53 protein-coding genes (1 of these 53 cut by a window edge) are annotated in these 55,525 nt (G+C 67.5%); 18 read left to right on the top strand and 35 right to left on the bottom strand.

The window, feature by feature from the left end:
• Both ACFVWG_RS32435 and ACFVWG_RS32430 read left to right on the top strand, forming a co-directional pair.
• Positions 1–481, top strand: partial view of a MerR family transcriptional regulator gene (locus ACFVWG_RS32435; RefSeq protein ID WP_391547265.1) — the 3' portion only. Its footprint begins 350 nt before the window's first position; 481 of the gene's 831 nt are visible here — the last part of the coding sequence; its start codon lies off the left edge, out of view; the stop codon is at positions 479–481.
• A gap of 3 nt (positions 482–484) precedes the next feature.
• On the top strand, positions 485–838 hold the full coding sequence (locus tag ACFVWG_RS32430; RefSeq protein ID WP_391547264.1) for a VOC family protein: 354 nt from the start codon (positions 485–487) through the stop codon (positions 836–838).
• 19 nt (positions 839–857) lie between these two features.
• On the opposite strand, the gene ACFVWG_RS32425 is transcribed toward ACFVWG_RS32430, so the two are convergent.
• From ACFVWG_RS32425 to ACFVWG_RS32415, 3 genes are all read right to left on the bottom strand, one after another.
• The gene (locus tag ACFVWG_RS32425) at positions 858–2,141 is read right to left on the bottom strand and encodes an MFS transporter (RefSeq protein ID WP_391547263.1); all 1,284 of its coding nucleotides are present in this window, start codon (positions 2,139–2,141) and stop codon (positions 858–860) included.
• Between the two features lie 89 nt (positions 2,142–2,230).
• Positions 2,231–3,388 (bottom strand): N-acetylglucosamine-6-phosphate deacetylase, encoded by a 1,158-nt coding sequence (nagA, locus tag ACFVWG_RS32420; protein WP_391547262.1) that lies wholly within the window; start codon positions 3,386–3,388, stop codon positions 2,231–2,233.
• Positions 3,385–4,134 (bottom strand): 6-phosphogluconolactonase, encoded by a 750-nt coding sequence (locus ACFVWG_RS32415; protein ID WP_391547261.1) that lies wholly within the window; start codon positions 4,132–4,134, stop codon positions 3,385–3,387. Before ACFVWG_RS32415 ends, nagA begins: the two co-directional genes overlap by 4 nt.
• A gap of 95 nt (positions 4,135–4,229) precedes the next feature.
• Here ACFVWG_RS32415 and ACFVWG_RS32410 point away from each other — a divergent pair, with 95 nt between their 5' ends.
• A complete protein-coding gene (locus ACFVWG_RS32410; RefSeq protein WP_391547260.1) occupies positions 4,230–4,880 on the top strand; it encodes a DedA family protein in 651 nt (216 codons plus the stop codon).
• Between the two features lie 59 nt (positions 4,881–4,939).
• A complete protein-coding gene (locus ACFVWG_RS32405) occupies positions 4,940–5,554 on the top strand; it encodes an NADPH-dependent FMN reductase (protein ID WP_391547259.1) in 615 nt (204 codons plus the stop codon).
• Here ACFVWG_RS32405 and ACFVWG_RS32400 read toward each other — a convergent pair.
• Positions 5,551–5,808 carry a hypothetical protein gene (locus ACFVWG_RS32400; RefSeq protein WP_391547258.1) on the bottom strand — a complete coding sequence of 86 codons (258 nt, stop codon included), beginning with the start codon at positions 5,806–5,808 and terminating at the stop codon, positions 5,551–5,553. The genes ACFVWG_RS32405 and ACFVWG_RS32400 overlap by 4 nt on opposite strands.
• A gap of 79 nt (positions 5,809–5,887) precedes the next feature.
• Between ACFVWG_RS32400 and ACFVWG_RS32395 the strand changes: the two genes are divergently transcribed.
• Positions 5,888–6,673 carry a class I SAM-dependent methyltransferase gene (locus tag ACFVWG_RS32395; protein WP_391547257.1) on the top strand — a complete coding sequence of 262 codons (786 nt, stop codon included), beginning with the start codon at positions 5,888–5,890 and terminating at the stop codon, positions 6,671–6,673.
• Positions 6,674–7,261: 588 nt separating this feature from the next.
• Here the strand turns inward: ACFVWG_RS32395 and ACFVWG_RS32390 are convergent.
• From ACFVWG_RS32390 to ACFVWG_RS32380, 3 genes are all read right to left on the bottom strand, one after another.
• A complete protein-coding gene (locus tag ACFVWG_RS32390) occupies positions 7,262–8,218 on the bottom strand; it encodes a hypothetical protein (RefSeq protein ID WP_391547256.1) in 957 nt (318 codons plus the stop codon).
• Positions 8,219–8,333: 115 nt separating this feature from the next.
• Entirely contained in the window at positions 8,334–10,811 is a 2,478-nt protein-coding gene (locus ACFVWG_RS32385; RefSeq protein ID WP_391547255.1) for an FtsX-like permease family protein, read from the bottom strand.
• Positions 10,808–11,587, bottom strand: coding sequence for an ABC transporter ATP-binding protein (locus ACFVWG_RS32380; RefSeq protein ID WP_391547254.1), 780 nt, complete (start codon positions 11,585–11,587; stop codon positions 10,808–10,810). Before ACFVWG_RS32380 ends, ACFVWG_RS32385 begins: the two co-directional genes overlap by 4 nt.
• A 92-nt stretch (positions 11,588–11,679) precedes the next feature.
• On the opposite strand from ACFVWG_RS32380, the gene ACFVWG_RS32375 reads away from it, so the two are divergent.
• The gene (locus ACFVWG_RS32375; RefSeq protein WP_391547253.1) at positions 11,680–12,675 is read left to right on the top strand and encodes a hypothetical protein; all 996 of its coding nucleotides are present in this window, start codon (positions 11,680–11,682) and stop codon (positions 12,673–12,675) included.
• Here the strand turns inward: ACFVWG_RS32375 and ACFVWG_RS32370 are convergent.
• The 9 genes from ACFVWG_RS32370 to ACFVWG_RS32330 all read right to left on the bottom strand — a co-directional run bounded on the left by ACFVWG_RS32370 (position 12,664) and on the right by ACFVWG_RS32330 (position 21,283).
• A complete protein-coding gene (locus ACFVWG_RS32370) occupies positions 12,664–13,788 on the bottom strand; it encodes a condensation domain-containing protein (RefSeq protein WP_391547252.1) in 1,125 nt (374 codons plus the stop codon). The genes ACFVWG_RS32375 and ACFVWG_RS32370 overlap by 12 nt on opposite strands.
• The gene (locus ACFVWG_RS32365) at positions 13,785–14,810 is read right to left on the bottom strand and encodes a hypothetical protein (protein WP_391547251.1); all 1,026 of its coding nucleotides are present in this window, start codon (positions 14,808–14,810) and stop codon (positions 13,785–13,787) included. Before ACFVWG_RS32365 ends, ACFVWG_RS32370 begins: the two co-directional genes overlap by 4 nt.
• Positions 14,807–15,703 carry a phosphotransferase family protein gene (locus ACFVWG_RS32360; RefSeq protein ID WP_391547250.1) on the bottom strand — a complete coding sequence of 299 codons (897 nt, stop codon included), beginning with the start codon at positions 15,701–15,703 and terminating at the stop codon, positions 14,807–14,809. The genes ACFVWG_RS32365 and ACFVWG_RS32360 overlap by 4 nt, the downstream gene beginning before the upstream one ends.
• Complete coding sequence (locus tag ACFVWG_RS32355) at positions 15,700–16,656, bottom strand: Gfo/Idh/MocA family protein (protein ID WP_391547249.1); 957 nt, start codon at positions 16,654–16,656, stop codon at positions 15,700–15,702. Before ACFVWG_RS32355 ends, ACFVWG_RS32360 begins: the two co-directional genes overlap by 4 nt.
• Complete coding sequence (locus tag ACFVWG_RS32350) at positions 16,646–17,833, bottom strand: hypothetical protein (protein WP_391547248.1); 1,188 nt, start codon at positions 17,831–17,833, stop codon at positions 16,646–16,648. The genes ACFVWG_RS32355 and ACFVWG_RS32350 overlap by 11 nt, the downstream gene beginning before the upstream one ends.
• Entirely contained in the window at positions 17,830–18,093 is a 264-nt protein-coding gene (locus tag ACFVWG_RS32345) for an acyl carrier protein (RefSeq protein WP_391547247.1), read from the bottom strand. The genes ACFVWG_RS32350 and ACFVWG_RS32345 overlap by 4 nt, the downstream gene beginning before the upstream one ends.
• A gap of 2 nt (positions 18,094–18,095) precedes the next feature.
• Positions 18,096–19,271, bottom strand: a complete 1,176-nt coding sequence (locus tag ACFVWG_RS32340; RefSeq protein WP_391547246.1) for a radical SAM protein — start codon at positions 19,269–19,271, stop codon at positions 18,096–18,098.
• Complete coding sequence (locus tag ACFVWG_RS32335) at positions 19,271–20,506, bottom strand: MFS transporter (RefSeq protein ID WP_391547245.1); 1,236 nt, start codon at positions 20,504–20,506, stop codon at positions 19,271–19,273. The genes ACFVWG_RS32340 and ACFVWG_RS32335 overlap by 1 nt, the downstream gene beginning before the upstream one ends.
• A gap of 180 nt (positions 20,507–20,686) precedes the next feature.
• Entirely contained in the window at positions 20,687–21,283 is a 597-nt protein-coding gene (locus ACFVWG_RS32330) for a TetR/AcrR family transcriptional regulator (RefSeq protein ID WP_391547244.1), read from the bottom strand.
• Between the two features lie 112 nt (positions 21,284–21,395).
• Between ACFVWG_RS32330 and ACFVWG_RS32325 the strand changes: the two genes are divergently transcribed.
• The 7 genes from ACFVWG_RS32325 (at position 21,396) to rfbB (ending at position 28,772) form a co-directional block, all read left to right on the top strand.
• Positions 21,396–22,391 carry a hypothetical protein gene (locus ACFVWG_RS32325; protein WP_391547243.1) on the top strand — a complete coding sequence of 332 codons (996 nt, stop codon included), beginning with the start codon at positions 21,396–21,398 and terminating at the stop codon, positions 22,389–22,391.
• Positions 22,392–22,573: 182 nt separating this feature from the next.
• Entirely contained in the window at positions 22,574–23,965 is a 1,392-nt protein-coding gene (locus ACFVWG_RS32320; RefSeq protein WP_391547242.1) for an extracellular solute-binding protein, read from the top strand.
• A gap of 14 nt (positions 23,966–23,979) precedes the next feature.
• On the top strand, positions 23,980–24,918 hold the full coding sequence (locus ACFVWG_RS32315) for a carbohydrate ABC transporter permease (RefSeq protein ID WP_391547241.1): 939 nt from the start codon (positions 23,980–23,982) through the stop codon (positions 24,916–24,918).
• A 115-nt stretch (positions 24,919–25,033) separates the two neighbouring features.
• The gene (locus ACFVWG_RS32310) at positions 25,034–25,861 is read left to right on the top strand and encodes a carbohydrate ABC transporter permease (RefSeq protein WP_391547240.1); all 828 of its coding nucleotides are present in this window, start codon (positions 25,034–25,036) and stop codon (positions 25,859–25,861) included.
• A gap of 403 nt (positions 25,862–26,264) precedes the next feature.
• Positions 26,265–26,723: a hypothetical protein gene (locus ACFVWG_RS32305; protein WP_391547239.1), complete on the top strand. Its 459-nt coding sequence runs from the start codon at positions 26,265–26,267 to the stop codon at positions 26,721–26,723.
• Between the two features lie 180 nt (positions 26,724–26,903).
• Positions 26,904–27,785, top strand: coding sequence for a glucose-1-phosphate thymidylyltransferase RfbA (gene rfbA, locus ACFVWG_RS32300; protein WP_391547238.1), 882 nt, complete (start codon positions 26,904–26,906; stop codon positions 27,783–27,785).
• Entirely contained in the window at positions 27,786–28,772 is a 987-nt protein-coding gene (gene rfbB / locus ACFVWG_RS32295; RefSeq protein ID WP_391547237.1) for a dTDP-glucose 4,6-dehydratase, read from the top strand. It abuts the gene before it with no gap.
• A 546-nt stretch (positions 28,773–29,318) separates the two neighbouring features.
• Here rfbB and ACFVWG_RS32290 read toward each other — a convergent pair.
• Both ACFVWG_RS32290 and ACFVWG_RS32285 read right to left on the bottom strand, forming a co-directional pair.
• On the bottom strand, positions 29,319–30,011 hold the full coding sequence (locus ACFVWG_RS32290) for a hypothetical protein (protein ID WP_391547236.1): 693 nt from the start codon (positions 30,009–30,011) through the stop codon (positions 29,319–29,321).
• A 64-nt stretch (positions 30,012–30,075) separates the two neighbouring features.
• The gene (locus ACFVWG_RS32285; RefSeq protein ID WP_391547235.1) at positions 30,076–31,320 is read right to left on the bottom strand and encodes an MFS transporter; all 1,245 of its coding nucleotides are present in this window, start codon (positions 31,318–31,320) and stop codon (positions 30,076–30,078) included.
• A gap of 200 nt (positions 31,321–31,520) precedes the next feature.
• Here ACFVWG_RS32285 and ACFVWG_RS32280 point away from each other — a divergent pair, with 200 nt between their 5' ends.
• Complete coding sequence (locus ACFVWG_RS32280; protein WP_391547234.1) at positions 31,521–31,946, top strand: CBS domain-containing protein; 426 nt, start codon at positions 31,521–31,523, stop codon at positions 31,944–31,946.
• A gap of 56 nt (positions 31,947–32,002) precedes the next feature.
• Entirely contained in the window at positions 32,003–32,797 is a 795-nt protein-coding gene (locus tag ACFVWG_RS32275) for a DUF4190 domain-containing protein (protein WP_391547233.1), read from the top strand.
• A gap of 28 nt (positions 32,798–32,825) precedes the next feature.
• Here ACFVWG_RS32275 and ACFVWG_RS32270 read toward each other — a convergent pair whose 3' ends face one another.
• Genes ACFVWG_RS32270 through hisN form a run of 4 tightly spaced genes read right to left on the bottom strand, consistent with a single transcriptional unit; the run spans position 32,826 to position 36,595 of the window.
• On the bottom strand, positions 32,826–33,155 hold the full coding sequence (locus tag ACFVWG_RS32270; protein ID WP_391547232.1) for a DUF4190 domain-containing protein: 330 nt from the start codon (positions 33,153–33,155) through the stop codon (positions 32,826–32,828).
• 10 nt (positions 33,156–33,165) lie between these two features.
• Positions 33,166–34,515, bottom strand: a complete 1,350-nt coding sequence (locus ACFVWG_RS32265; RefSeq protein ID WP_391547231.1) for a M16 family metallopeptidase — start codon at positions 34,513–34,515, stop codon at positions 33,166–33,168.
• Positions 34,512–35,798 (bottom strand): M16 family metallopeptidase, encoded by a 1,287-nt coding sequence (locus ACFVWG_RS32260; RefSeq protein WP_391547230.1) that lies wholly within the window; start codon positions 35,796–35,798, stop codon positions 34,512–34,514. The genes ACFVWG_RS32265 and ACFVWG_RS32260 overlap by 4 nt, the downstream gene beginning before the upstream one ends.
• Positions 35,799–35,815: 17 nt before the next feature.
• Positions 35,816–36,595 carry a histidinol-phosphatase gene (gene hisN, locus ACFVWG_RS32255; protein ID WP_391547229.1) on the bottom strand — a complete coding sequence of 260 codons (780 nt, stop codon included), beginning with the start codon at positions 36,593–36,595 and terminating at the stop codon, positions 35,816–35,818.
• Positions 36,596–36,724: 129 nt separating this feature from the next.
• Here hisN and ACFVWG_RS32250 point away from each other — a divergent pair, with 129 nt between their 5' ends.
• Complete coding sequence (locus tag ACFVWG_RS32250) at positions 36,725–37,216, top strand: DUF2231 domain-containing protein (RefSeq protein ID WP_391547228.1); 492 nt, start codon at positions 36,725–36,727, stop codon at positions 37,214–37,216.
• Here the strand turns inward: ACFVWG_RS32250 and rsgA are convergent.
• From rsgA to ACFVWG_RS32225, 5 genes are read right to left on the bottom strand one after another with little or no spacing between them, the layout of a single operon-like run.
• A complete protein-coding gene (gene rsgA / locus ACFVWG_RS32245) occupies positions 37,209–38,219 on the bottom strand; it encodes a ribosome small subunit-dependent GTPase A (RefSeq protein WP_391547227.1) in 1,011 nt (336 codons plus the stop codon). The two genes, ACFVWG_RS32250 and rsgA, sit on opposite strands and share 8 nt — an antisense overlap.
• Complete coding sequence (aroA, locus tag ACFVWG_RS32240) at positions 38,219–39,490, bottom strand: 3-phosphoshikimate 1-carboxyvinyltransferase (RefSeq protein WP_391547226.1); 1,272 nt, start codon at positions 39,488–39,490, stop codon at positions 38,219–38,221. Before aroA ends, rsgA begins: the two co-directional genes overlap by 1 nt.
• A 47-nt stretch (positions 39,491–39,537) precedes the next feature.
• The gene (locus tag ACFVWG_RS32235) at positions 39,538–40,764 is read right to left on the bottom strand and encodes a hypothetical protein (protein ID WP_391547225.1); all 1,227 of its coding nucleotides are present in this window, start codon (positions 40,762–40,764) and stop codon (positions 39,538–39,540) included.
• 26 nt (positions 40,765–40,790) lie between these two features.
• Positions 40,791–41,369 carry a DoxX family protein gene (locus ACFVWG_RS32230; RefSeq protein ID WP_391547224.1) on the bottom strand — a complete coding sequence of 193 codons (579 nt, stop codon included), beginning with the start codon at positions 41,367–41,369 and terminating at the stop codon, positions 40,791–40,793.
• 52 nt (positions 41,370–41,421) lie between these two features.
• The gene (locus ACFVWG_RS32225) at positions 41,422–42,126 is read right to left on the bottom strand and encodes a DsbA family protein (RefSeq protein WP_391547223.1); all 705 of its coding nucleotides are present in this window, start codon (positions 42,124–42,126) and stop codon (positions 41,422–41,424) included.
• Positions 42,127–42,184: 58 nt separating this feature from the next.
• Here ACFVWG_RS32225 and ACFVWG_RS32220 point away from each other — a divergent pair, with 58 nt between their 5' ends.
• Complete coding sequence (locus tag ACFVWG_RS32220) at positions 42,185–43,048, top strand: aminoglycoside phosphotransferase family protein (RefSeq protein ID WP_391547222.1); 864 nt, start codon at positions 42,185–42,187, stop codon at positions 43,046–43,048.
• A 24-nt stretch (positions 43,049–43,072) separates the two neighbouring features.
• On the opposite strand, the gene ACFVWG_RS32215 is transcribed toward ACFVWG_RS32220, so the two are convergent.
• The 8 genes from ACFVWG_RS32215 to ACFVWG_RS32180 all read right to left on the bottom strand — a co-directional run bounded on the left by ACFVWG_RS32215 (position 43,073) and on the right by ACFVWG_RS32180 (position 54,217).
• The gene (locus tag ACFVWG_RS32215; protein WP_391547221.1) at positions 43,073–43,858 is read right to left on the bottom strand and encodes an alpha/beta fold hydrolase; all 786 of its coding nucleotides are present in this window, start codon (positions 43,856–43,858) and stop codon (positions 43,073–43,075) included.
• On the bottom strand, positions 43,858–44,574 hold the full coding sequence (locus ACFVWG_RS32210; RefSeq protein ID WP_391547220.1) for an alpha/beta hydrolase: 717 nt from the start codon (positions 44,572–44,574) through the stop codon (positions 43,858–43,860). The genes ACFVWG_RS32215 and ACFVWG_RS32210 overlap by 1 nt, the downstream gene beginning before the upstream one ends.
• A gap of 127 nt (positions 44,575–44,701) precedes the next feature.
• Positions 44,702–47,365, bottom strand: a complete 2,664-nt coding sequence (locus ACFVWG_RS32205; RefSeq protein WP_391547219.1) for an ATP-binding protein — start codon at positions 47,363–47,365, stop codon at positions 44,702–44,704.
• Positions 47,366–47,750: 385 nt separating this feature from the next.
• Positions 47,751–49,007 (bottom strand): ArgE/DapE family deacylase, encoded by a 1,257-nt coding sequence (locus tag ACFVWG_RS32200; protein WP_391547218.1) that lies wholly within the window; start codon positions 49,005–49,007, stop codon positions 47,751–47,753.
• Between the two features lie 7 nt (positions 49,008–49,014).
• A complete protein-coding gene (locus ACFVWG_RS32195; RefSeq protein WP_391547283.1) occupies positions 49,015–49,554 on the bottom strand; it encodes a DUF6609 family protein in 540 nt (179 codons plus the stop codon).
• 36 nt (positions 49,555–49,590) lie between these two features.
• Positions 49,591–50,454, bottom strand: a complete 864-nt coding sequence (locus ACFVWG_RS32190) for a phosphotransferase family protein (RefSeq protein ID WP_391547217.1) — start codon at positions 50,452–50,454, stop codon at positions 49,591–49,593.
• A 3-nt stretch (positions 50,455–50,457) separates the two neighbouring features.
• Positions 50,458–51,747 carry an aspartate--tRNA(Asn) ligase gene (gene aspS / locus ACFVWG_RS32185; protein WP_391547216.1) on the bottom strand — a complete coding sequence of 430 codons (1,290 nt, stop codon included), beginning with the start codon at positions 51,745–51,747 and terminating at the stop codon, positions 50,458–50,460.
• Positions 51,748–51,997: 250 nt separating this feature from the next.
• Positions 51,998–54,217: a sigma-70 family RNA polymerase sigma factor gene (locus ACFVWG_RS32180; protein WP_391547215.1), complete on the bottom strand. Its 2,220-nt coding sequence runs from the start codon at positions 54,215–54,217 to the stop codon at positions 51,998–52,000.
• Positions 54,218–54,738: 521 nt separating this feature from the next.
• Between ACFVWG_RS32180 and ACFVWG_RS32175 the strand changes: the two genes are divergently transcribed.
• Positions 54,739–55,347 (top strand): hypothetical protein, encoded by a 609-nt coding sequence (locus ACFVWG_RS32175; RefSeq protein WP_391547214.1) that lies wholly within the window; start codon positions 54,739–54,741, stop codon positions 55,345–55,347.
• Positions 55,348–55,525 lie beyond the last annotated feature (178 nt).

Below are 55,525 nucleotides of genomic sequence, written 5' to 3'. Positions count from 1 at the left end.
GGTCGACTACCGCTACATTCCGCCGTTCCGCGCGTATGCCGTCCGCGATCACGTCGAGCGATCGCAGATCGGGGCGTGGTGCGTCGACGTCTTCGGTCGGCTGGATGCGCTGGCGGCTGCTCGTCAGATCGTGGCCACCGCCGGAGCGACGTACAGCGACGACTTCTTCACCGAAGATGTCGGCGAGGTCGTCGCCTTCCTTCCGGTCGCGCCGACTGCTGAGTCGGCTGACGGTTTCGAGTTGGTCGATCTGCCGGGCGGCTACTTCGCCATCGGGGTGCACGCCGGCGCGATGGCCGACTTCGACCGCACGTACGGCGCTCTCGGCTCGCACGTCGCTGAGCACTGCACGGTTGCGCCTGGCCCGATCCGCGAGCTGTACGTCGTCTCGCCGGGGGACACCCCGGATGAGAGTTCCTATCGCACTGAGGTCTGCTGGCCGATCCAGCGGATCCCTGTCTCTCCTGCTTCGAAAGGCTGAACCATGTCCATCACCCTCGAGAACATCGCCTTCGACTGCTCCGACGCCGCCACCCTGGCCACTTTCTGGGCCGGCGTCCTCTCGGTCGACGTCGATGCCGACAGCAACGAATTCTTCGCTACCGTGAACCGCGCCGCCGACGGACCGACGCTGATGTTCCTCCAGGTTCCCGAGCCCCGCACTGTCAAGAACCGCCTGCACCTCGACCTCGCCACCGCCGACTGGGCCACCGAGCTCGACCGCCTGGTCGCCCTCGGCGCCAAACGCCTCGACGAGCACACCGAGTACGGCGTGCACTGGATCACCCTCGCCGACCCCGAAGGCAACGTCTTCGACCTCGCCGACCACAAGGCCTAGGACCGGCAGGACTCACCGATCAGGTGGGTGGGGCGGTTGTTGTGGCTGGGCGTCGGGTGCGTTTGAAGACGGCGTAGGCGCCGGTGGCCAGGGCGGCGATCGTGAGGACGGTGGCGCTGAGGCTGAGGGACCACTTGATGCCGATGGCGGCGCCGGCGAAGCCGACGGTGAGACCGCTGCCGATGCGGAGGCCGCCGGAAGAGGTGTTGTAGAGCCCGATGATGCGGCCGCGGTCGGCGGGTGGAGCTTCTAGTTGGACGACTGTTTGGGAGACGGACATGGAGACGAAGTTCGCGACGCCGCTGACCATCAGCATGAGGAGGGCCAGGACGTAGTTGTTGGTGAGCGCGAAGACGACGATGCTCAGGCCGTAGAGCACGGTGCCGACGACCGCGGTTCGCACGGTGGGGCGGAGCCAGCCGGTTGCCTCGATGACGAAGCCGCCGACCACTCCACCGAATCCGGAGGCGAACAGCAGAGCGCCGTACGTGAGACCTGCGGAGCCTGCGCCGAGTGACTCGGCGAACTCGGGCATCGCGGTCTGGATCGAGGCGCCGACGAAGAAGGAACCCAGCCCGGCCAGGATGATCATGCTGCCGATGGTCGGGCCGATCGACGCACCCCGGGCAGCGCGGAGGGCGGCGATCGGGCCGAGCCGGGGGCGAGCCACGACCTCCTCGCGGAGGTGGCCGGTGAAGCGGGTGCGGAAGAGAAAGATCGTCAGCGGCAGGTAGATCGCGATGTTGGCGAAGATGCCGCCGGTGGGTCCGAGAAGAAGGAGGAAGAGCGAGCCGACAACAGGGCCGCACAGGACGCCGAGGCTGCGGAAGGTCGCGTTGAGCCGTACGGCGCTCGGTAGGTCATCGCGGCCGACGAAGTCGTGGAGCATCATCTGCTCGGCGGGACCCCAGAGTGCGCCGGCGCATCCGTGCAGCACGAGCAGGACACACGCGTGCCAGATCTGGAGTGAGCCAGTCAGGAAGAGCAGTCCCCAGCAGAGCGAGACGAACATGAACAACGCCTGCGCGGACTGGATGATGCGCCGGCAGTCGTAGCGGTCGGCGAGTGATCCGGACAGCACGGAGAAGAGCAGGAACGGCAGCCAGTGGCTGATGACCTGGAACCCCGCGAGGGCGGGCGAATGGAACTCGCGCCACAAAACCCAGTAGGTGATGACGTGCTCGATGTTGTCGCCCATCATCGCCAGACCGGTTCCGAACAGGTACGGACGCGCATCCCGGTTCCGCAAGCCGGCGAACCGCGGTACCCGCACCCGCTCCGCTTCCGCCTGGTGGCTGCTCACGCCACACGCTCGGCACATCAGACCCTCCCCGTCGCAAGGCACCCTGCCCTGTCACGGTCACCCTAACAGATTCGAGACACAGTGTCTCGTTATGATTCTTCGTGGATCCAGTGGCCGGCGCGCATCGTGGCTTGGACGGTGAGAGCGGGGGTGAGGACGGCTAGGTCGGCGTCGTGGCCTGCGGCTAGACGGCCTTTGCGGTGGGCGAGATTGAGGACTTGGGCGGGCCGAGTGCTGGTGGCGGCTACGGCTTCGGGGAGCGGCCAGCCGAGGTCGCGGTGGAGGTGGGCGAGCATGCCGTCCAGGGGAGTGGTGCTGCCGCCGAAGGCGTTGGCGCCGACGACCATGCCGACGCCGGAGGCGACTTCGCAGTCGATGATGCCGAGGCGGTACCGGAAGCCCTCGGGCATACCGGCGCCGGCGGTGGCGTCGGAGACGGCGATGAGGCGGTCGCCCAGGCAGCGGCGGGCGATCTCGATCAGGGTCGGTGGGAGATGGTGGCCGTCAGCAATGATTTCGCCGATCAGGTGGGTGGAGGCCAGTGACTCCTCGATGAGGCCGGGTACACGCCACGGGCCTTCGCGGACCAGCGAAGATTGACAACTCCAGAGGTGGGTCAGGTGGGTGAGGCCGTTGTCGACCGCGGCCGTCAGTTCGGGAGCGCGGGCTTCGCTGTGACCGGCGGCGACTACTACGCCGGCGTCGGTGAGGCGGCGGGTGAACTCGGGTACGCCGGGTAGTTCCGGGGCGACGGTGACCATTGTGATGAGGCCATTGCGCGCCAAGAGGCGGTCGGCCTCGTCCGCGGTGGGCGGGCGGAGGGCGGCCGGGTCGTGGGCACCGCATTGGGAGACGGCGAGATACGGGCCCTCGAGATGTACGCCGTACAGGCCGGGGCTGGTGCTTCTTGTTGAGGCGAGTGCGTCGAGTTGGCGGTCGAGGTCGGCCGGGTGGGCGGAGACGAGCGATGCCTGCAGGGTGGTGACGCCGTGGCGGGCGTGGAAGTCGAGGACCTGTTGATGCGCGGCCGGGTCGGGGTCGTCGAAGGAGTGTCCGCCGCCGCCGTGGACGTGTACGTCGATCAGGCCGGGCACGATGGTGGACCCGGTCAGGTCGTGTAACTCGGCAGTCTCCGGTACGTCGTTCGCCGGGACGATCGCGTCGATCCGTCGATCGCGGATCACGAGTGCGTGGTCGTCAATGAGCGCGTCGTCGACGACGAGGGTTGCGCCGGTGAGCGCGATCAACGCGGGTCCGACTCCGGGTCGAGGAAGAGGCGAACGCGGGCGTGCGTGCGGAGCGCCGTACCGGGGTGATCGGGGCCGATGGGGCGGGTGAGGGTGTCGTGGACGGCCTGGCGTTTGGGGGCGCCCGGGACGGAGGCGATCACGTCGCGGGCGTTCAGTAGGCGGGGGATGGTGACAGTGACGGCGTGTGTCGGTACGTCGGACAGTGAGGCGAAGTGGCCTTCGTCGACCTGCTGGCGACGACTGGTTTCGTCCACGGCCACGACCTTGGCGGCGCGAGGGTCGTCGAAGTCGGCGGGCGGGTCGTTGAAGGCGAGGTGGCCGTTGACGCCGAGGCCGAGCAGTACGACGTCGAACGGCGTATCGCCCATCAGTTGCTCGTAGCGATGGGCGGCTGTCTCAGGATCGTTGCCCGGCGCCACCGGACGAAACGTTGCCTGGGGCACCTTATTCAGGAAGGTGTGATGTAGCCAGGTAGCGAACGCCTGGGGTGCTTCCGGCGGTAGGCCGACGTACTCGTCCATGTGGAAGAACTCGACGCGGCTCCAGTCGATGCCGGGTTCCTCGGCGAGTGCGGTCAGGGTCGCGGCCTGGCTCGGGGCGGCGGCCAGCATGACGCGGGCGGCGGAGGTCGACTCGATCGCCTGCCGGATCCGTTCCGCGGCCCAGGTCGCGGCGGCGCGGCCGAGGGCGGACCGGGTCGGGTGGGTGCTGATCTGCGGGGCCTGGTCGATGCCGACGGTCATGGAGCCTCCCTGGCGAGTTCGATGAGCCCAGTATGGGGCGCGCATCCGTGGGAAGCCGGTGACTCAGGGTTGTCCCTGATGGGTACTTTGGCGGAATGAGCGTCCTCCAAGCGACCCAGGAGCCGACCGGTCTGGCCGGATGGGCCACTGATCTGATGGAGCGGCTGGGAGCGCCGGGTGCCGGTCTCGCAGTCGCTCTGGAGAACCTCTTTCCACCGCTACCCAGCGAGGTGATCCTCCCGCTGGCCGGGTTCGCGGCCAGCCGCGGCGACCTCGGTCTGGCCGCCGCGATCGTCTTCACCACGCTCGGTTCGGTGGTCGGTGCCCTTGCCCTGTACGGCGTGGGTGCGGGCCTCGGGCGTGATCGGACCCGCGGGCTGGCCGGGAAACTGCCGCTCGTGAAGGTCGAGGACGTCGACAAGGCCGAGGTCTGGTTCAACCGGCACGGCCCGAAGGCGGTGTTGATCGGGCGGCTCGTTCCGGTAGTCCGCAGCCTGATCTCGGTTCCGGCTGGGGTGGAACGGATGTCGGTGCCGCTCTTCCTGCTCCTGACCACGGTCGGGAGTGGGATCTGGAACACGCTGCTGATCGTGGCCGGCTACCAACTCGGCGAGCGCTGGCACGTGGTGGAGTCGTCGGTCGGGGTCTTCCAGTGGGCCGTCGTAGGCGGAGCGATCGCCGCGGTGGGCTGGTTCGTGGTTGTCAAGCTGCGCGCCCGAAGATCAGCATCTGAGAAAGTCAAGTAGCAGGCTGGACTTTGATTACGCTCGATCCATCACTTGCCGATGGTCAGGAGCTGGGTCAGATGCCCTCAATCGCGTTCGAACCGCAGGTCGTCCCGGATCCGCCGGTCTGGCCGCAGTCGGTGGTCACCGTGGTCGGCAACCCGAAAGCCGGGTCCCGTACGGCGGCGGCCGCGGCCTCGGTCGCGGAACTAATCGCCTCCGAGCTAGGAACGCCGTACCGAATCGACGAGCTGATCGACCTCGTCACGATCGCCCCCTCGATCTTCCAAGGAGAGGCGGCTGCTGAGCCGGACCGAGCAGCGCTGGAGAGCGCGGTCGAGCTGGTGTCGTCCGCGTCGGTGATCGTGATCGCTACGCCGGTCTACAAGGGGAGCTACACCGGGCTGCTCAAGAGCTTCCTCGACGTGCTCCCACCGCGCGCGCTCGCTGGAGCGGTCGTCGTACCGGTGACTGTGTCAGCCGCACCGAGCCACAAGCTGCTCGCCGATCAGCACCTGCGCCCGGTCTTGGCAGAGCTCGGCGCCAGCGTTCCTGTGCCCGGGGTGATCCTGGAGGAGCGCGATCTCGAGGACCTGCAGGTGGTTCTGGCCAGTTGGCTCCGCGCCAACGCCAGCATCATCCAGGCCACCACCACCGCCCTGCAGCCGGTCGCGGAGCCGACGCCCGCGCGCTAGCACCAGGGGATCTGGGCGTCGTCGATGTCGAGGTAGGCGGCGCTCACGTACTTCTGCTGGTGGGTGGCGTTGTCGGTGACGAAGTACCAGATGTTGGTGACGCCACCCGGGTACACCACCGCGTCGCCGTACAGCTTGCAGTGCACAGTCAGGTTGCCCGAAGGCGCCGCAGTCGCGGGCGACGCGGTCAGCGCCGAGGCCGCCAGGATGAGCGATCCGACCGTGATCGCGAGCTTGCTGAGTCTCGTCGTCATCCTCCGACTGTCGTTCGCGCGTTCGGGGTCGGCAATCAATTCCATGGAGCCCGAAAGCCGTTCGTCCTACCGTGACGGCATGGATAAGCGCGTGGAGCAGAACCGGGCCGGCTGGGACCTACGGGCCGAGGCCCACGCGAGCGGCGCCAGCCTGTACGACGTCGACGGCTTCCGCGCGGGCGAGAGTTCGCTACGACCGTTTGAGCTGGAGGCCCTCGGTGATGTGCGCGGTCGGAGTCTGCTGCACCTGATGTGCCACTTCGGGCTCGACACATTGTCGTGGGCCCGGCTCGGCGCCGAGGTCACGGGACTGGACTTCTCGGGCGAAGCGATCGCGGCAGCACGGCGGTTGGCCGACGAGGTGGGGTTGCCGGCCCGGTTCGTCCAAGCCGACGTGTACGACGCGGCCGACGTACTGGATGCCGACTACGACATCGTCATTGCGACGTACGGCGTACTGATGTGGTTGCCAGACCTGCCGGAATGGGCGCGCGTCGTGGCTCGTCTGCTGCGGCCGGGCGGTGTGCTCTTCATCGGCGAGTTCCACCCCCAGCAGGGTCAGGTCGACGCCGATCTCCGTATCACCACGTCGTACTTCCGCACCGAACCCCGAACAACCGAAGTAGCCGCCAGCTACACCGGCCAACAGATCGCCCCCCACACCCAAATCACCTGGCCCTGGACCATCAGCGGCCTGGTCAACGCCCTCGTCGACGCAGGCCTCCACATCAACCGCCTCGACGAACTCCCCGTAGACCTCCGCCAACGCCACCCCACCATGGAGCAAGGCCCCGACGGCCTCTGGCGAATCCCCGGCAACCCAATCCCCCTCCTCCTAACCTGCCGCGCCACCAAACCCGCCTGACCTTCGGCCTGGATGCGCGCTAATTGGTGATCTTTAGGGACCAGGTGACGAAAATCCACCAATTAGCGGTCGGGATAATCGGAACCGCAAGGCCGGGCGGTGAGGGTGCGGCCGCCTGCGGCGGGCTCGGGGCAGCTGCCGGGCGACGCCTTTCCCGGCCCGCTAATTGGTGATCTTTGGGGACTCGGTGACGAAAATCCACCAATTAGCGAGCTGACAACCCGGCGCGGCGGGTTCGGGCAGGTGCTGGGCGCGTCTTTCCCGAACCGCAGCCAAAGCCCGTTAACCCCAGGCAACGTTCACCGATCCGCCGACCGCACCACCCACGCCAGCCTCCGCATCGCTCAGCCATCCTGTCTTTTAGTCGGCCGAAGCGGTGATCAACCACCCACCGACGTCGCCGGCCGAGACCGGCGGCGCTCAACCGGCCGGAGGCCGACTGAAGCTCAGAGTGCGGCGGGCGGATGGCTGGGGGGATGGTGCGGTTGGTGACCGCGTCCCCGTCGCCTGAGCTTCCGGGCTGTGGCCGAGGTACGGACCGCGCGCTAATTGGTGATCTTTGGGGACCCCGTGACGAAAATCCACCAATTAGCGGACGGGGCACCCGGGACCGCAGGGGTGGGCGGTGAGGGTGGGGTCGGTACGGCGCAGGATGGTGAGGACCTGTACGGCGGTTGGGCACGGGCGCGTGGTGATGTCGAACCAGCCGTAGCGCAGGGTTGCCTCGGCGCGGAGGGTCGCTCGGTTGTCGCGGTCGAGGTCTCGCCAGCGGCGGTTGGGGATGAGGTGGAGGCGGCCGTCGAGTTCGACGTTCAGGGTGAATCCGTCGTAGTGGACGTCGGTGAACTCGCAGTCGACGGCCCGCTGACGGGTTCCGGTTGGGAGGCCGTGGCGGCGTTCGACGTCGCGGAGGTAGCGGAGTTCGAGGAGCGAGTGGGTCCCGGCGGCGACGTCGGTGAGGATCGGGCGGAGGGCACGGCCGTGGCGGAGCCGACCGCGAGAATCCAGCGCGGTCGCGATGGCGGCGGGGTGCACGCGACCGCTTTGGCAGGCTTCTGCGATGACGGCGGCCGCCTGATCCAAGGTCCGAGTGATGCCGACGATGTCGAGGACCGCGTGTGCTCCGGTACGGCGAGGTGGAACGGCGCGCGCGAGGCGGTCGGCCCAGTAGACATCGCGGTGGATGACGAGTCCGGGACGCCCACGTACTTGGCGGGCGTCGGGGACGATGACGTGGACGAGGCGATCCGGAGCGGGTTTGAGGAGGCCGAGTTGTTCAGCTGCGGTGTAGTGGCTCCACGCGGCGTCAGGGCCGGCGTACAAGAGAGCGGCGATGAGGCGTTCGTCGTACCCGATAGGCCCGGTGTGGGTGGAATAGACACCAGGGTGGACGGTCTGCCAGCGGTGGTTGCGGGTCTGCTGCCTGATGCGGTCACTCGGCCAGCCCGCGGCGAGCAGTTGGACCCGCGACACGATCCGGGCCTGACTTCGGATCACCGCCTGGATCCCCTCGTCGGCCAGTTGCCGGCGCCACCACCACTCCATCCACCCCAGCATGAGCCAAACGCCGTCCCGCTGCAGAACGCCCTGTGGATAACCGCTAGTCGGTAACTTTTCGGCGCCTGGACCCGAAAAAGTACCGACTAACGAGAGGTCCCGGTCAGTCGGTGTGGGTGGGTTGGGTGGGGGAGTGGCGGAGGGTGGTTAGGGCTGGGATGAGGGTGGAGGCGAAGGTTAGGGCGGTGGCGGCGGTGATGATTGCCAGGTAGATCGAGAGGGGGCCGGTGGGGAGGGAGTGGGCGACCTTTGCGGAGAAGGGGAGGAGGCAGGCTAGGGCGACCAGGGTGCCTAGGGTTAGCCCGGAGAGGGTTATGAGGGTGCTTTCGGTGGTGAGCATGCGGAGAACTTGGTTGCGGGTGGAGCCGGTGAGGCGTTGGAGGGCGAACTCGCGGCGGCGGCGCAATGTGGTGGAGACGAGGGTGTTGACGACGGAGACCGCGGTGTAGGCGATGAGCATGCCGACGAGCATGTAGTTGACCCAGGCTTGGGTTTTCTGGTCTTCGGCGTTGGCGGAGACGAGGGCTTCACGATCAGCGACCTGTACGCCGGGGTGGGTGGCGGCGAGGGTGGTGAGGTCGGGGTGGGCGCCGGGTTCGGTGCGGACGAGGATCTGGCGGATGAGGCCGTCGGTGGTGTGGGCGGCGAGCAGGTCGGCGGGGAGCACGATGCTTTCGTAGCCACGTTCGGCGGCGAAGAGCGCGACGACTCGGAGGGTGACCGGCGTACCGTCACCCAAGGTCATGGTGAGGTGTGAGCCGAGACCGCGATTGATCTTCTGTGCAATGTATTCGGGCAGCGCCACGGTCGAGCCGGTGAGGCCGGAGAGCGAGCCGGCGGTGACGCGGACGGGTGCTGTGCCATTGGGGCCTTGGGCATCGATCCCGATCAGTGGGGCGCCGTCGTCGTCGAGGGGGGCGCCTTGGGGTTCGTCGATGACGCCGGTACTGCGGATGTACGCCGACGCACCGGCGACGCCCGGGACGGACTGCACCTGCTGGACGAGGTTCGGTGACATTCCGACCGGCGAGGTCAGGACGATGTCGGCGTTGAGGTCGCGGGTGAAGGCTTTGGCGGCGGCGCTGACCTGGGTGGTCTGCATGTAGAGGTTCGCGGTGGAGATGCCGACGGCAAGCATTACCGGCATCACGGCGGCCGACATTGCTACCGAGCGCACGGAGACGTTCCGGATCGCGAGTCGACCGTTGACGCGGCTGAGGAGCTGGACGGGCCAGCGCCAGAGCAGGAGCGTGGCCTTGGTCCAGAACGGGCCGAGCAGTGCGACCCCGATTGCCCAGCACAGGACGGACGGTCCCGCCGTGGCACCGGCCAGCGGGCCAACCATTACAGTGGCAGTCACGATCAGCAGGGCGATACCGCCGCCGAGGAACAGCAGGCCGGCGATCAGACGCGCCCAGCTGAACCACTTCCGCTGCAGCGACGACTCCATCAACGCCTGCACAGGCTTGATCTTGGCCGACTTCCGCGCCGCGATCAGCGCGGCACCGATCACCGCCAGTACGGCGCCACCGGCACCGGCCGCGAACGGAATCAGGCCCTGATAGAACGAGACCACCGGCGACGCAACCCCATGCGCAGCAAGCTGATCGAAGAGGAACCGTCCGAGCAGCATCCCGGGAATGATGCCGATGGCAACAGCTGGGAGGGCGACGAGCAGACCTTCGCCGAGGATCATCCGCCGTACCTGACCGGGTGTGGTCCCGATCCCTCGCAACAGCGCGAACTCGCGCTCCCGGTGCTGGGCGGACAGCGCCAGCGTTGACGCGACGACGAACATCATCGTCATCACTGCGATCCCGCCGAACGAACCCGCTATCGAGACCAGCGCCGTCCGCTGCACCTCGGTTCCCGGGTGCTCGGCCAGGCCGCGGTCAATCCCGGTCCGCACGGTCAGATCGCCGAGCGCCTCGATCCGCTCGACCACCGCGTCAAGATCGGTGCCCGGAGCAACCAGTACACCGATGTCGGCGTACCGGTCTGGCGTATGACTGAGCCGGGTGGCGTCGCGCTCGCTGAAGAAGGTGTGACCGGCCGGACCGGTGGCGATCCCACTGACCGTGAAGGTTTGCGGTACGCCGCGGACCAGCACGCTGAGCCGATTACCGACCTTGCCCGTGGTGCTGACCACCTGGCCAACAGCGGGTGCGTGGCCGGAGACCAGTCGGTACGGCGCGAGCGCGGCGCTGGCCCAGTTGTGGCCTTGAGCAACGACTGGGCCGGCCGAGGTGACGATCGGCGCGGAGAAGGTGCGATTGCCAAGAGCGCCGGTGACGCCTTCGACGGAACGGATCTTGGCCAGCAGATCAGTCGGTACGCCGACGACCTCGGTCAACGGGAACGCGTCCAGATCCTCGTCAGCGCCGGCCGGCTTGTGCGACTGCTGGCCGCTGACCACGATCGGCGCCGCGGCCAGCCGCTGGGGTTCGACGTTCGAGCGGATGCCGGTCTCCATCAGACCACCGCAGGCCATCACGATCGCCGTACCGAAGACGACCGCGACGAAGGTGGCGATGAACCCGCCCTTGCGGAAGCGCAGGGTGCGGATCGCGAGGCGCATCATCCGGCCACCGCCAGCTTGCCGCGGGCGCCCAGGTGGGTCATCCGGTCGGCGACCTGCTCGGCGGTCGGGGCGATCAGGCTGCCGGCGAGGCGACCGTCGGCGAGGAAGACGACCTGATCCGCGTACGACGCCGCGACCGGATCGTGGGTGACCATCACGACCGTCTGGCCCTGGGTGCGGACCGGCTCGCGAAGGAGTTCGAGAACGTCAGCCGCGGTCTGGGTGTCGAGGGCACCGGTCGGCTCGTCGGCGAAGATGACCGCCGGGCGGGCGACCAATGCGCGAGCGATCGCGACGCGTTGCTGCTGACCGCCGGACAGTTCGCCGGGACGGTTCTTCTGCTTGTCGCCGAGACCGACCCGCTCGAGTACCTCACGGACCGCGGCCTTGTTCGGTCGGCGGCCGTCGAGTTCCTGCGGGAGGACGACGTTCTGCCAGACGGTGAGGGCGGGCAGCAGGTTGAAGGACTGGAAGACGAAGCCGATCCGCTCGCGCCGGAGTTCGGTGAGCTCGCGCTCCTTCATCCCGGCCAGCGGCAGCCCGTCGATCAGTACCGACCCCGAGGTGGGCCGGTCCAGCCCGGCCGCGCAGTGCAGGAACGTGCTCTTGCCCGAACCCGACGGACCCATCACCGCGGTGAACGTACCGCGGCCGAATCCGATGCTGACCCCGTCGAGCGCGGTGACGGTGTTGCCGCCGCGACCGTAGACGCGTCGTACGTCCTGGAGTATTACCGAATGCTCGCTCTGAACGGCGTCCTGCCGCTTCTTCGTCATGTCCAGGACGCTACGGATCCGGAGTCGTCCGCCCCAGGGTGCTGGGCCGCGGTCAATGGTGGTGCAAAGTCCACCCCCGTTAGAGTGCTGGGATGCGAGGAGTTGGCGTCAACTACGACACCGGCCTGTTGTACGACGGCCGCAGTACCCGGCGCCGATTCGCCACGGAGACCGTTCGTGAGGAGCTCCGAATGATCGCGGACGAGCTGCATGCGCCGGCGGTCCGCGTCTCGGGCAACGACCTGGATCGGCTCGTGCTGGCCGGCGAAGCGGCGCTTGAGGCCGGCCTCGAGCTGTGGTTCTCGCCGGTCCCGATGGACCTCGAGCCAGACCAGTTCATCGAGTTCCTGGCCGAGTGCGCGGCAGCGGCGGAGACGCTGCGGGCGCGTGGCGACGTCGTACTGGTGCTGGGCTGTGAGCTGTCGGTGTTCTGCAAGGGCTTCGTGCCGGGGGAGACCTCAAGCGAGCGGATCGCGACGATGATGGATCCGGCGACCTTCGCCGATCAGGCGAAGCTGGCCCAGCTGCACGCAGGGATGCTGCTGTGGCCCGAGGTGCAGCAGCGCGTGGTTGCTCATGCGCGGGCCGCGTTCGGCGGCCGGATCACCTACGCTGCCGGGATGTGGGAGGACGTCGACTGGTCGCTCTACGACATCGTCGCCGTTGACGCCTATCGCGATGCCCAGAACGCCGCGACCTTCGCCGACGAACTACGCGATCGGGCCAAGTGGGGCAAGCCGGTCGTCGCCACCGAGTTCGGCTGCTGCGCCTATCGGGGCGCGGCCGCGCGCGGCAGCGCGGGCTGGATGATCGTCGACCGCTCGGTCGATCCGCCAGTGCTCACTGGCGAGTACGAGCGGGACGAGCAGGAACAGGTGACCTACCTGCAGGAGCTTGTCGCGGAGTTCGACCAGCTCGACCTGGCGTTCTGGTTCAGCTTCGCGGGCTACGAGCTGCCGCACCGGCCCGATGATCCCGCGCACGACCTGGACCTCTCGTCGTACGGGCTGGTCGCCGTTGACGACCTCGGCGAGCGCCGACCTAAGGCTGTGTACGGCGCTCTGGCCGAGCTGAATCTAGGCCAGTAGGTGGTTGCGCATGACGGCGCAGAGTTGTGCGACGAGAGGCTCGGTCCAGTCGATGCCGTCACCGCTGAAGTGGCCAGTGAGGGCGTTGTCGGTTGTGGGGCGGAGGCGGATGCCGAGGATGTCGGCGAGGCCGGTGTCCTTGGGGCCGGCGACTGCGGTGACCGCGCCGTGGACTGGGCCGAACTGGTAGCCGGCCGGCCATTGCTGAGGGACGTACTCGAAGAACGGTGACCTTGCAGGCACCTGGGCCTCGAGGACCGGGAAGCGTGCGTAGCGGCTGCAGCCGACCACCGCGTCGCGGACTGACGGGATGTCGGCGTCGCGCGGGATGGCGAGCGCAGACGGCACTATGCAGGGGCCGAGGACGCGCTGCCACTGGGGGCGGTCGCGCTTGCTGAACAGGGTGTTGAAGGTGAGGGTGTCACCAGCTCCGACGTGCGGCGCCATACCGGTGGCCAGCGCGGTCAGGAGTGTGACGAGCGGCGTACTGCGTTGCTTCTTTGTGCTCTGGTCAACGGCCTTTAGCTCTGAAGGGCTGAGGAGCTGTTGGCGATAGGCGAACTGCTTGGCCGGCTGGTCCGGCGGTTGCGGGCAGGGCTTGGCGTCGATGATGCGGGCTTGCCACCAGTCACCGGCCGGACCGCGCTGCCGCGCGACCAGTGCGGCTTCGTTGAGCGTGTAGTCGGAGTACTGCGCTTGTGGCGCCGGTACGTCGGTGGTGGTGTAGAGCGTGGACAGCTCATCCAGGGTGGTCCAGAGCGTCACGGGGTCGGCGATCATGTGGTGCAGGTGGAGTGAAAGGCGGTTACCGGCCAACCGCAGCCGCACTGGCGCAGCTAGTGGTACCTCTGCGTGCGTTTCGACCGCATCCACCAGCTCTAGCTCGGCTGTTGGGTTGGGGTGGATCAGCTGGGACTGATCGACGATCTCAGTCCGCAACCCCGAGTGCCGCCGCTGCAGCTCGTCGAAGGCCCTTGCGAGCCTGCTGTGGTCCAACGGACCGTCCAGCTTGAGTACGGCGTTCATCGTGAACCACGGGCCGCGGGCGAACCCGGGGCGCTGTGAGTCGAGGTGGAGGGCGAAGGTCTGCCAGAGCGAGGTCGGGAGGGTCACAGGAGCGCCTCCGAGTAGTCAGGCACCTCCGCTTTGAGCAGGGCCTCGTGGAGGTCTTGCAGTACGTCGACTGCGAAGTCCTTCCGAGCCCAGTCCTCGAAGGCGATGCCGTAGCCGAGTGAGATCCACAGGTCGGCGTTGCGTTGCTCGTGCGCGCCGAACGGTTCCAGGAGGACCAGTGGGGTTGCTGACCACAGCGAGTCCAGGAGAGTGCCGCCACCTGGTTTGCTCACGGTGGCAAGGGCCTGGCGGCAGAGGTCAAACGAGCCGTGGTGACCGGTGCGCTGCTCGTAGGCCTCCCCGGCCAGTCCGAACGGCGGGTAGCCGTCGTCGAGCCAGGGGTGCCAATCCGGGTCGATCATGAAGTAGCGGACGCCGTCCGAGGTGAGGTCCTGCTTCTCGTACGCGACCACGTCCAGGGCGAAGCCGACGGTGCCCAGCTCTGCTGCGTACTCGCGGTAGGTGCCCATGCCCCAGCCACCGCCGTGGACGAGCAGTCGGCGGTCGCGGTCGGTCCAGGGGATCGGTGCGTCGCGGCTGACCGGGATGCTGCAGGGAATCGTGCCCGCGTCGGCGTCTGCGAGTTTGACGTGCTGGACCGGGTACGGCGGCGTACCGACCTTCTGGAAAGACGGTGAGACGACCGAGTCGACGTGGCAGATGTCTACGTCGACCGGTCCGTGCTGTTCGATGTAGTCCGCCAGCAGAGTGAGCCAGAAGCCGGAGAAGACGATGAAGCGCTCTACCTGCCGGGATTGCCAGGCTGCGAAGAGCTTGGCGACCGCTGCGGGATCAGCGGCTCGGGAGGCGTTGCCAGCGAGCTTCTGGCCGGCCATGGCTACCCGGAAGTCGCGGTGAAAGGCGAGCTTCGACTGGGCGGTGGTTTCGAGGGTCTTGGCGGGCATGAGGCGTTCCAGGACTGAGACGTGGACCTGGCCGCCTTGTTCGCGGATGCGGTCGGCCAGGAGCAGACCGGGGACATGGACGCCTAGTGCTACGCCGGACGTGAGGATCTCGATCACAGTGCCGCCAGGTCTTTGGCAAGGTGGCGCTCGACCAGTTTCACGAGGGCGGCGCGGTCCGGGCCGGTGTAGCCGCGAGGGGTGCCCTCGACGAGCATGATCAGGTAGAGGTAGACGCGGTACAGCGCAAGCCGCTCGCGGTCGACGTCGGCGCCGTACCCGCTGAGCAGGTCAGGGTCGAGGTCGCCGAAGAGCGAGAGCGAGGCGAACTCCGCCACCGGGTCGCCCCAGAACGCACGCTCGCCGTCGATCAGGCCGGTCACTCTGCCGTCGTCCACCAGGATGTTGCCGTCCCAGATGTCGAAGTGCACCAGCGTCGGTACGGCGACGGAGTCGAGCAAGGCGATGCGGTCGGTCACGAGTTGCCGGGACACCCTGTCCGGGAGCGTGACGTCGTACCGGTCGGCGTCGGCCAGAACGTCGTCGAACATGCCGAGGAACGCTTTGCTCCAGGAGTCCTTGAGGCTGAGCTGCGGATAGCCGAAGCCTTCGGTGCCGACCACCTCGTGCAGGCTCGCGATGATCGCACCGAGCTCCCGCTGGTACGGCGCTCGGTCGGTGGCGACGCTGTTGAGCGTCACGCCGGGGAGTGCGGTCATCAGGAGGAACTCCGGGCCGGAGGCAACGACCTCCGGAACCGGTGCTTTGCCGAGCGCTGCTTGGTAGAACATCGCCTCGGTCCGGATCAGATCGTGCTCGTGGGTGAGTCCAGGGCCGGTCGGCGCCAGCTTCAGCACGAGGTCGCCGTCGGCACGCTTGAGCAGGTACACGGTGTTGTAGGTGCCGTCGGCAAGCTCCGTGACCGTGGTCAGTGCATCAGGGTCGCGACCTGCACCGGTGAGCAACTCGGTGAGGTAGGCGGAGTCCAACGGGCGGACCGGTGGCTGCTTCACGGGGTGGCCTTCCGGCGGGCGTCGGTGTAGATGGCGTCCATCAGCTCGATCCGGGGGATGGCGTCGGCCAGATCGGAGTGGCCCTCGACCACGCGGGTCAGTTGGCGTTCGTAGTACGCGACCGGAGCGAAGGTGATCACCTTGCGGTCGCCGTCGGTCGGTGTGACCACCAGGTTGAGCGGTAGCGCAGCGATGACTGGGCGGAGGAAGTTGCGGAGCTTCACCGTTGCCCGGTCGAAGGTGAAGAGGTGTTCGCTGGCGTGGTTCGGGCCTGTGGAGCAGTCGAGGGTGGCTGTGGCCTCTGCATAATTCAGCCTGGCTTGGAAGGTTCGGTCCACGCCGTTGGGGCCGTCGAAGGCAGAAGAGCCGGAGAGCTCGGTGATGTCCAGACCGAGAGTGGCTTGGAGAGCCTGAAGCCAGTAGCTGGCGCAGTCGTAGAAGATCCCGCCGCCCAGCTCCGGTCGGTCCCGATAGCCGCCAGGCTTGGGCTCGGCGAAGGTCATCTGCGTGTGGACGGATCGCAGTACGCCGTACCGGCCGTCCTCGATGAAGGAGCGGACCACCTGCTGCCACTCGTGATTCGCGGTCGCGACGGCCTCGGTCACCTGGACGTTGCCATCGGCAGCGAACTCCAGCTCGGCGACCTCCTCGGCCGTTAGGCACAAGGGTTTCTCGACGATCACGTGTTTGCCGGCGACCGCGGCGCGGACCGCCCAGCGGTGGTGGGCCGAGTTGTGCAGCGAGATGTACACGGCCTCGACCTGTGGGTCGGCAAGCAGGGCCGCGTAGTTCTCGTGGACGACCTCGATCCCGTGCTGGTTCGCGAACTCCTTGGCCCGTACGGCGTCACTGGCGGCGACTGCCCGAACATGGGCGTTCGCCGTGGAAGCCGGTGCCAGCATGGTGCGGGCAGCGATCCCGGTGGCTCCGATCAGCCCTATCTCAAGCGGCATCGGTCGTCATCCCTCGTGGTGTCAGGCCGGCCGCGCCGACCGCGGCCACTGAGCGGCGTTGCCACTGGCCTAGGTCGTCCGGACGGCAGTAGATCGCCAGGTACACGCGGCCACCGGGCGCGGCGAGGGTGCTGCCGTTCAGCACCTGGACGCCGGGCCGGTCGCCGGTCGTGAGCAGACCGTCGAAGGCGGTCAGCACGTCGGCAATTCCCTTGCCTGGAGCAACATTCAGTTCGAGCTGCCACAGATGCGCGGTCAACTCTGTCCGCTGATCGAGGTGCAGGGTGAGCAGCCCAAGCGACTGCCGGGCATTGATTTCGAGCACCGGTACGACGGTTCCATCCCGAAGCAGCATCGCGTCGACCCCGACCGGTCCCCAGTACCCGGACTTGGTGAGCGCATCGGTCACGCCGGCCAGCGAATCGGCGTACCAGCCCTCATCGACCAAGGCGGGCGGGGGACGGTGCGAGCCGAGGTGGCGGAAGCCCTTGTTGGTCATCTGCTGCAGACCGAGGAACTCCGTCGTACCGTCTTGGTCGAGAAACAGGTGCCCGGAGAAGTCGTGCAGCTTCGGTAGCTTCTCCTGGACGAGCAACTCGACCCGGCGGTCCTGCTTGCGCAGGACCCGCTCTACCGCCCGCAGTACGCCGGGGGTGGAGATCTCCAGCAACGCGCGCCCGGAGACGCCGTACGGGTCCTTCACCAGTGCTCGGAACTCGAGTGCGGTGACGGCCTCGACGAGCTCCTCCGGTGAGCGGACGACCCGGCCCGCGCCGGGGAGGCCGAGTTCGATCACCAGCTCGTTGGACCAGGTCTTGGAGTTGACCAACGCAACGACCTCGCTTGCCGGCAGGCTCGCGCCGACCAAGCGTGCGGTGTCTGGCAGGACGGCGTACGGCGCGACTGGTGCACCGCTCATCTGCTCAGGTTCGATGTACCGCTCGACCGGACCAGGTCCCGGATCGTCCACCGACAGGTGGCGAATCGCGTGACCGGCCAGGAGATCCGGATGGATCGGATACCTGGTGATCAGCAGGTCGTCCGGCGCGCAGAAACCCAGCAGCAGCTCGTCCATCGCGTCGACAGCCGGGTCTTGGCCGCCAATCGATGGCAGCTCGGCCAGGTCGTCCGGCCGCCACCAGGTCTCTGCATCGAATGTGCCGAAACGGACGGTCATTGCACGGGAGCGGCCAGTCGCGCCACGAAGGTGCTGAACTGCCGCACCGATCGCAGGTCGTCGAGCTGCAGGTTGGGATAGTCGAGCTCGAGGTCGAACTCGTCCTCGATCGCCAGCAGGAACGTGATCGTCTGCAGCGAGTCCAGCCCGTACTCCTCGACCAGGTCCGCGCCCGGGCCGATCTCGTCGGCCGTGGTGCCGTTGTCCAGCACCTTGGCGAGCACGATCTTCACCCGGTCCTCGATGTCAGCCTCGGACATGCTCACACTCCGTTCAGGTAGAGAAGGATGCACTTCGAGCAGACCGGCATCATTCCGTTCTCGGACATGATCCGGCGGACCTCACGGAACGACTGGCTCTGCCACAGGTCGTTGACCGATTGCTCGTAGAGGTTGCCGACCACGAACTCGGGGAAGAACTTGCAGGAGCTGACCGCGCCGTCCGCGTGCACCTCCATCCGGTTCGAGACCGCGAGACACTTGCTGCGGTGCTGGGCCGGCCGCGACGTACCGAGGATGAAGTCGGTGACCTCGTCGTCCTCCAGTTGCGGCTGGTAGCGCAGCCGGACGTTCCAGGCACGGGACGCCAGCCGAGCCATCGACTCACGCAGCGCGGGCAGCTCTTCTTCCGGCAGTTGGTAGGTGTACGAGTGCCAGGTGGGCTTCTTGGTGTCGGTGTTCGGCTCCAGCCACGCGAACGACTGCTCGTACAGGCGGTCCATCGCTTCCGCGACCGACGGGCTGATGTACCACGGGAACTGGAAGTACACCGTGTTGACGCCGAGATCCTCGGCCCACTCCATGAACTCGTACATCTTGTGCACGGTGACGTGGGAGACCATGCAGGACAGCGAAAGCTCGCCGTCCCACTTCCCCTCGCGCTTGAGGTCCAGCATCATCTGGATGTTTTCCATCGTCCGCTTGAACGTGCCGCGGCCGCGCAGTGCCTCGTGGTCCGCACCAAGGCCGTCCAGACTGACCAGCAGGTTGAGGTTCTCGCCGATCCGGAGCAGGTCGTCGACCTTGCGCTTGAACAGCAGGCCGTTGGTGCACATGTTGACGGTCCGCGGGTACTTCTCCAGCAGCTTCGCGACCTCGTCGAACTTGCTGTGCATCAAGGGCTCGCCACCCCAGAGGAACATCTTGGAGCGGACCTCGGCGGTCGTCTTCAGCACGTCCTCGATCACGGACAGGTCCAGCTCGGTGCGCTGCCGCTCGGAGCTGAAGTCGCGGAAGAAGCCCTGCTCGTTCCACTGGTAGCAGTGCGTGCAGCGCAGGTTGCAGCGGTAGGTCAGTTGCAGACTGACCTCCTGCGGCAGCGGAGCGGCGTACTCGGGGTCGGTGAGCAGGTTCTTGCGAGCCTTCGACCGGATCGAGACGGTGTGCAGGATGTCGGCGAACTCTTTGGTGTTCAGGGTGCGGGTCGTGGTGGGGCGCATCAGACCTCCCGTGGAGTGTTAGCGACTAGCAGGGCACTGCTTCCGGCGATCACACCTCCCGTCGCTAGGACTAGGACGAAGCCGGCCGCGGCCCCGAGATGAGTGCTCAGTACGCCGCCGGCGAAGCCGCCAGTGAGCGCTCCGAGTGGAACTGTGGACGAGGTGAGCGTGCGGGCGGTCGCGTGCACTGTGCTCTGCAGCGCGGCCGGCGTGAGTTGCTGACGGACGCTGGTCGTCACGACGTTCCACACCGGCAACCAGCCGCCGGCCAGCACCCTGATGAGCACCAGGGTGATCGCGGGCGCAGTCACGAGGCAGAGTGGAATCGCTAGCCAGCACAGGGCTTCGACGCTGGTCAGGAGCAGCACTCGGCGCGTGCCGAGTGCGTTGGCCAGCCTGTTGGCTAGGAATGCGCCGAGTAGACCGCCGACCGAACCTGCTGCGATCAGGAGACCGCCTGCGAGGCTGGAGAGACCTAGGACGCGGTAGGCGAAGAGGAGCAGTACGGCGTCGACCATGCCCGAGCCGAAGCTTCGCACCGCGGCCGCGCCTACCTGTCGTCTGAGCACCGGGTGCTGCCGGACGAACGTCAGACCGGTCCGGATCCGTTGCAGGATAGGCTCTTGAGTTGCTTCGACGGGCGGCTCGATCGTGGTGATCCGCGTTCGGCCGTAGGCCGAGGCCAGGAAGGGCAGTGCGCTCAGGAACAGACCGACGGTGGAGCCGGTGGTGCGCAGGAGCAGACCGGCGAGTGCAGGGCCGACGAGCTTGGAGGCGCTGTCCGAACTCTGCAGCTTCGCGTTGGCGCCGACCAGGTTCTGGGGTTCGACGAGCGCCGGCAGGTAGGACTGACCGGCGACATCGACGAATACCATCGCCACTCCGGCGACCGCGACCACAATGAAGAGTTGGCCCATCCCGGCACCGCCGAGCACCGCGGCCAACGGGATGGTGGCAAAGGCGACGTACCGGATGACTTCGCCGGTGATCATGACGCGGCGGCGCGGGATGTGGGGGAGGGCCGCACCGGCGACCAGACCGAACGCGGGGTAGGCGAACCAGCCCAGGGCGGACAGGACGCCGACCTCGGCGCTGGAGGCGTTCAGCGTCAGGATCGCGATACTCGGTACGGCGAAACCGGTCAGCCGGTCGCCGACGAAACTCGCCGTCTGACTGGACCAGTACCACGACAGATCCGCGACTGGCCGTGCTTGTGTGATCGTTCGTCCGCGCACCCGTCGACTCCCCAGCGGTCGTTGGCTGATCCCGGCCTTTCTTCAAGTCCTGAATGAAGTGCTCGGACAACTTAACCGGGTAGGTCGCGCGACTCAAGACCTCCGTGATGAATTCATCGCGGGGAGTGACAAGTGGTACGGACTCTCAGTTTTGCGGACATCTGATGACTTGGTCACGCCCTAGTCACGCAGTACGGCGCGCAGGCCGGCGGTGTAGCTCTCCGGCGTGATGTCGCCGAGCAGCAGGCGCTGCAGGATGAAGCCGGGTACGAAGCCGAACAGGACCTGCGCGACCTGCTCGGGATCGGCGTCCGCGGGGATGGTGCCGTCGGCCTGGGCGCGCCGGGCGACCTCGGCGAAGCGGCTGCGCAGCATCCGGTACTTGCCTGCGGCGATCTCCATCACGACCGGATTGCGCAGTGCCTCGGCCCAGGCCTGCAGGGCGACCCGGGTGATGTCTCCGCCGGGTCGCTCGGCGATCGCGACGATGTAGTTCAGGACGCGCTCCAGCGCCATCGCCGGATGGAGCGGTTCGTCGGCGGCCAGGACTGTCGCGAACAGTTCGTCGACGGCGCTGAGGGCCTCCTCGGCGATGGCGGCGACGAGCTCTTCCTTGCTCTTGAAGTAGCCGTAGACGGCACCGGCGGACAGGCCGGAGGCGGCGATCACGTCCGCCATCGTCGTCTTGTGGAAGCCCTGCTCGACCACGCAGGTGCGGGCCGCGGCCACGATCTGGGCGCGGCGGGCCACGCGGTGTTCTTCGCTCACCTTCGGCATGAGGCCGAACCTAAAACGAATGTCCGTTCTTGACAAGCCGCCTCGGCGTGCGCCAGGCTCGGGCTAATAAAGAACGGTTGTTCGGTTTAACCTCTCCCTGAAGGAGTCCGTCATGACTGCTGAGGTGCAGGACGGCCCGCGCCGGCCGCCCGTGGTCGTCGTCGTCACCCTGCTCACCGCGGTGCTCACGGTGCTGCTGATCGCGTTCGCGTGGCCCGCGGCCCGGTCCGCTCCCCGCGATCTGCCGGTCGCCGTGGCCGGCCCGGAACAGGCCGTGAGTCAGGTCGGGGCAGAGCTGCAGAAGGCGATGCCCGGCGGGTTCGAGATCACTGCGGTCGCGGACCGAGCATCCGCCGTACAGCTGATTGAGAACCGGGATGTGTACGGCGCGATCGTGCTCGACCCGGCGCAGCCTGAGGTGCTGACTGCCTCTGCTGGTGGTCCGGCGGTCGCGCAGATCCTCGTGCAGTTGGCGTCCAAGTTGTCGCCGGATCACCCGGCCAAGGTGACCGATGTCGTCCCGCTGCCGGCGGAGGATCCGCGCGGGACTGGGTTGGCTGCCGGTGCGTTGCCGCTGGTGATCGGCGGAATCCTGGCCGCGGTGATGCTGACGCGCTTCATCCGTTCCGGTGCGAAGCGGATGGTGGGGGCGGTCGGCTTCGCGGTCGCGGGCGGACTCGCGCTGGGCGCCGTACTGCAGTTCTGGCTCGGTTCGTTCGAGGGCAACTACTTCGCGAACTCCGGCGTGATCGCGCTGTCGATCGCGGCGACGAGTCTGACGCTGCTTGGGCTCGAGTGGCTGTTCGGGATGGCCGGGCTCGGCGCAGGGGCCGCGGTGATGATGCTGCTCGGCAATCCGCTGTCGGGTCTGACCAGTGCGCCGGAGATGCTGCCGAGCGGTTGGGGTGCGTTCGGTCAACTGCTGCCGCCGGGAGCAGCCGGTACGGCGTTGCGCTCCGTGAGCTTCTTCGACGGGGCCGGGTCGGGCTCGGCGTTCGTCGTACTGAGTGCTTGGTTCGCGCTCGGGCTGTTCCTCTGTGGCCTGGGTGCGATGCGGTCGCAACGTGTCGTCCATGGTCGTCACGAAGCGACGCCCGCTACTGTCTGAACCAGGTTTCGGCGCGGTGACCGGATTGTTATGACAAGGTTGCCGCGTCACCCCGGCCAGGCGGGGACAACGTTGTCTGTCAACCATTGACTTCCGCGCCGTCAGGCTCCTAAGTTCGCCAAAAGCCCGCTCAGTTTGGGTCGTGGTACCGGGATGACAACGATTGCCCGAAGGTGGACCTGATGGTGACAAAGAAGCGTTTCAAGGCGGTTGGCGCGCTGGCCGCGTCCGCGCTGCTGCTGGCGGTGTCGGCCTGTAGTCAGGGGTCGTCGACCAAGCAGCCGGACTCCGGTGGGCAGAGCAGTGGTCCGGCGACCATCAAGATCGCCTACCAGCAATGGGGCCCGGGCACGACCATGAAGACCTTCCTGGCCGGCGTGAAGTCCGAGTACGAGGCGGCCAACCCCGGTTCGACGGTCGAGATCCTGCCGATCGTGGCGAGTGAGAACGACTACTACACCAAGCTGCAGCTGATGATGCGGTCGCCGAACACCGCACCGGACGTGGTCTACGAAGACACCTTCCTGATCAACTCCGACATCACCGCGGGCTACCTGCGGCCGCTCGACGAGTACATCGGCAAGTGGGACCAGTGGGGCCAGTTCCAGGACTCCGCCAAGGGCGCGGCCAAGGCGCTGGACGGCAAGACGTACGGCATCCCGGACGGCACGGACACGCGGGCCCTTTGGTACAACAAGGAAATCTTCGCGAAGGCCGGTCTGCCGGCCGACTGGCAGCCGAAGACGTGGGACGACGTACTGAGTGCGGCCCGGACCATCAAGGCCAAGGTCCCCGGCGTCACCCCGTTCAACATGTACTCGGGCAAGCCGATGGGTGAGGGCTCGGCCATGCAGGGCTTCGAGATGCTCCTGTACGGCACGAAGGACTCGCTCTACAACAACGACCAGCAGAAGTGGGTCGTCGGCAGCCAGGGCTTCAAGGACTCGCTGAACTTCGTCAAGACCGTCTTCAGCGAAGGCATCGGCCCGTCGCCGAAGCAGGCGCTCGACCCGAACATGGGCTCCAAGGTCGGTACCGAACTCCTGCCCGAGGGCAAGCTCGGCATCGCGCTGGACGGCTCGTGGATCTACGGCAACTGGCAGAAGACCGGCGCCAAGCCGTGGCCCGAGTGGACCAAGGTGATGGGTCAGACCGCGATGCCGACCCAGGACGGCAGCGGCAAGGGCAAGGTCAGCCTCTCCGGTGGCTGGACGTGGGCGATCCCGGCCAAGGCCAAGAATCCGGACGCCGCCTGGAACCTGATCAAGACGCTGCAGACGCCGAAGAACGCGGCCAAGTACGCGACCGACGGTGCACAGATCGCCGTCCGGAAGGACGTTGCCGAGGACGCGTCGTACAAGAGCTCCTCGGAGGCCACGAAGTTCTTCACCGACCTGGTCTCCGTCACGGTCTACCGGCCGGCGTACGCGGAGTACCCGAAGGTCTCGAACGAGATCATCACCGCGATGGAGGCGGTGATGACCGGACAGTCCTCGGTGGACGACGCCGCGAAGAACTACGACGAAGCGGTCGAAGGCATTGTCGGTAAGGACAAGACGACCTCCGGCCAGTAGAAGGACCTCCCCCTGTGACGACTACTGTCGCCGCGACCCCCGCTCCCGTTCCGGCCGGTCCGGAGAACGGCCGGAACGGGAAGCCGCGGAGCGCGAACCTGTTCAAGATGCTGCCGCTCACCCCGGCCATCGGCCTCATGCTGGTCTTCCTGGCCGGCCCGATCGGGTACTGCGTCTACGCCGCGTTCACGAACATGGCGCTGACCGGCAACGGTGCCGCGAACGTGACGTTCGTCGGGCTGGACAACTTCCGCAAGGCCTTCGGCAGCGGCGCGTTCACGAACGCGATCTGGCTGACGCTGATCTTCACGCTGCTCTCCGCGATCGTCGGGCAGAACACGCTGGGCCTCGGCCTGTCGCTGCTGATGCGGAAGTCGACCAAGATCGTCCGCAACTTCGTCGGTACGGCGGTCATCGGTGCCTGGGTGCTGCCCGAGGTGGTGGCGGCGTACCTGCTCTCGGCGTTCTTCAACGACGACGGCACCCTCAACGTGATGCTGCGTGCGGTCGGGCTGCCCGGCCAGGACTGGTTGTACGCGGCACCGATCATCGCGGTCTCGCTGGCCAACATCTGGCGCGGTACGGCGTTCTCGATGCTGGTGTACTCGGCGGCGCTGAGTGAGGTACCGAAGGAGATCGAGGAGTCGGCCGAGATGGACGGCGCCGGCGGCTGGCGGCGGCTCGTGTTCGTGACGCTGCCGATGATCAGCCGCGCGATCATGACCAACCTGATGCTGATCACGCTGCAGACGCTGAGCGTGTTCGGCCTGATCTACGCGATGACCCGCGGTGGTCCCGGGACGAAGTCCCAGACGCTGCCGCTGTACATGTACGAGCAGGCGTTCAGCTTCTCCCAGATCGGCTACGGGACCGCGATCGCCCTGGTGATGCTGGCGATCGGTGCGGTCTTCTCACTGATCTACCTGCGTGGACTCAATGCGGAGGCAGCGTGACAGTGTCATGGCCACGCCTCCGGCGCGGCGGATCATGGGGCTTTAACTCCAGCCCTTCCCTCGTCACTCCAGTCGCTTCGCTCCCTGCGCTCCTCAGTCCAGGTCAGGAGGCCCCATGATCGCGCGGGACCGAATCAGCAAGCTGGCATCGAACCTGGTGCTGCTTGCCATCGGCATCTTGTTCGTTCTCCCGCTGCTCTGGGTGTTGTTCGCCTCGATCAACCGGACGGCGGGGTTGCGGGTCGAGTTCCCGACGCACCCGACATTGGGGAACTTCAAAGCGGTGCTGAACACCGACACGACGTACCGGCCGGTCTTGAACGGGCTCATCCTGTGCGGTGGTTCGGCGTTGCTCACCATGGTGTGCGCGGTGCTGGCGGCGTACCCGTTGTCGCGGTTCAAGTCGCGGTTCAACCGCCCGTTCTTGTTGACCGTGTTGTTCTGCACTGGATTGCCGATCACTGCGGTGATGGTGCCGGTGTACGGGCTGTTCGTTCAATTGAACCTGGTCGACACACTGGGTGGAACGATCATGTTCATGGCGACGAGTTCGCTGCCGTTCGCGATCTGGTTGACGAAGACGTTCATGGACGGCGTACCGATCTCGCTCGAAGAAGCGGCGTGGGTGGATGGCGCTAGCAACATGCGAGCGCTGAAGAGCATCGTGCTGCCGCTGATGTGGCCGGGAATCGCGGTGGTGCTGATCTTCACGTTCATCGGGATGTGGGGAAACTTCTTCGTCCCGTTCATGCTGCTGCTGTCCCCGGAGCGGCTGCCGGCCTCGGTGAGCATCTTCACCTTCTTCGGCCAGTACGGCGAACCCAACTACGGCCAACTGGCGGCCTACTCCCTCATCTACACCATGCCGGTCCTGCTCCTGTACCTCCTCCTCAGCAAGAAACTAGGCGGCGCCTTCGCCCTCGGCGGAGCCATCAAAGGCTGACCCCCCGCATCTGATGGGTTCACCCATGAGGTTGTGGGTTCTGCACCCGCATGCGAGTCCAGAACCCGCCACCTCATGGGTTAACCCATCAGATGGCAGGCGGGCCCGGGGGCGCTGGGGGGCGGGGGTACTGCCGCGCCTGGCAGCCCTCGCTAATTGGTGGATTTTCGTCACCGGGTCCCTAAAACTCGGCAATTAACGCGATCCGACCCGCACTCCGGCCCACCCGGCCCACTAATTGGTCGATTTTCGTCACCGAGTCCCCAAAACTCACCAACTAACGCGACCAACCCCCGCGCTTGGGATCCGGCTGCTCGTTAGCGGTGACTTTTTCGGCGCCTAGACCCGAAAAACTCACCGATAACGCGGAGCCTCGCCCGCTGCTGGCCGCCCCGTCCGCTCGGTGCAACGTTCTGTCCGAACCGTCTCCTCGGCGCAGATCTTGGACCTCAGCCACAGCCCGGAAGCTCAGACAACGGGAACCGCGGTCGCCGACCGAACCATCCCCCTCAGCCCCGCGCCGGCCCCAGCCACCCGTCACTGTAAATCGGCCGCAGCGGCGAGCAACCACAAGCGGCGTGCCCGGCCGCAGTCGGATCGGCGAGCAGCCACTCCCGCCGTACCGGACCCGGCCGCAGACGGTACGGCGAGCAACCACCCCCGCCGTACCGGACCCAGCCGCAGTCGGATTGGCGAGCAACCACCCCCGCCGTACCGCCCCCAGCCGCAGACGGTACGGCGAGCAACCACTCCCGCCGTACCGGACCTAGCTGCAGACGGTTCGGCGAGCAACCACTCCCGCCGTACCGGACCCGGCCGCAGACGGTACGGCGAGCAACCACTCCCGCCGTACCGGACCTAGCTGCAGTCGGATCGGCGAGCAACCACCCCGCCGTACCGGCCTAGTTGCCGCGAAGCTGACCTAGTGGTGCAGAACCCCCAACCTGAGTGGCTAGCCAGTCAAATCGGGCGTTGGGCGACGACTCGCCGGGGTGATTGCGAGGGGCAAGGAGGCGACCTAGGGTGCGGGGGAGGAGGCTTGATGAAGGGGATTGTGCTGGCCGGTGGGTCGGGGACTCGCCTGTACCCGATGGCGCGGGGAATCTCCAAGCACCTGATGCCGATCTACGACAAGCCGATGATCTATTACCCGCTGTCGACGGTGATGAGCGCGGGGATCAGCGAGATCCTGATCATCACGACTCCGGAGGACCGGGCGAGCTTCGAGCGGTTGCTGGGTGACGGGGCGCAGTTCGGGTGTTCGTTCAGTTATGCGGTGCAGGCGAAACCGGACGGGATCGCGGAAGCATTTCTGGTGGGCGAGGAGTTCATCGGGGACGGCGCGGTGGCGCTGATCCTGGGGGACAACCTGTTCTACGGGGACGGCTTCGGGGATGAGCTGAAAACGGCCGCGGATCCCGATGGTGGGGTGGTTTTCGCTTACACCGTGGCGGATCCGCGGCGGTACGGCGTGGTGGAGTTCGATGCGGATCGCCGGGCGATCGGAATCGAGGAGAAGCCGAGTGAGCCGCGCTCGAACTCCGCGGTCGTCGGGTTGTACTTCTACGACAACGACGTGGTCGAGATCGCGCGGTCGCTGCGGCCGAGCGCGCGCGGCGAGCTCGAGATCACCGACGTGAACCTCGAGTACCTGCGACGCGGCAAACTGCAGGTGCAGGTGCTCGATCGGGGTTCGGTCTGGCTGGACACCGGCACGATCGAGTCGCTGGCGGATGCGTCCGACTTCGTGCGGGTGCTGGAGAACCGGACCGGGCACAAGGTCGGCAGCGTCGAGGAGGCCGCGTGGCGCCAGGGGTTCATCAGTGACGACGACCTCCGGCTGCTCGCGGAACCACTGCGCAACTCCGGGTACGGCGAATACCTGCTGGCGTTGCTGAACCGGCCGAGCATGGTGCGTCGGTAGATGAACCGCCTACTGGTCACCGGGGGAGCCGGTTTCATCGGCGCCAACTTCGTCCAGAACGCCGTACGGACTAGTCGGGTCACCGTGCTGGACGCGCTCACGTATGCGGGTGACCGGCGCAACCTGGAGACGGTTGCCGATGACATCGAGTTCGTCCACGGTGATATCGGCGACGCCGAGCTGGTCGACCGGCTGGTGAAGCAGTCCGACACTGTTGTCCACTTCGCGGCCGAGTCACATGTCGACAACTCGCTTGGCGACCCGGCGCCGTTCATCCGGACGAATGTGGTCGGCACGTTCAACATCCTCGAGGCAGTACGCCGGTACGACGTCCGCCTGCACCACATCTCGACCGACGAGGTGTTCGGGGCGCTGTCCCTCGACACGGAATCGCGCTTCACAGAAGAGACGCGGTACGACCCGTCCAGCCCGTACTCCGCCACCAAGGCCAGCTCGGATCATTTGGTGCGGGCGTGGTCCCGGTCGTACGGAATCGCCGCCACGATCTCCAACTGCGCCAACAACTACGGCCCGTATCAGCACGTCGAGAAGCTCATCCCGCGCCACATCACCAGCGTGCTGACCGGCGTTCGCCCGAAGGTCTACGGCACCGGCGCCAACGTCCGCGAGTGGACCCACGTCGACGACCACAACGCCGCCGTACAACTGATTCTGCAGAACGGCCGCCTCGGCGACACCTACCTGATCGGCTCCGGTCAAGAGCGCTCGAACAAGCAGGTCACGGAGGCGATCCTCCGCCTCCTCGGCCAAGCCGCCGACGCCTACGACCAGGTCGCAGACCGCCCCGGCCACGACCTCCGCTACGCCACCGACTCCGCCAAACTCCGCACCGAACTCGGCTGGATCCCCCAGTACGACGACTTCGAGTCAGGCCTGGCCCAAACCATCACCTGGTACCGCGACCACGAACCCTGGTGGGCCGCCGCCAAACAGACCACCGAAGCCCGCTACGCCCGCCGAAGCTAGGCGCAGCCCCGATCACAACGTCCGAAGAACCGGAGGCGTGGTCTCCGGTCCTTCGGACGTTACGGGTGCTCGGCGATCCCCATTTGATGGGTTGACCCATGGGCTGGTGGGTTCTGTACCCGCATGTGGGTCAGGAACCCACAATCTGGTGGGTGAACCCATGCGGTTGTGGGTGGACCCACCGCATGCGATGGGCTCTCCCGCCATTTGATGGGTTGACCCATCGGCTGGTGGGTTCTGTACCCGCATGTGGGTCAGGAACCCACAATCTGGTGGGTGAACCCATGCGGTTGTGGGTGGGCTAGCGGCGTGCGGTTGGCCCAGGGCGGATGGTCAGCCCATGCGGTTGTGGGTGGACCCACCGCATGCGATGGGCTCTCCCGCCATTTGATGGGTTGACCCATGGGCTGGTGGGTTCTGTACCCGCATGGGGGTCAGGAACCCACAATCTGGTGGGTGAACCCATGCGGTTGGGGGTGGACCCACCGCATGCGATGAGCCCACCCGCAACGCGATCAGCCCGTCAGATGGGCGGGAGGTCAGGCGCTACGCGAGGTCTTCGTAGGTTTCTTGCCAGAACTCGAGTTTTTCGGCGAAGGGTTCGTCGACTTGGGGGTCGGGGGTGCCTTCGGCGAAGGACTCGAGGGCGGTGGGGACGAGGACCGCGGCGTCGGGGGCCTGGTGGAGGATGAGGGCCAGGCGGACGATGAACGTGACCAGGCGGGTGAGCTTGTTGTGGTCGATCGGGGTGTCGCGGCCGAGGGGGTCGTGGATGACCTCTTGGGACTTGAGCTGGTCGCGGATCGACTTGAGGGTGCGGGCGGCTTCTTTGTGCTCGGAGCGGCCGGGGGTGGCGTTGACCGCCTCCGTCGGGAGGCCGAGGAGGTCGGCCAGGTCGGTGGAGGGCGGGTCCAGCGGGGTGCTCTTGCCGAAGAGGCCTGGCTTGGTCGACTGCAGGTGAGTCTCGATCTGGTCGACGAGTTCCGTCAGTCCCCTGAGGAGCGCGGGGACGAAGTTGTCGGCGGTCTTGCGACGGTTGGTGGTGAGGGCCGTCGTGCGCTCGTAGTCGGCTTCGACCGTGGAGCGCAGGGCGTCCGGCCAGTCGTCGAGGCCGGTCAGGCCGGTGTGCTGGGGCGCGGACGGGTTGAGGTCGCTCGCGGACAGAGGTTTGGCGCCGGAACGGGCGGCGTCGATCTCTTGCTCGAGCTTCTTCTGCGGACCCGGAACGATTGAACTCACCACACCACCCTATCGGGGGATGGGGAGGCGGCGGCGGTCCCGGAATGGCGTCTCCGCGGCTGCGTCACGCCGTGGGGGCCTGGTCCAGGCGGCGGAGGTTCCAGATGGACGGTACGACGAGGGTGGCGATGGTGATCAGGATGTAGAGCGTCAGGCCGTACAGTTCGACGGCCTTCACGGAGACGGCGGCGGCGATGTAGCCGACGGTCAGTTGGCCGACGGGGTTGGCGATGAAGGAGCCGAGCATGTCGTACGACGAGACTCGGGAGAGCTTGTCGAGGGGGACGTGCTGGCCGAGCGCGGTCTCCCAGCCGATGCCGAAGATCTCGAAGCCGAGTCCCATCACGAAGGCTGCGGCGGCGACAGCAACGGCGTACGGGAAGAGGGCGAGGCAGAGAATGATTGGTGCCGCGAGCAACATTCCGGCCATGCCGGCGCGCAGCGGGTAGCGCGGTTTGAGGCGGAGCATCAGCAGACCGCCCGCGACCAGGCCAGCGCCGAAGCAGGCGCTGACTACACCCCAGGCGGCGCGGCCGAAGGTGGTGTCGGCGATGACCGGGCCGAGGGTCGTGTAGCAGGCGGTGAAGATGACGTTGAGCAGGCCGAACGCCAGTACGACGACCCAGACCCACTGGCGGGAGGCGAACTCGCTCCAACCCTCGCGGAGATCGGTGATCATCGAGGACGCGCGGCGCACGACGGGTGGCAGCTTCAGCCGGGAGATCAGCGCCGCGGCGATCAGGAAGGTCGCGGCGTCGACAGCCAACCCGACTCCCGGACCGGTCAGTCCGACGATCACACCGGCCACCGCGCCGCCGCCGATCATCGCGGCCGAGCGCGCGAAGCCGGAGATGGCGGTCGCCTGCGGGAGGTCGGCCTTGTCGACGATGGACGGGAGGACGCCGGTCATCGCCGGCATCACGAAGGCGGAGGCGGCGCCGTTCACCGCCTCGATCGCGGCGAGCTGCCAGATCGTCGCGTGGCCGGTGAGCACCAGGATGGCGGCGAGGGTCTGGGTGAGGCCGCTGATCGTGTTGGCCACCAGTACGACGAGGTGCCGGGGAAGGCGGTCGGAGATCACGCCGCCGACGAGGAGGAAGACGATGTTCGGGATGCTCCGGGCGGCCAGCACGGTGCCGACCGCGCTCGCGGAGTGCGAGATGTCCAGGACGGCGAACACCAGGGCGACCGGTGCGATCGTCGAGCCGAGGATGGAGACGAACCGGGAGGAGACGAACAGCCGGACGTCTCGATGCCTCAGTACCGCGAGGTCCTGCCGCCAGCCCATCGATCCCCCCTCGCCGGTCATCAAACCCCGCGATCTTACGGGTGGAACGATCGAACCGCCTCCGGATTTATCGGTCGACCGTTGCCGTCGGCATCTTGTGAAGACCTTCACAACACCGGGTGACATCGTCGTCACCCGTCGTTTCTGAGATGAGACCTGCCGCGTCAGTGGTCTTTTCGCTACCTTGGGGTATTGGTCCCCCTCGATCTGCAGGAGGCTCCGTGAAGATCAACGACGTACTGCGCGGCAAAGGCACCGACGTGGTCACCATCTCGCCGCAGGCCACCGTCACCGAACTCCTTGCCCTGCTGGCCGAGCGCAACATCGGCGCGGTGGTGGTGAGTGCGGACGGGACGTCCGTGGCCGGCATCGTCTCCGAGCGTGACGTGGTCAGGCTCGTGAACCGGACACCGGACGCCGGTGATGTCCGGGTCAGCGCAATCATGACCGCCGAGGTGCACACCTGTACGCCGGACGACCTGATCGACAACCTGATGCGGTTGATGACGGACCGCCGGATCCGGCACGTCCCCGTCGTCGTGGACGGTGTCCTGACCGGCCTGGTCAGCATCGGCGACGTGGTCAAGTCGCGGATCGGCGAACTGGAGTTCGAGAAGGAGCAACTGTCCAACTACATCTCCAGTTAATACCGGTCAGGCCATAATGCCGGACAGGGCCGGTCCGCGGGGTTTACAGTCCGTCCATGAGTCAGACTCCACCCCCGGCCGGGCCTCCCGGCGGCCAGCCGCCGTACCCGGGATCACAGCAGCCCGGCCCGCCGCAGTACGGGCAGCAGCCGCAGTACGGCGGCCAGCCGTCGTACGGGGGACAGCCGCCGTACGGCGGACCTCCGCAGCAGCCGGGGCAGTACGGCATGCCGCCGATGGCGCCGATCCAGGGCATCCCGCAGCAGCAGTACCAGGGCCCGCCGCAGGGCACCAACGGGCTCGCGATCGCGTCGCTGATCCTCGGCATCATCGGGGTGATCCTGTTCAGCGTCATCACGGGCGTCATCGCGCTGCGCCAGGTCAAGGAGCGCAACCAGAACGGCCGCGGCCTCGCGATCGCCGGTCTGGTGATCTCCGGGTGCTGGGTCCTGCTGTTCGGGGTGGGTTTGATCGTGGCGCTCGCCACCGACGACGAGCCGAGCCGGGACGCGTCCGGTCAGGTGACCGAGACGACGAATGTGCGGCCGGACAAGCTCAAGGTCGGTGACTGCGTCGAGAGCATCGACGCGGAGGGCGAGATCCGCAACATGAAGCTCGTGCCGTGCAGCGGGCCGAACGGTGGCGAGGTCTACGCGAACTTCGAACTGCCGGCCGGGAAGTGGCCGGGCCTGAGCGCTGTGCAGGCCGACGCCGAGGCGGGCTGCACCGACCGGGCGGATGCACTGAAGGGTCAGGCCGCCAAGGAATCGGACATCTACTACCTGCACCCGGTCGAAGAGAGCTGGAGTCTGGGCGACCGTGGCGTCACCTGCTTGGTGGTTCCTAAGTAGTTCGGGGCGGGGAAGGTATCAGATCAGCTCAGACGGCTACGAAGAAGAGCGCGAAGCTGGCGAGGGCGAGCGCCAGCAACGCCGTACCGACGATGCCGAGGATGCGGCCGGCCTGCGCCATGCCGCGGTTGCTGTAGGTGCCAGGCGCCGCGTCGATCTCGGCGAGCGCCTGGCTGCCGAGCGCCCACGTGACTGGCGACAGGAAGAGCAGGCCGCTGCAGAGGGCGATGATGCCCAGGACGAGCGCGACGGTGGCCTGGGTGCTGTCGCGGAGGATGCCGTACGCCGGTTGCTGCGGTGAACCGGGCTGGACCGGGTAGAACGTGTGCGTCCGGTCAGTGCCGTCGGTGTACGACATCCTGTGCTCCTCAGGTCAGTTCGATCAGGTCCCCCAGTCCGAGCTCGGTGAGCTGCGGCCTGACGTCCTTGGCTTCCCCTACGACGACGACAAGTAGTCCGTTGGTTCCCACGAACTCCCGGTACGCCGCTGTGGCCTGCTCGGCCGTGGTCGCGGCGATTCGCTGCATGTAGGTGTCGGCGAAGTCGATGGGGACGCCGTTGGCGATGTTGCTGCCCACCTGCTGGATGATCGAGTCCGCCTGCTCGTAGCGCAGCGGTGCGGTCAGCGTCAGGCTGTCCTTGGCCTCCTGAACCTCCTGCTCGGTCAGACCGTCCCGGGCCTCGTGCAGGATCCGCAGTGCGTCACCGATCGCCGCACCGGTCACCTCGGTGCGGACTGCGCCGCCCAGCGTGAACGTTCCGCCCTTGCGAGGTGCGGAGAAGCTGCTGCGCGTGCCGTAGGTGTAGCCCTTCTCCTCGCGCAGCACGGTGTCCACGCGGGACGTGATGGTGCCACCGACCACGTGGTTCGCCACGGCGGCAGGACCCCAGGCGGCGCTCCGCCGGTCCGGACCGGCGCAGCCGATCACCAACTGGCTCTGCACCGAGCCAGGACGGTCCACCAGCACCAGACGGTCACCGGGCAGGTACAGCGGCTCGGGTGTCTCCAGTGCGGGGCCCACCTCGGCCCGCCAGTCGCCAAAGGCGTCGTCGACGATCGCAGCGACGTCCACACCGGTCGCATCGCCGGCGAACAGGATCTGTGCCCGCGCCGGACCGATGTTGCTCCGGTAGAACTCAGCCACCTGGACGTTCGTCAGCGGGCGGATGGTCTCCGGCGTCCCCGCGGTCGGCCGGGACCGGCGCGTAGACGCGTCGAACAGGTGTGCCGCAAAGGCCTCACGGGCCCGGTAGCCGGCGTTCGCCTTCTCCTGGTTGATCTCGCCGAGCCGGATCGTCACGTGCCGCCCGACGTCGGCGACATTGAACGCCGGCCGGGTGACCGCCTCGGCCAGCAGCTTCACGGCCGGGGCCAGGTGCGACACCGGGACCGAGATCTCCACATGCAGCGCGTCCGAGCTGACATCGACCCCGTACGCCGCTCCGTGCCGCTCCAGGGCCGCTGCGAAGTCGTTGGCCGAGTGGAGCTCAGTGCCCTCGTCGAGGGTGCGGGACATGATCGTCGCGACCCCCTCGAGGTCGCGGGGCTCCGCGAAGAGCGGCATCGCGATCGTGACCCGGACAGTAGCGACGTACTGGCCTGGGCGGTCGAAGATGTGCACCGGCGTACCGCCGCTGGTGGTCGTGGCCGTCGACTCCGGGAACGTCCACGGACCGGGCGGGCTGACCGGCGGGGGAGTGGTCAGGATCTGGCTCATGCTTCCGCTCCAGCCTCTTCGGTACGGCGGTATGTCACCTGAGCGCGACCGGATGCCCGGATCCACTCACGGGCCGCGGCCTGGACCTGCTCGGCCGTGACGGCGCGGACCTGGTCGATCCGGGTGTTGATCCGGTTAGGGTCGCCGAACAGCAGCGCGTGGTGTGAGATCTCGTCAGCGCGGCCTGCGCAGGTCGAGAGCTGCTCCAGCCAGTCCCGCTCGGCCTGCGCCTGCACGGTGGCCAGCTCGTCGGCAGTGACGCCGCTCTCGGCCAGCTTCTCGATCTCTTCGAGCAGTGCGTCCTCGACCTTCTGCAGGTCCACGCCGTCGGACGCGATGCCGGTCAGCGTGCCGAAGGAGACCCCGCCGATCAGTGGCAGCGCACCACCGGAGACGGACTGGGCGATCTGCTCGTCCCGGACCAGCCGCCGGTTGAGCCGACCACTCTGACCAGCAGCCAGTACGTCGAGCGCCAGCCCGGCCGCATCCAGCTCCGGCGTGCCATCCGGCGGTAGCCGGAACATCATCGTGATCAGGTCGGACGGTACGTCTTCCTGTACGTCGTCGCGCAGCACCTCGGTGAGCGGCCCGATCGTGCCGTCCGGGGCCGGCGGCGGCGTCGGGATCGCCGGCAGGTGACCGAAGTACCGCTTGGCGGCGTCGAAGGCGTCCTCGACCGACACGTCGCCGACGATCGTCAGTACGGCGTTGTTCGGGCCGTAGTACGTGCGGAAGAACTGGTGCACGTCCTCCAGCGAGGCCGCGTCCAGGTCAGCCATCGAGCCGATCGTCATGTGCGCGTACGGGTGGTTCTCGGGGAAGAGGAGCCGGACCAGCCGCTCGTACGAGTCGCCGTACGGGCGGTTGTCGTAGCTCTGCCGCTTCTCCTCCTTCACCACGTCACGCTGGTTGTCCAGGTTCTCCTGGTTGAGCGCGTCGAGCAGATAGCCCATCCGGTCGGCCTCCAGCCACAGGGCCAGGTCCAGACCGCCGCTCGGCAGCGACTCGAAGTAGTTGGTGCGGTCGAAGAACGTGCTCGCGTTCAGGCTGGCGCCCACTGTCTCCAGCAGGCTGAAGTGCTGCCCGGACCGGACGTTGCGCGACCCCTGGAACATCAGGTGCTCGAAGAGATGCGCGAAACCGGTCAGACCGGGTGGCTCGTGACGCGAACCCACGTCGTACCAGAGGTTGACTGCGACGATCGGAACGGCGCGGTCCGAACTCACCACGACCCGCAGGCCGTTGTCGAGCGTCTGCTCCGCAAGGGGGTAGTTCAAGGGCATGCGGCCACCCTACGTGGTCAGGCTAGGCGCTTGAGTACCTCGTCGTGCAGCCGGCCGTTGGTGGCGATGGCGTTCGGGCCGTTCGGACCGGGAGCGCCGTCGACCGACGTGAACTTGCCGCCTGCCTCGTCGACGATGATCGACAGGGCCGCCATGTCGTAGAGGTTCAGCTCGGGCTCGGCCGCGATGTCGACCGCGCCCTCGGCGACCAGCATGTACGACCAGAAGTCGCCGTACGCGCGGGTCCGCCAGCAGTCGTCCATCAGCGTTGCCCACTGGTCCTTCTTGCCGAGCTTGTCCCAGCCCTTGAGTGAGGCGTAGGACAGGGAGGCGTCCTCGATGGTGTTCACGTCACTGACCCGGCAGGGCTGCGAGGAGTGCAGCGCCCGGCCGGTCCAGGCGCCATCGCCGTACGACGCCCACCAGCGCTTGCCCAGTGCCGGAGCCGAGACCACGCCGACGACCACCTGGTCCTCGATCATCAGGCTGATCAGCGTGGCCCACACGGGGACGCCCCGGATGTAGTTCTTGGTGCCGTCGATCGGGTCGACCACCCAGCGCCGTACGCCCCAGCCCGTGGTGCCCTCTTCCTCACCGACGAACGCATCCCGCGGGCGGGCCCGGGAGAGCGTCTTGCGCATCACGTCTTCGACCTTCTTGTCCGACTCGCTCACCGGGGTCAGATCGGGCTTGGTGGCCACGTGCAGGTCGAGTGCCTTGTAGCGGTCCATCGTGGTCGAATCCGCATCATCGGCCAGGATGTGGGCGAGCCGCAGGTCATCCGTGTGCGAGGGCATAGCCGGAAGGCTAACTGAATACCTTCTCCCGCCCCACCGCCCCGGTCCTTGGCGGCGCGGTTGAACCGAATAGGGGTTCTGATCGTGTGGAGTGGTACAGAACCACACGACCGCCTTTAGGAGGCGTCAATGTTCGAGCGCTTCGGGGACCTGCCCTTGCATGTGCTGGTCATCCACGCTGCAGTGCTGGTGCTACCCGTGTCCGCACTGACCGCGATCGTCTTCGCTCTGGTCCCCCGCTGGCGGTGGCTGCTGCGCTGGCCGGTGCTGCTGCTCGGTCTGGGCTCGCTGGCACTCGCGTTCGTCGCCAAGGAGAGCGGTGAGGCGTTCGTCGCCGCCGTACCGACCCTGCAGAAGGCTGTCGAGCTGCACCAGGAGCGGGGCGACCTGCTCTTCTGGTTCTGCCTGATCTTCGCTGTGGTGGCAGTGGCCGCGTTCCTGCTGCTGGGTGGTCCCTCAGCGCTCGCCAGCGGGAAGGGCGCCAAAGAGGGCCGCGGCGGCCCGCTGGGGCTGGTGACCAGCGTTGCGATGGTAGTGATCGGCGTACTGGTGATCTACCAGACCGTCCGCACCGGTGACGCCGGGGCGAAGGCTGTGTGGGACGGGCAGCTGCCTAAGTAGTCGGTTCGGAGTCCCGCTGCTCGCGGCCCTCACGGCTGGCCAGCAGGCGGCGGAACGACGTGACCCGGTCCGCGTCGGCCTTGCCCTCGGCGACAGCCTCGTCGAGGGCACAGCCGGGGGACGTCTCCGTGTGAGCGCAGCCGCGCGGACAGTCGACGGTGAGGTCCGCGAGATCGGGGAAGGCGTCGATGAGCTTGTCGGGATCGACATGGGCCAGGCCGAACGAGCGGATACCGGGGGTGTCGATGATCCAGCCGCCGTCCGGCAGCCGCAGTACGACGGTGCTGGTGGAGGTGTGTCGACCGCGGCCGGTGACCTCGTTGACCACACCAATGGCCCGGTGCGCGCTCGGGATCACTCCGTTGACCAGAGTGGACTTCCCGACGCCGGAGTGACCGACCAGCACGCTGGTGCGGCCCTCGAGCTGCTCACGCAGCGCCTGCAGGTCACCACCCTGCTGGGTGGCCACGGACTCGACCCCCAGCGGGCGGTAGATGTCGAGCAGCGGTGTCGGGTCGGCGAGGTCGGTCTTGGTCAGGCACAGCAGCGGGCGCATCCCCGCGTCGTATGCGGCAACCAGGAAGCGGTCGATGAGGCCGGTCCGGGGCTCCGGGTTGGCGACGGCGACGACGATCACGAGCTGTTCCGCGTTCGCGACCAGCGGCCGCTCGATCGGGTCGTCGTCATCGGCCGAGCGACGCAGCAGGGTCGTCCGGGGGAGCACCTCGACGATCCGCGCCAGGGAACCCTCGTCACCGGTCGCGTTGCCGTCCAGCTTGACCAGGTCGCCGACGATCACGCCCTTACGCCCGAGTTGGCGAGCCTTCATCGCGGTCACCTGCCGGCCGGTCGTCGTGTCGCCGACCCAGCACGTGTAGCGACCACGGTCGCGAGTGGTGACGAAGGCGATGACGGCATCGTCGTACGTCGGACGGTCCTTGGTCCGCGGCCGCGTCCGGCGCTTGGGCCGGTCGTACTTGGCCTCCTCGTCGTACCGCGACATCAGCCGGCCAGGCCCGACCAGAGCTCGGGGAACTCCGGCAGTGTCTTCGCCGTGGTCCCGATGTTCTCGATCAGCAGTCCGTCGACGAGCAGCCCGACCACGGCGGCGGCGTGGGCCATCCGGTGGTCGTTGTACGTCGCGAACAGCCCGCCCTGCAACGGCTTCGGCCGGATCTCCAGCCCGTCTTCCGTCTGGGTGACGTCACCGCCCAGTGCGTTGAACTCGCGCTCCAGTGCGGCCAGCCGGTCCGTCTCGTGACCGCGCAGGTGCGCAATACCCCGCAGGTACGACGGTCCGTCCGCGAAGGCCGCCACAGCCGCGATGACTGGGCTGAGCTCGCCTACCTCGCTCAGGTCGAGGTCACAGCCGTTGACTCGCCCAGTGCCGCGCACAGTGAGGCCGTCTTCGGTGCGAGTCACCTCTGCGCCGAAGCGGGTGAAGATCTCGGGCAGCTGACCACCGGGCTGCGTAGTGTGCTCCGGCCAGCCGGTCACGGTCACCTCGCCACCGGTGAGTACCGCAGCGGCCAGGAACGGCGCGGCGTTCGACAGGTCAGGCTCGATCGCGGAGTCCAGTGCACGAATGGGGCCGGGGGCAACCACCCAGCGGTTCGGTTCGGAGTCGTCGACCTGGACGCCGCGCTCACGCAGCATCGCCACCGACATGTCCAGGTGCGGCTGCGACGGCACCGGCTTGCCGTCATGACGGATGTCCACACCCTCGTCGTACCGGGCGCCTGCCAGTAGTAGTGCGGAGACGAACTGGCTCGACCCGGACGCGTCCAGCGTGACCTTGCCGCCGCGCACCGACCCCGTGCCGGACACGGAGTACGGCATCCGGCCGGTGCCACCGTCCTCGATCTGTACGCCGAGTGTCCGCAGCGCATCGAGGATCACACCCAGCGGGCGCTCCCGGGCGTACTCGTCACCGTCGAATGCGATCACGCCGTCGGCCAGCGCGGCCACGGGCGGTACGAAGCGCATCACAGTCCCGGCCAGACCGCAGTCCACACTCGCCGGGCCCTTGAGCGAGCCAGGGGTGACGGTGACGGTCGAACCGTTGTCCGCGATCCCGACGCCGAGCGAGGTGAGCGCCGTCCGCATCAGAGTGGTGTCGCGCGCGCTGAGCAGACCCGTCAGGTGTGACGGGCCGTCTGCGATCGCTGCGAGGATGAGTGCCCGGTTGCTGATCGACTTCGATCCGGGCACCGTGATCCGGCCGCTGACCGGCCCCTCGGCCCGCGGTGCCGCCCAGCCCTGCTCCTGACTCATCCCACTCCCTCAGCTCGTCTCTTGCCTCTGAGCCTAGGGCATGGCGCTTACTGGACCTTCCAGCCTTCCGGGAGGCTGATGGTGAGAGTGTTCGGGGACTTGCCGAGCTGCGGCGTCGGGAGGGCCTTCGGATAGCTGTAGTTGACGACCTGGATGGTGGTCCGCTTGACGGCCGGCTCACCGTTGGCCGCGGGGGTGTCGATGCCGCTCTGGAACGCTGCGACCGGCAGCAGGGTGGCGGGGTCGAGGTAATAGACCATGTGGATGCCCTCGGTCAGGTTGAACGGGTTCGACCATTTCCACTCGACAGGGTCGATCCCTGCGTCCCGCAGACCCCACATCAGGATCGCCGAGCCCCAGTAGTTGTTGTCGGCCCGTTCGACCGGCTTGAAGTCCACGACCTGGCGGACATAGGTCTTCCCGCCCGCCGACAGCAGCGTCGGCTGGGCGGGGTTCACGAACCCCCTGCTGGCGCGGAAGGAGGCGATCACCTTGTCCGCCTGCTCGGCGGTCAGCCCGGTGGAGACGATCGAGTCACCGCCGCCCTGGTACGGCATCTTGGTGCAGGACATGTCGTCGAAGACGCTGCGCTGCCAGACCTTGCTCATGTTCGACCAGACCATCGGCTTCGGGTTGCCGTCGCAGACGCTGTTCGACGGTCGGTTGTCCGCCCGGCCGTCCAGAACGCTCTCGGCGAAGTAGTACTTCTTGCTCTGCCGGTCGACCGCCATATCGGTGATCGACCAGAGCGGCTGACCGGTGGCGAACCTCTTCTGGTCCGCGAAGACCGACGTCTTCAGCCGGCCGATCGGAGTGAGCATCTGACGCTTCATGACGCCCTCGTGGAACGCCTGCGGGTTCACCTCACTCAGTGCCTGCGCGGTGACCGGCTGACCGGGCTCGAGGGTCTTGGCGTCCTTCGGCGGAGCGCCCGCCGCGGTGCCACCGTCATCGGAGCCGGTGTTCTTCCAGACCACCACACCGCCGACGGCGATGACGAGCACGAGAGCCACCGCCCCCGCGATGATCAGCGGAGTGCGGCTCTTCTTCGGTGGCTGCTGGGGCTGGTAGAAGCCCTGCGGCCCACTCGGGTACGACGGCTGTGCGCCCGGGTACTGCGGTGGGCCGGCCGGGTACTGCTGCTGCGGGGGACCGGCGTACTGCTGCTGCGGACCGCCGTACTGCTGTTGTTGAGGCGCAGGTGGCTGCTGAGTCACGGGCTGCCAGGCGCGCCCGTCCCACCACCACTTGCCGTCGTCACTGTAAGTGGGCACGGCCTCCAGCGTAGGGCTGCGTCAGGTCAGCCGAGGTGCAACTCGGCCTTCGCGAGTCGGGCCGCGGCCTTGGCGTCGCGAGCCAGCTGACGGGTCTCTCGCTTGGCTGCCTTGGCGCCGCGCTTGGTCTCCCGCTTGGCGGCCTTCGCGCCGTGGCTGGCCCGCCAGGCGACACCCGGCTTGCCCTCGGTGTCGACGGCCGCGAGCAGCAGACCGCCCATCAGACCCAGGTTCTTCAGGAACTGGATCCGCTGCTGAGCCTTGGCTGCCTTCTCGTCCTCTTGCCAGAACGCGTGCCCGGCCAGGGTCGTCGGAACCAGTGAGGCAGCCAGCAGCGTCGCACCGAGGCGCCGGCCCTTGCCAGTCGCCAGTGCGAGACCGCCGATCACCTGTGCGGCGCCGTTCAGGCGGATCAGGTTGACCGTCGTCTCGGGGAGCCGGTCGGCGACCTGGGCCGGTGCGGCCTTCTTCAGCATCGGCACGAGCCGGTCGGTGACGGGCTGCGCCTTGGACACGAGCGGCTCGGGGTTACGGACCGAGTTGGCGCCTTGGACGACGAAAATGGCGGACAGCAACGGCCTGGCCAATGCACGCACGACAGTCATGCCTCCTTCATACACCACGTGTTGAGGTGTACCCGGTACCCAGGCCCAACCGTCAGATCGGGCACCCGTCCGGACCACAGGTGGCGTCGTCCGCGTTCGGCGCGCTGATCAGCGTCACTGGCTTACGGTCGGCGTTCGCACGGCGCAGTGCCTCGCGGAACACCTCTGCGGGCTGGGCGCCGCTCACGCCGTACTTCTCGTCGATGACGAAGAACGGTACGCCGTTGGCGCCGTACGCGAGGGCCTGTGCCTGGTCGGCGGCCACCTCATCGGCGTACTCGGTTCCGGCCAGCACCTCGGCCACCCGGTCGGCGGGGAGACCGACCTCCTCGGCCAGCGCGGCCAGAGTGGTGTGGTCGCCGACGGGGAGGCCGTCGGTGAAGTATGCCTTCAGCAACCGTTCCTTCAGCTGGCCCTGGGTGTCCGCGCCGTACTCAAGCGCCAGGTGCAGCAGGCGGTGTGCGTCCACAGTGTTCACGGACTTCGCCTGGTCCAGGTGGTACTCCAGACCGAGCTCAGCGGCCACTGCGGTCACCTGCTCATTCGCCTGGACACCCCACGCGCGGTCACGGCCGTACTTCTCGCCCAGCCGCGTCGGGAGGTCGCGGGGGTCGTCGTTCGTCGAGGAGGGGTCCAGCTGGAAGCTGTGCCAGATGATCTCGGGCTTGTCGCCGCTCTGGGCCAGCGCCTCCTCCAGCCGCCGCTTGCCGATGTAGCACCACGGACAGACGACATCGGACCAGACATCAATACGCATGCTCAGAACAACCTGTGCCGGTCCGAACCCATTCCCCGTGTGACGCGTCTGACGCCACATGGAGATCACCGAAGACCTCGTCCGGAACCTGCTCCGCGACCAGTGCCCCGACCTGGCCAAGCTGGAGCTGCGTGAGGTCATCGGCGGCTGGGGCAACCAGATGTGGCGCCTGGGGGAGGAGCTGGCCGTCCGGATGCCCCGTCAGCAGCGTGCGTCGGAGCTGCAGGAGGTCGAGTACCGGTGGCTCCCGACCCTGGCTGAGCGGCTCCCGCTACCAGTGCCAACTCCGGTACGGCGTTGTGTGCCGTCTGAGCGTTTCCCCTACCCGTGGCTGATCACCCAGTGGGTGCCCGGTGAGCCGGCGGATCGGGAGTTCATCACGGCGGATGAGTCGGGTACCACCCTGGCGACATTCCTGCGCGCACTGCACCAGCCCGCGCCAGCCGACGTACCGGCGAGCTATCGGACCGGACCGCTGCGGCTGAGCGACATCGAGCACTTCTCCGAGAGCATCGCGCCGCGGGACGACGTACGGGAGATCTGGGCAGATGCTGTCGCTGCACCGGCTTGGGACGGGCCGCCGGTGGTTATCCACACGGACCTACACCCCGCGAACGTTGTGGTCGCCGATGGTCGGCTGGCCGGGGTGATCGACTTCGAGGACCTGGGGAGCGGCGACCCTGCCATCGACATCTCCGCTGCGTGGGTGCTGTTGCCGGATGGCGCGGCCAAGCGGTTCTTCGCGGCCTATCCGATGGACGACGCGACCTTCCGGCGGGCCCGCGGCCACGCTGCGATCAAGGCGATGTTCGTCCTGGCCATGGCAGTCAACGGGGAGCGAGGGCTGCGCGGAGGCAAGCCCACGTGGCGGGCAGCGGGGGAGCTGGCTCTGGAACGCGTCGTCGGCCGGTCCACCCGGTGAGGGGTGGACCGGCCGACAGGTGACTCAGCGAGCGGCTTGCTCGATGGTGTGGGTGACCAGCGACGGCTCCGAGAGCATCACCAGGTGTGAGGCTCCGGGGGCCTCGACGACCTTGGCGTTGGCCCGCTTGGCCATGAACCGCTCAGCCGCGGGGGCGATTGCGCGGTCCTTGCCGGCGATGACGGCGTACTTCGGGAGGTCGGCCGGTGCGCTGGCCGGGACGGTCTCGGTGAAGACCGACGCGGCGACCGGACGCTGCGACGAGGCCAGTACGGCGGCCTGCCGGCTGGGCAGGTCGGCGGCGAAGACCCACCGGAACGCATCCGGCTTCATGACCAGGTCCACACCACCCGGGTAGGTGATCGTGTTGGTGGTGGTCTCGTTGATCTCGCTTCCGGGGAACTGTGCGTTCAGTGCGCCGATGGTCTCCCCTGCCTGCGGGACGAACGCTGCGACGTAGACCAGCGACTTCACATCGGCTGCTCCGGCGAGCTCGGTGATCAGAGCACCGCCGTACGAGTGTCCGACCAGGACCTTCGGGCCGGAGATGCCGGCCAGGACGCCCTTCAGGTACTCCGTGTCGGTGGCGATGCTCCGCAGCGGTACGGCGGGGGAGACAACCGTGTAGCCGTCCCGCTGGAGCTTCTTGGTGACCTCGGACCAGCTGCCGCCGTCGGCGAACGCTCCGTGCACGAGGACGATGGTGGGCTTGGGCTTGGGCTTCGGCTGGTGGGTCGCGGCGGCCGTGGTAGCTCCGGTGACGGTCAGCAGGACAGTGGCGACGGCTGCGGTGAGGCGACGGATGCGCATTACTTCGCACCACCCTCGACTGCGGTCGCGATGAAGGCAGCAACGGCCTTGGGCTGTGAGACGGCGACTGCGTGCGAGCCGTCGACCTCGATCGTGGTGGCCTTGGCGCGGGCTCCCATGGTCCGCTGGCCCTCCGGGTGGATGGCCTCGTCGGCCGAACCGATCAGCTGGTAGACCGGCAGCCGCTTCCAGCTCGCCGGACCGGACTTCTCCTCGAAGGCCGCGGCCGCGATCGGACGCTGCGTGCGGGCCAGCAGGTCGTACTCCGCGACGTCGGCCGCGAACAGGTCGTGGAACTTGGCCGGGTCGATGCTGAGGAAGGTCTCCTCGCCACCGTCACCCGTGGGCAGCTGGTGCGGGACCAGTCCGGTGCCGAAGTCGTTGGCGGGGAAGCTGCCGAGCAGGTCCTGCAGGCTCTCGCCCTCATCGGGGATGAACGCCGAGACGTAGACGAGGGCGGTCACGTTGTCGGCGGCGTTCGCGACGTTGGTGATCACCGCGCCGCCGTACGAGTGCCCGACCAGGACGACCGGGCCGTCGATCTCCCGGACCTGAGCAGCGATCCGGCTGCCGTCGTACTGGGCGCCGTGCAGCTCGTTGGACAGTGCCACCGCCGGGATGCCGCGGCTGGTGAGCTCTGCGATGACGCCGGTCCAGGACGAGTTCTCGGCGAACGCTCCGTGCACCAGGACGACGGTGGGGGTCTTGTCGGTCATCTGTCTCGCACTCCTTCAGTAGGTGATGACTGAAGATTGCCGCGAGGTGCCGCTCCGGCGGATCGACCGATCATCTGAACTTCTGGCGAACGCATGAGGCGTGCTGGGGTGCCGGTGCACCCAAAACTCATGCGTTCGGGGGAGGCGCGAACCGCTCCAGCACCAGCCGGGTCAGCTGGACCCTGGAGTTCACCCCGAGCTTGCCGAAGACCGACCGCAGGTGTGTACCGACCGTGCTGGCCGAGACGACCAGCTGCTCGGCGGCTGACCGGTTGGTGTGCCCCTCGGCGACCAGCAGCGCGACCCGGCGCTCCATCGGAGTGAGTGCCTCCCACCCGGCCTCAGCACGAGCCGGTACGGCGGACCACCGGCGTCGGCGTACTCCGGCCGACTGGAGCGTCGCCTGGATCTTGGCGGCCGGTGCGGTGGCGCCCAACGTGGTGAGGGTGTCCAGCACCTGCTCTAGTACTGCGACTCCGGTCGCACGGTCACCGGTCTCCAGCTCCGCACGGCCATAGCGGTCGTCAGCCTGTGCAGCCAGCAGTGGTCGGTCTGCACCGCGCAGTTGTTCGGCCGCTGCCGCCAGCCGCTTCAGGTCTGCCCCGGCGGCCACCAGCTCACGCGCACCGAGTGCCGCCACGCACGGACTCGCTTCGACCTGCGCTGCCAGCAGGTCCTCGGCATCTGCTTGCACGAGGATGCTGACCCGCTCCGGAAAACCATGCGGTACGTCGCGCAGCCGTGGCAACGCCTTCGTGTCGCCATCGGTGATTGCGAGCAGAGCGTTGATGATTGGGTCGGCGCCTGCGAACTCCCGCGCCTTGGTGGAGTGGCCCCGCAGCAGAGCGATCAGGGCGAGCACCTGCTGCGTGACCGGCACCAGAGCGGTTTCGTGGAGATCATTCATCCACCGCTGGCCGTTTCTCGCCTCCTCCTCGGCTGCGTCGAGGTTGCCGGCCGCGTACTCGAGCCGGGCGTGCAGAACACTCAGATGGGCAGCGGACTGCCAGTCACCGGCGGTCATCAGTTCGCGGCTGCGCTTCAGTGCCTGGGGCAGCTCGTCGGCCTCGGCGCGGCAGTAGAGCTCGCCGACCTCCAGCAGGGTGTCAGGGAGGCTGCCCAGGTCCGGCGTCACTTCGCGCGCCTCGACGTAGTAGCCGCGAGCTGTGGTGTACCGGCCCTCGTCCCGAGCCGCCTCGGCAGCTGCGGCCAGGACGATCGCCCGGGCCACCGGGTCGGTCAGACGGGGGAGCAGGTCGGTCGGTGAGACCTCGTCTGGGGCCAGCAGCGTCCGGTAGGCCGTGAGGCGCTCGGTCAGGTGGGTAGCTGCGCCCGGCGCGAAGAGGTCTTGCCGCTCCAGACGGCTGGTCACCCACTGGCGTGGCGCCAGGTGCAGGCGGATCGATGCGCGCAGGTCCGGCGTGACCGGTCCGTGGTAGAGCGCCGTACCGCCGAGCAGGTCATCGGCGAACGCCTTGGCCCGGTCGTACTGGTAGGCAGACAGCAGGATGGCGACGACGTCGACACCGACCTCGGCGCGCAGTGGGTCGTCGATAGGTGTCAGGTCGAAGGCCTGCTGGATGACCTCTGCTGCTGTGGTCGACATGGTTGCCAGCAGCTCGTGGGCGGCCTGGCGCAGGGTTGCTACGGCGTTGGTGTCGCCCTGCTGCGCAACGGCCAAGACATGTGGTGCAGCGGCTGCGGCGCCGCGGCCTGCCGCGACCAGTTGACTCGCGATCGCGCCGTGCAGCGCGCGCTGAGCCGAGGGTGGTACGTCGGCCAGGGTCGCTGACCTCAGGAGCTCGTGCCCGAACCGCAGTGTGGAGCCCGCGTCGGTCAGCAGCCCGGCCTGGATCGCCTCGTCCAGTGCGGTGGCCAGCTTGGCCACAGGCTCGGACATCAGCGCAGCCACATCCTCAAGGCGGAACTCACTACCAAAAACCGCAGCAGTCCGAACGAGTGTCCGGGCAAGCTCGGACAGCCCGCTGCTACGTCGTCGCACACCCTCGACGAGTCCGGGCGCCAGCGGGCCGGTGGGAAGGCCGGCAGCCAGCAGCGGACCAACCGGCCCAACACCAGCAACCCCTGATCCAGCGGTGGTCAGATAGAGGCCGGCGATCAGTTGCTCGGCCAGGAACGGGCTGCCCTGGACACCAGCTAATTGGTGGGCGAGCCCTTCGTCCACTGGGCCGTTCAGTCGGTCCTTGGCGATGTCCTGGATCGCCTCTGCACTGAGCGGCCTCAACTCAACGGTGTGCACCGGGATCTGGGTGCGGACCGCATTGACCAGTTGGTCGGCGACACCGCCGGGAGCTGGGCGGGTGGCTACTAGCCAGAGCAGTTGGTGAGTCGAGAGCCGGGCGATCATCACTCGGAGCGCGAAGGCGCTCAGCGGGTCTGACCACTGCGCGTCGTCCAGAACGATCAGAGCGTTGGTTCCGTCGAGCCGACGGCCCACCAGGTCGGCCAGCCGCTCAGCCAGCCACAGCGGCTGAGTGTTGAGCGTGGCCAGCTCCATGAAGTGCTCGGTGTCGATCAGCGGTTCGCGTCCAGCCCTGAGCGCCGGTGCGAGCGAGGAGAGCGGGCTGATGTCATCCGTCTGCTGCGCCGTGGCCTGCGCGACCAGAACCCCCTGCCGCTCCGCCTGCTCAACCGCCGCAGCCACCAGCGCCGACTTCCCCAGCCCCGGCTCACCCGCGATCACGGCCAACGACGCCGTACCGCCCTCAGCCGCCCGCAGCGCCTCAAGCAGTCGCCCGAGCTCCTCCGAACGCCCCCGCAACGGCACCATGCTGCGTTTCTACCATCCACCCCACCTCAAGCACCGCCCAGCCGTCCGGATCCCACCTTGAGCACCCCTCAACCGTTTTTTGAGCCCGAGAGTGGTTGAGCCGTGCTCAAGGTGGTGGCGTGGGACCACCTTGTGCACCGTTCGACCACTTCTTCGGCGCGGAAGTGGTTGACCCGTGCTCAAAGTGGGCGTTCCTGCTCGAGGGTGGGTCGGCGTGTCTTTGTGCACGGTTCAGTCACGCGGGCGCACTTTGAGCACCCACTAACCGTTTTCCGGGCCCGAGAGTGGTTGAGCCGTGCTCAAGGTGGTGGCGTGGGACGACCTTGTGCACCGTTCGACCACTTCTTCGGCGCGGAAGTGGTTGAGGGGTGCTCAAGGTGGGGGGTTAGGTGCAGCGGCGGAGGGCTAGGAGGGCGTAGGTGCGGGTGGCGTGGAGGACTTCGGCTAGGTGGACGTGCTCGTCGGCGGCGTGGGCGTAGCGGACGTCGCCGGGGCCGTATTGGAGGGTGGCGATGCCTGCTGCGGCGTACTGGCGGAGGTCGGAGCCGTAGGGGGCGCCCTTGACGGGTGGGGTCGGTACGCCGGTGTCGGACGCCGCCTGCAGGGTGTCCGAGAGCAGTGCGTCGTTGTCGGGGAGCAGGCCGGAGGCGAACTCACCGCCGGGCCAGGTGACGGTCGCGGGGTGGTCGCGTAGCCAGTCGTCCTTGGCACAGGCCTCGGCGATCGCTGCTTCGAAGGCGGCTCGGGCGGTAGCGACCGACTCGCCGAGCCGAACGCCGTACCGGCCCTCGGCGACGAGCAGATCGGGGACGGTGCTCGCCCAGTCGCCGGCCTGGATGGTGCCAACGGACAACGGGTTGGCCAGGTCGAGGTGAGCGAGCAGTGGGTGCGGGTCGCGGTTGCGCTCGGTCTCCAGTGCCTGCAGGGCGTTCTGGAGCACGGTGAATTTCTCGATCGCGCTCACCCCGCGGCTGCGAGTCGAGCCGTGCGTGGCGAGCCCGGGGACCTCAAGGCGGAAGGTGAGCGAGCCGGCGTTGGCGGGGATCACTGCACCCGCAGTCGGCTCAGCAATCAGGCAGGCCTCGCTGGTGTGACCGCGCTGCAGCGTTGCGAACGCTCCCGCACCACCGTCCTCCTCACCGAACACGGTGTGCACAGCCAACGGCTTACGGAGCTCGACCCCGGCAGCAACGATCGCCGCCACCGAACCCAGGATCGCTGCCACACCGCCCTTCATGTCACACGTGCCACGACCCCACATGACCCCGTCCGCGACCCTCGCCGAGAACGGATCGCGACCCGGCCACTGCGCAAGGTCACCAGGCGGTACGACGTCCACATGCCCGTTGAGGATCAGCCCCGGCGTACCGTCTCCGCCTAGCACCCCCACACAACCCCACGCACGCTCCCGCTCCACTTCCCACCCCGGAAACCCCGGATCAGCAGTCAGAGCGGGCAGATCGACCTCCCAGTGGTCCACAGCCAGCCCCAGTACGCCGAGCCGCTCCGCGCACCACGCCTGTACGTCGACCTCAGCCGCTGTCCCGTCCACACTCGGGATCTGCACCAACTCCCGGAGTACCGCGACCACCTGCTCGTCGTCGACCGCCTCTAGGACCTTCTGCTCAACCTCACTCAGCATGCGCCCATCATGCCTGCGACGGACGCCGGTAGCTGATCCAGATCATGGCAGTGCCCGCTGCGACCTTCAGGACGCCGTCGGTCACCCAGAAGACTCGGTAGGGGACGTCCGACAGCAGCAGACCGACGGCGGCATTGAGCATGCAGATGAGGCCGAGCAGCCCACAGACCGGCCCGTGGGAGAACAGCAGGATCAGGAAGTGCACGCCGACCACGAACAGGATCCAGAGCCAGAACTCCCGGGACTCCCGGTCCGGCACCTTGGCGACCACCAGATTGACCAGCCCACCCTCGGCGATGAAGCCCACCCCCAGCACAACCCAGTGCCGGATCTTCGGAGTCCCCAGGCCGGTGAAGATCGTCTTGGTGATGCCGCCGATCATCATCGCCAGGAACGCGAGGGCGGCGCCCGTGATCAGTGCGGGCAACAGCCAGTTCCGGCCACCTGCTCCGCCCACGATCACCCCGAGGCCGACCAGCACCAGCAACGCGCCACCACCACGGATGAGCGGAAAACGGCGAGCCATCCCGGACCAGTCAGTCAGCATCAGCACCTCCGCACGATAGACGTGTCAGAGGTCGCGCTACCCGTCCAGCAGGTCGACCACCCGGCGCGCGCCGACGGCTACCAGCTCCTCCATGACGGGCGACCGTCTGTGGGCGAACTCCGCAACACTTGCGTAGATCGAGGCCGCACAGACTGCGGCTGTTGCGTGGCCGCCAGCTTGGAGGGCTGCTTCGACGAAGAGCTCGTCGATTCCAGGCGGTGCACCGTCGCGGGCGGCTGAGGCTGCGAGGGAGATGAGGTCGTAGACGCGTGATCCGGAGCCGGCGGCCTCGAAGTCGATGATGCCGGTCAGCAGGCCGTCTTCGACCAACAGATTGCCGAGGTTGAGGTCACCGTGCACGAGGTCGTTGGTGGGCAGCGGGTGATCGCGGTGGGGACGGCACAGGGCGTCGTACCGATTGATGAGGTCGGTCACCTCGCCGCCGTAGCCGCGGACGCGTTCCCACAGGTCGTCCTCCCAGCCCTCGAAGACGACACCATGGGCGTACCCGGACCAGTTCACGATGTCCTCGGGTACGAGGTCGCGTTGCAGTTCACAGGCCGCGATCAGTTGCCGGGCGAGTGATTCGTCGACGAGCGTCGCGCCGCGGATCGGCGTACCGGGCACGAAGGCTTGCAGCTGGTACGGCGAGCCGGCGGTCGTGGTGCCGACTGCTAGCCATTCCGGGGTGGGGTAGCCGACGGCGCGGGCTCGGCGTACTAGATCGGCGGCGCGGTGGACGCGCGGGGACCAGTCGGGGTTGTCGGTCCATTTGAGGACGGCGCCGTCGGTGAGTTCGAAGGCGCCGGACTGGAGACCACCGGTCAGTCGTCGCACGAGGGTGTAATCGGTGCCTAGGGCAACGTTCAGCTCGGCGACGACTGACTCGGTGGTGTCCATTTGTCAGGGCGTCAAACGATGCAGGTCGCGCGGGAACAGCGTGACTTCACGGACGTTCTCGGCTCCGATCAGGCGGGCGACGAAACGTTCGAGGCCGATGGCGAAGCCGCCGTGGGGTGGCATGCCGTGTTTGAACGCTTGCAGGTATGACGTGTACGCCGGTGCGTCCGCTGACTCACCGCGTGCGGCCAGGGCGGCCTCGTAGTCGCTGTAGCGGTGCAGGCGCTGCCCACCGGTGACCAGCTCGACGCCTCGGAACAGCAGGTCGAACGAGTTGGACCAGCGAGGGTCAGACGGCTGTGAGTGCGTGTAGAACGGACGCTTCACCATCGGATAGCCCTCGACTGCAATGAACGCGCTGCCGTGCTCACGCAAGGCCCACTCGCCGATCGCGCGCTCGTCGGCCGGTGCGAGGTCTGGCTCGTCCGGGTTCGCGCCGGCGAGCTTGAGCGCCTCGGTGAAGTGCAGGACCGGTACGTCGACCGGAATCTCCGGCAGCTCGACTCCGAGCCGTTCCAACGCAGACGACGCCCGTTCGCCCACTGTGGACAGCATGGTGGCCAGAACAGAACGCAGTACGGCGAGAACGTCGCGGTGGTCCTGGATGAATCCGAACTCCGCGTCGAGCGAGACGTACTCGGCTAGGTGCCGCACAGTGTCGTGGGGCTCGGCCCGGAAGACCGGACCGACCTCGTAGACGCGCTCGAACACGCCAACCATCGTCTGCTTGTAGAACTGCGGAGACTGCGCCAGGTACGCCGGTCCGCCGAAGTAGTCCAACGCAAACACGTTCGCGCCGGACTCTGTCGCCGTACCGACGATCTTCGGCGTCTGGATCTCCGTGAAGCCCTGACTGTCCAGGGCCGCCCGGAAACCGTGCAGCGCCGCTGCAGCGATCTCCCAGCCCGCTCGCACCGCAGGGTGCCGCAGCGCGACTGGTGCGTTGTCCAGTACGACGGGCAGTCCGGCGCGGACGCTTGGTCGCCAGAGCTCGATCGGCGGTGTCGCGGCCGGTTCGGTGAGCGGTTCGATCACCGGGTCGACCAGCTCCGCACCACCGGGTGCCTGTGCGTTCGCGGCGACCGTGCCGGTCACCTGAACTACTGTCTCTTCGCCGAGTTCGTCCAGCTGGGCTTGGGTTTCCGGCGCCTTCACGACGATCTGGCTGAGGCCGGACCGGTCGCGCAGGATCAGGAAACTGACGGCCGCCAGCCGTCGTCTTCGGTGCACCCAGCCGGCCACCGTCACGGTCTGGCCTACTGCTGAGGGGATCTCTTGGTTGAGAATTCGCATCACTGTTTCACCTCCAGGTCTGTACTCGAACCCCGGAGGTGTGGGCGAAGGGGAATCTCGCGGTGCCACCACACCTTCACCAGAGCAGAACGCTCTGGCCTCTTGCCGTGCATCCGCTCAGGAGTGTCTTCACGACCGCTCCACGTGCCGCCTTCACAGCTACCGGCGGCTCTCTCGGACGTGGTGTACGGCGCTACTCGGTTCCGTCAGCGCGAACAAAGCCAGCATAGGCCAAGCGGGCAACAGGATTTCAGCGGCTGCCCGAAGCCGGGGGGATCTGGACGGAGTCGGTGTCCTGGCGGCCGCCGACCCGGGCGTACACAGTGACCGTGTTGGTGCTGCCCTTGCCGGGCCACGCGCTCCACTCCGAGTTGAACGGCTTGCGGTAGCTGTCCGTCCAGCAGGTCGCCCGCCGTACGTCGGTGGACCGGGAGCACGTCCAGCCGTGGTCCAGCGCGTTCAGGAAGGACATGTTCTTGCCCCAGGAGATGTCCAGAGTGACGCGGCGATTCGTGACGCCGTTGACCTGGAGGAACCGGTTGTAGACGAACGGGTTCGGGTCGTCGTGCGGTGACGGGGTGAGGATCTGCAGCAGTGACTCGTCGTTCCGTACGCCGGGCAGCGTCTCGGAGTCGGTGTCACTGACCAGTCCGGCCGTGGCGCTCACTGTGAACGTCCTGGCGCTGGCCGAACCACCCTCAGGCACTGGGAACACGGCAGGAAGGGGGACCGGCTTCAGCGGAGTGAGCGACGTACAGGTCTTGGTTGTGGGGGAGCACTTCCAGCCGGCTGGGTTCTTCATGAACGGCCACTGCAGGCTGGAGCCATAGCTGATCTTGAGCGTCACTGCGGTCCGGTCCAGGCCCGGAGCCACTGTCAGCACGCGGTGGTGGACGTCGTTGTCCGCCGGGCCGTTGAGGATCTTGAGCAGGTTCTCGTCGGTGCGCGCCGGGGCTTCCAGCGTGCGCGAGTCGTCGTCGTAGAAGCGGCCCGTCTTGGCGGACACCGTGAACGTGCGGTCCGGGTTCGTGCCTCCGGTCGGGTTCGTGAACGACACGGTCATCGGCTCCGGCTTGGCCGAGTTGGTCGCCGTACAGGTCCCGGCTGCCTTGTCGCAGGTCCAGCCGCGCGGGTTGCCGCTGAGCGGCCAGGCGAGGGCCTTGCCGTACTTGAGGCCGATCACCACCGGCTCCTGGTTACCCGTCGGGGTCTTGATGGTGATCACGAAGCTCATGCCAGCTGCCGCCGCGGCGGGTGCACTACCGCCACCGGAGATGCGCTTGGCCGGCGGGATGCTGATCGTCAGCAGTCCCTCGTCCAGCACCGGCGTTGTCGGTGTGGGCGTCGGAGTGGACGTCGTCGGGGTGGGAGTCGTCGGCTGAGTGGTCGGAGCTGTCGTCGGGGCCGTTGTGGGTGCCGTGGTCGGCGCAGTCGTCGGCTTCACAGGGGGCGGCTGCGTCGGCTTGACCGGTGGCACGGTCGGCGGATTCGCCGGCGGCTTGGTCGGCTGCGACACGGACGGCTTGTCGATCGCGGCCGGGGGAGTCTCGTTGCCGGTCAGCGCCATAGCGGCGATCACTGCGGCCACCGCGACGACTACGACCGCACCGGCGCCAACAGCGGTCCGCGTGCTGTTCTCCGTTGCCTTGCGCCACAGGGTGACGAAGACACCCGCCAGTCCGATCTTGGTGCCGGAGGCTGCGGCCAGGTAGCCGAGACCCGCCGTACCGAGCAGGGCCGGGGCGAGCAGTGCAGGCAGTGCGCTGTTGACCTCAACCAGCTCGAGGTAGACCGCCGTGCACTTGGCGCAGTCGTCCAGGTGCTCGCGGACGTTGCGGTTCTCGCGCTTGGTCAGGCCGCCGCGGACGTAGGCGCCCAGACGCTCAGTAGTCCAGCGGCAGCGGTCACCGGCCACGTCAGCCAGGTGCTGCTGCAGGTAGGCCTGTCGGAGACCCTCACGGGCCCGGTAGGCGAGTGCGGAGACACCGTTGGCGGTCAGCCCGAGCAGGGGCGCGATAGCGGCCGGCTTCTCGCCCTCAACCTCGGTGTGCCACAGCACGGCCTGCCAGCGCTCCGGCAGGCTCGCGAACGCCTTGGCGGCTGCACCGCTCTCGAAGCCGGTCACAGTCGGGTCGTCGAAAGTCTCCGGCTCCCGCTCGTACGCCGCGATGTCATCGGTCGTCTGGACCTTCTTGCCGGACCGGATCCGGTCGACGTGCACTCGCCGTACCGTCGTGAGCAGGTAGGCGCGGAAGGAGATATCGGGGCCACCGCCGCCGCGCAGCGCGTCCAGCACCTTGGCGAAGGCGTCACTGGCCAGGTCGTCGGCGTCTCCCGCCGGAACCAGCTGGCGTGCCATCCGCTCAGCTGCGTGGTGGTGCCGGCCGAACAGCTCGCCGTACGCCTCCAGGTCGCCGTTGCGAACGCGCGCGATCAGCTCCGCGTCGCTCGGCCCTTCCGGCGTCTCCATGTTTCCCCCGTGCTCTCGTTCACTGTACTGGCCTGCGTTGTCACCGTGTGTCACATCGTTGCCGGAGACAAGGCTCCCACGAGAGACGCTCCCACGCATCTGTTTCTGACGCGGACTGTGCCTCTTTCCTGACGAGATGACCAGCACGGAAGTTACGCGAAAAAAGTTTTGGGAATCCGCGTCATGAACTTCCCGCCCGGCTGTCTCACTGCTGGAACGACGCTTCCGGCCGTCCGGCCGGGAGGCTGAAGGGACCCCTGAGGAGGGACATGTCACTGTTCGCGGACATCCGCCGACGGTTCGACCTGCGCCCGCCGAAGTCCCTGAACCTGGCGGGGTCGCCCGCCCGGAACACGCCGGAAGCGTCGTCCCCTGATCTGGGGTCATCAGGTCCGCCGCGCGGGAGGAGGGACCCGCACGGAGGGCAACTACACGGGGAAGCACCACATCACGGGGGATCGGGTACCGATCGCAGCGCCTATCTCGCGATTGCCGAGGCGTTGCACGACGGTGCCGATGTCGTGCCTGCGAGTGACGAGGTCGGCCGCCGGCTGGCGGCCGACGGAGTCTCGTTGCTCGAGGCACTCGATGGGCTGAGTGCGCTGTACCGCTCGATCGCCGGGGGCGAGCCGGCTTTCGCCGCGGTACGCGCACTCAGTTCCAGCTGGGCCGAGGCCTCGCTGATCTATCTCCACACGCTGTCCTGCGAGGACCCGCTGACCGGGCTGTCCAGCCTGGCGCACCTGCGGTCCCGGCTGGGAGAGCTCTACCGAGAGGCGGAGTTCCGTGGAACTTCCGTACCGCAGACCCACGCACTGGTGGTTGTCGAGCCGCTCAATCCCCCAGGCACGCCGCCGTTCGAGCGCGAACTCCGCCTCGTCGACGTCGCGGAGTGCCTGCGCATCGTCTTCTGTGGGGGTGACGTACTGGGTCGCGTCGGCGCACGCCGCGCGGCGGCGCTCGTCGGCCGCGACCCGAACCTGCCGGAGCAGGTCGAGACGGTACGAGCCCTGATCACCCAGTGGCGGCTGGACACCGACGTACCGCAGTTGGCCCGCGTCTGGATCGAGGGCCTGCCCGGTTCCGAAGTGATGGCCGAGCGGGTGCTGGACGAATTGGCGCGCCCCTAGAACTCGCGTCCGGGCGCCGACAGGGGGACGCCCGGACGCCTCAGGCCGGTAGTGGGGGGGGGAGGGCAGGGGGGGGGGGGGGCCCCCCCCCTTTTTTTTTTTTTTTTTTTTTTTTTCTTGTCTCTTTTTTTTTTGTTTTTTGTGGGTTTTTTTTCCTCCTCTGCCCTCCCCCCCCCCT

The organism is Kribbella sp. NPDC058245, from assembly GCF_042882005.1.
Taxonomy (GTDB): domain Bacteria; phylum Actinomycetota; class Actinomycetes; order Propionibacteriales; family Kribbellaceae; genus Kribbella.
The sequence above is the reverse complement of the archived record's forward strand: the minus strand, read 5'-3'. Positions and strand labels throughout refer to the sequence as shown.

What these genes read in the sequence shown, in the direction of transcription:
- ACFVWG_RS32210 (WP_391547220.1), bottom strand. Translation starts at nt 44,574, where the DNA reads ATGACCGACAAGACCCCCACCGTCGTCCTGGTGCACGGAGCGTTCGCC.
- ACFVWG_RS32395 (WP_391547257.1), top strand. Translation starts at nt 5,888, where the DNA reads ATGGATAAGCGCGTGGAGCAGAACCGGGCCGGCTGGGACCTACGGGCC.
- ACFVWG_RS32350 (WP_391547248.1), bottom strand. Translation starts at nt 17,833, where the DNA reads ATGACCGTCCGTTTCGGCACATTCGATGCAGAGACCTGGTGGCGGCCG.
- ACFVWG_RS32190 (WP_391547217.1), bottom strand. Translation starts at nt 50,454, where the DNA reads ATGGACACCACCGAGTCAGTCGTCGCCGAGCTGAACGTTGCCCTAGGC.
- ACFVWG_RS32325 (WP_391547243.1), top strand. Translation starts at nt 21,396, where the DNA reads ATGACTGCTGAGGTGCAGGACGGCCCGCGCCGGCCGCCCGTGGTCGTC.
- ACFVWG_RS32180 (WP_391547215.1), bottom strand. Translation starts at nt 54,217, where the DNA reads ATGGAGACGCCGGAAGGGCCGAGCGACGCGGAGCTGATCGCGCGCGTT.
- ACFVWG_RS32355 (WP_391547249.1), bottom strand. Translation starts at nt 16,656, where the DNA reads ATGCCGCTTGAGATAGGGCTGATCGGAGCCACCGGGATCGCTGCCCGC.
- ACFVWG_RS32215 (WP_391547221.1), bottom strand. Translation starts at nt 43,858, where the DNA reads ATGCGCATCCGTCGCCTCACCGCAGCCGTCGCCACTGTCCTGCTGACC.
- ACFVWG_RS32200 (WP_391547218.1), bottom strand. Translation starts at nt 49,007, where the DNA reads ATGCTGAGTGAGGTTGAGCAGAAGGTCCTAGAGGCGGTCGACGACGAG.
- ACFVWG_RS32410 (WP_391547260.1), top strand. Translation starts at nt 4,230, where the DNA reads ATGAGCGTCCTCCAAGCGACCCAGGAGCCGACCGGTCTGGCCGGATGG.
- ACFVWG_RS32400 (WP_391547258.1), bottom strand. Translation starts at nt 5,808, where the DNA reads ATGACGACGAGACTCAGCAAGCTCGCGATCACGGTCGGATCGCTCATC.
- ACFVWG_RS32405 (WP_391547259.1), top strand. Translation starts at nt 4,940, where the DNA reads ATGCCCTCAATCGCGTTCGAACCGCAGGTCGTCCCGGATCCGCCGGTC.
- ACFVWG_RS32195 (WP_391547283.1), bottom strand. Translation starts at nt 49,554, where the DNA reads ATGCTGACTGACTGGTCCGGGATGGCTCGCCGTTTTCCGCTCATCCGT.
- ACFVWG_RS32220 (WP_391547222.1), top strand. Translation starts at nt 42,185, where the DNA reads ATGGAGATCACCGAAGACCTCGTCCGGAACCTGCTCCGCGACCAGTGC.
- ACFVWG_RS32390 (WP_391547256.1), bottom strand. Translation starts at nt 8,218, where the DNA reads ATGGAGTGGTGGTGGCGCCGGCAACTGGCCGACGAGGGGATCCAGGCG.
- rfbA (WP_391547238.1), top strand. Translation starts at nt 26,904, where the DNA reads ATGAAGGGGATTGTGCTGGCCGGTGGGTCGGGGACTCGCCTGTACCCG.
- rsgA (WP_391547227.1), bottom strand. Translation starts at nt 38,219, where the DNA reads ATGTCGCGGTACGACGAGGAGGCCAAGTACGACCGGCCCAAGCGCCGG.
- ACFVWG_RS32415 (WP_391547261.1), bottom strand. Translation starts at nt 4,134, where the DNA reads ATGACCGTCGGCATCGACCAGGCCCCGCAGATCAGCACCCACCCGACC.
- ACFVWG_RS32205 (WP_391547219.1), bottom strand. Translation starts at nt 47,365, where the DNA reads ATGGTGCCGTTGCGGGGGCGTTCGGAGGAGCTCGGGCGACTGCTTGAG.
- ACFVWG_RS32345 (WP_391547247.1), bottom strand. Translation starts at nt 18,093, where the DNA reads ATGTCCGAGGCTGACATCGAGGACCGGGTGAAGATCGTGCTCGCCAAG.
- rfbB (WP_391547237.1), top strand. Translation starts at nt 27,786, where the DNA reads ATGAACCGCCTACTGGTCACCGGGGGAGCCGGTTTCATCGGCGCCAAC.
- ACFVWG_RS32340 (WP_391547246.1), bottom strand. Translation starts at nt 19,271, where the DNA reads ATGCGCCCCACCACGACCCGCACCCTGAACACCAAAGAGTTCGCCGAC.
- hisN (WP_391547229.1), bottom strand. Translation starts at nt 36,595, where the DNA reads ATGCCCTCGCACACGGATGACCTGCGGCTCGCCCACATCCTGGCCGAT.
- ACFVWG_RS32380 (WP_391547254.1), bottom strand. Translation starts at nt 11,587, where the DNA reads ATGACGAAGAAGCGGCAGGACGCCGTTCAGAGCGAGCATTCGGTAATA.
- ACFVWG_RS32285 (WP_391547235.1), bottom strand. Translation starts at nt 31,320, where the DNA reads ATGACCGGCGAGGGGGGATCGATGGGCTGGCGGCAGGACCTCGCGGTA.
- ACFVWG_RS32375 (WP_391547253.1), top strand. Translation starts at nt 11,680, where the DNA reads ATGCGAGGAGTTGGCGTCAACTACGACACCGGCCTGTTGTACGACGGC.
- ACFVWG_RS32260 (WP_391547230.1), bottom strand. Translation starts at nt 35,798, where the DNA reads ATGCCCTTGAACTACCCCCTTGCGGAGCAGACGCTCGACAACGGCCTG.
- ACFVWG_RS32320 (WP_391547242.1), top strand. Translation starts at nt 22,574, where the DNA reads ATGGTGACAAAGAAGCGTTTCAAGGCGGTTGGCGCGCTGGCCGCGTCC.
- ACFVWG_RS32265 (WP_391547231.1), bottom strand. Translation starts at nt 34,515, where the DNA reads ATGAGCCAGATCCTGACCACTCCCCCGCCGGTCAGCCCGCCCGGTCCG.
- ACFVWG_RS32385 (WP_391547255.1), bottom strand. Translation starts at nt 10,811, where the DNA reads ATGATGCGCCTCGCGATCCGCACCCTGCGCTTCCGCAAGGGCGGGTTC.
- ACFVWG_RS32230 (WP_391547224.1), bottom strand. Translation starts at nt 41,369, where the DNA reads ATGACTGTCGTGCGTGCATTGGCCAGGCCGTTGCTGTCCGCCATTTTC.
- aroA (WP_391547226.1), bottom strand. Translation starts at nt 39,490, where the DNA reads ATGAGTCAGGAGCAGGGCTGGGCGGCACCGCGGGCCGAGGGGCCGGTC.
- ACFVWG_RS32225 (WP_391547223.1), bottom strand. Translation starts at nt 42,126, where the DNA reads ATGCGTATTGATGTCTGGTCCGATGTCGTCTGTCCGTGGTGCTACATC.
- ACFVWG_RS32430 (WP_391547264.1), top strand. Translation starts at nt 485, where the DNA reads ATGTCCATCACCCTCGAGAACATCGCCTTCGACTGCTCCGACGCCGCC.
- ACFVWG_RS32275 (WP_391547233.1), top strand. Translation starts at nt 32,003, where the DNA reads ATGAGTCAGACTCCACCCCCGGCCGGGCCTCCCGGCGGCCAGCCGCCG.
- ACFVWG_RS32310 (WP_391547240.1), top strand. Translation starts at nt 25,034, where the DNA reads ATGATCGCGCGGGACCGAATCAGCAAGCTGGCATCGAACCTGGTGCTG.
- ACFVWG_RS32270 (WP_391547232.1), bottom strand. Translation starts at nt 33,155, where the DNA reads ATGTCGTACACCGACGGCACTGACCGGACGCACACGTTCTACCCGGTC.
- aspS (WP_391547216.1), bottom strand. Translation starts at nt 51,747, where the DNA reads ATGCGAATTCTCAACCAAGAGATCCCCTCAGCAGTAGGCCAGACCGTG.
- ACFVWG_RS32330 (WP_391547244.1), bottom strand. Translation starts at nt 21,283, where the DNA reads ATGCCGAAGGTGAGCGAAGAACACCGCGTGGCCCGCCGCGCCCAGATC.
- ACFVWG_RS32250 (WP_391547228.1), top strand. Translation starts at nt 36,725, where the DNA reads ATGTTCGAGCGCTTCGGGGACCTGCCCTTGCATGTGCTGGTCATCCAC.